At 74.2% G+C, this 57,207-nt stretch carries 47 protein-coding genes and 1 tRNA gene (2 of these 48 cut by a window edge); 23 read left to right on the forward strand and 25 right to left on the reverse strand.

Features of this window, described 5'->3' with window-relative positions; translation table 11 throughout:
• On the reverse strand, positions 1-2,246 hold the 5' portion of the coding sequence (locus PATMI_RS27590) for a helix-turn-helix transcriptional regulator (protein ID WP_036725279.1). It extends 553 nt beyond the left edge of the window; the window shows 2,246 of its 2,799 coding nt (coding positions 1-2,246); the start codon lies at positions 2,244-2,246; its stop codon lies beyond the left edge, outside the window.
• 538 nt (positions 2,247-2,784) lie between these two features.
• On the opposite strand from PATMI_RS27590, the gene PATMI_RS37240 reads away from it, so the two are divergent.
• Positions 2,785-4,158 carry a winged helix-turn-helix domain-containing protein gene (locus PATMI_RS37240; RefSeq protein ID WP_026910120.1) on the forward strand — a complete coding sequence of 458 codons (1,374 nt, stop codon included), beginning with the start codon at positions 2,785-2,787 and terminating at the stop codon, positions 4,156-4,158.
• Positions 4,159-4,258: 100 nt separating this feature from the next.
• Here PATMI_RS37240 and PATMI_RS0105275 read toward each other — a convergent pair.
• From PATMI_RS0105275 to PATMI_RS0105295, 5 genes are all read right to left on the reverse strand, one after another.
• Positions 4,259-4,331 (reverse strand) — tRNA-Phe (locus tag PATMI_RS0105275).
• A 99-nt stretch (positions 4,332-4,430) separates the two neighbouring features.
• Positions 4,431-5,489, reverse strand: a complete 1,059-nt coding sequence (locus PATMI_RS0105280) for a M23 family metallopeptidase (RefSeq protein ID WP_157260623.1) — start codon at positions 5,487-5,489, stop codon at positions 4,431-4,433.
• Between the two features lie 151 nt (positions 5,490-5,640).
• Positions 5,641-8,628 carry a hybrid sensor histidine kinase/response regulator gene (locus PATMI_RS33935; RefSeq protein WP_051471084.1) on the reverse strand — a complete coding sequence of 996 codons (2,988 nt, stop codon included), beginning with the start codon at positions 8,626-8,628 and terminating at the stop codon, positions 5,641-5,643.
• Position 8,629: 1 nt separating this feature from the next.
• The gene (locus PATMI_RS0105290; RefSeq protein WP_026910122.1) at positions 8,630-9,013 is read right to left on the reverse strand and encodes a response regulator; all 384 of its coding nucleotides are present in this window, start codon (positions 9,011-9,013) and stop codon (positions 8,630-8,632) included.
• A complete protein-coding gene (locus tag PATMI_RS0105295; protein ID WP_026910123.1) occupies positions 9,010-11,388 on the reverse strand; it encodes a winged helix-turn-helix domain-containing protein in 2,379 nt (792 codons plus the stop codon). The genes PATMI_RS0105290 and PATMI_RS0105295 overlap by 4 nt, the downstream gene beginning before the upstream one ends.
• A 255-nt stretch (positions 11,389-11,643) precedes the next feature.
• Here PATMI_RS0105295 and PATMI_RS27600 point away from each other — a divergent pair, with 255 nt between their 5' ends.
• Complete coding sequence (locus tag PATMI_RS27600; RefSeq protein WP_211241698.1) at positions 11,644-13,368, forward strand: purine-cytosine permease family protein; 1,725 nt, start codon at positions 11,644-11,646, stop codon at positions 13,366-13,368.
• 199 nt (positions 13,369-13,567) lie between these two features.
• Positions 13,568-15,361, forward strand: a complete 1,794-nt coding sequence (locus tag PATMI_RS0105305) for a hypothetical protein (RefSeq protein ID WP_026910124.1) — start codon at positions 13,568-13,570, stop codon at positions 15,359-15,361.
• A gap of 46 nt (positions 15,362-15,407) precedes the next feature.
• Here the strand turns inward: PATMI_RS0105305 and PATMI_RS0105310 are convergent, their stop codons facing one another.
• Both PATMI_RS0105310 and PATMI_RS0105315 read right to left on the reverse strand, forming a co-directional pair.
• Positions 15,408-17,021 carry a hypothetical protein gene (locus tag PATMI_RS0105310; protein WP_157260624.1) on the reverse strand — a complete coding sequence of 538 codons (1,614 nt, stop codon included), beginning with the start codon at positions 17,019-17,021 and terminating at the stop codon, positions 15,408-15,410.
• A gap of 112 nt (positions 17,022-17,133) precedes the next feature.
• Positions 17,134-17,640 carry a DUF4395 domain-containing protein gene (locus tag PATMI_RS0105315; protein WP_157260625.1) on the reverse strand — a complete coding sequence of 169 codons (507 nt, stop codon included), beginning with the start codon at positions 17,638-17,640 and terminating at the stop codon, positions 17,134-17,136.
• Positions 17,641-17,694: 54 nt separating this feature from the next.
• Between PATMI_RS0105315 and PATMI_RS33940 the strand changes: the two genes are divergently transcribed.
• A complete protein-coding gene (locus PATMI_RS33940) occupies positions 17,695-18,525 on the forward strand; it encodes a HugZ family pyridoxamine 5'-phosphate oxidase (protein ID WP_026910127.1) in 831 nt (276 codons plus the stop codon).
• A 3-nt stretch (positions 18,526-18,528) separates the two neighbouring features.
• Here the strand turns inward: PATMI_RS33940 and PATMI_RS27605 are convergent, their stop codons facing one another.
• From PATMI_RS27605 to PATMI_RS0105335, 3 genes are read right to left on the reverse strand one after another with little or no spacing between them, the layout of a single operon-like run.
• Positions 18,529-21,435, reverse strand: coding sequence for a DEAD/DEAH box helicase (locus tag PATMI_RS27605; RefSeq protein WP_245604096.1), 2,907 nt, complete (start codon positions 21,433-21,435; stop codon positions 18,529-18,531).
• A 54-nt stretch (positions 21,436-21,489) separates the two neighbouring features.
• The gene (locus PATMI_RS27615) at positions 21,490-21,909 is read right to left on the reverse strand and encodes a VOC family protein (protein ID WP_051471085.1); all 420 of its coding nucleotides are present in this window, start codon (positions 21,907-21,909) and stop codon (positions 21,490-21,492) included.
• A gap of 31 nt (positions 21,910-21,940) precedes the next feature.
• On the reverse strand, positions 21,941-22,546 hold the full coding sequence (locus PATMI_RS0105335) for a putative glycolipid-binding domain-containing protein (protein WP_026910128.1): 606 nt from the start codon (positions 22,544-22,546) through the stop codon (positions 21,941-21,943).
• A gap of 118 nt (positions 22,547-22,664) precedes the next feature.
• On the opposite strand from PATMI_RS0105335, the gene PATMI_RS0105340 reads away from it, so the two are divergent.
• Positions 22,665-23,678, forward strand: coding sequence for an ABC transporter ATP-binding protein (locus tag PATMI_RS0105340; protein ID WP_211241699.1), 1,014 nt, complete (start codon positions 22,665-22,667; stop codon positions 23,676-23,678).
• Positions 23,679-23,728: 50 nt separating this feature from the next.
• Complete coding sequence (locus PATMI_RS0105345; RefSeq protein ID WP_342673044.1) at positions 23,729-24,472, forward strand: ABC transporter permease; 744 nt, start codon at positions 23,729-23,731, stop codon at positions 24,470-24,472.
• Between the two features lie 21 nt (positions 24,473-24,493).
• On the opposite strand, the gene PATMI_RS33945 is transcribed toward PATMI_RS0105345, so the two are convergent.
• From PATMI_RS33945 to PATMI_RS0105360, 3 genes are all read right to left on the reverse strand, one after another.
• Positions 24,494-25,072, reverse strand: coding sequence for a hypothetical protein (locus tag PATMI_RS33945; protein ID WP_051471086.1), 579 nt, complete (start codon positions 25,070-25,072; stop codon positions 24,494-24,496).
• A 129-nt stretch (positions 25,073-25,201) separates the two neighbouring features.
• On the reverse strand, positions 25,202-26,074 hold the full coding sequence (locus PATMI_RS0105355) for an MBL fold metallo-hydrolase (RefSeq protein ID WP_026910130.1): 873 nt from the start codon (positions 26,072-26,074) through the stop codon (positions 25,202-25,204).
• Between the two features lie 121 nt (positions 26,075-26,195).
• Positions 26,196-26,885: an HAD hydrolase-like protein gene (locus PATMI_RS0105360; RefSeq protein WP_026910131.1), complete on the reverse strand. Its 690-nt coding sequence runs from the start codon at positions 26,883-26,885 to the stop codon at positions 26,196-26,198.
• 240 nt (positions 26,886-27,125) lie between these two features.
• Between PATMI_RS0105360 and PATMI_RS0105365 the strand changes: the two genes are divergently transcribed.
• The gene (locus PATMI_RS0105365; RefSeq protein ID WP_026910132.1) at positions 27,126-28,247 is read left to right on the forward strand and encodes a VldE C-terminal domain-containing protein; all 1,122 of its coding nucleotides are present in this window, start codon (positions 27,126-27,128) and stop codon (positions 28,245-28,247) included.
• A 99-nt stretch (positions 28,248-28,346) separates the two neighbouring features.
• Here PATMI_RS0105365 and PATMI_RS0105370 read toward each other — a convergent pair whose 3' ends face one another.
• From PATMI_RS0105370 to PATMI_RS0105390, 5 genes are all read right to left on the reverse strand, one after another.
• A complete protein-coding gene (locus tag PATMI_RS0105370; RefSeq protein ID WP_084269694.1) occupies positions 28,347-30,140 on the reverse strand; it encodes an NADPH-dependent assimilatory sulfite reductase hemoprotein subunit in 1,794 nt (597 codons plus the stop codon).
• A 1-nt stretch (position 30,141) separates the two neighbouring features.
• Positions 30,142-32,022, reverse strand: a complete 1,881-nt coding sequence (locus tag PATMI_RS0105375; RefSeq protein WP_026910134.1) for an assimilatory sulfite reductase (NADPH) flavoprotein subunit — start codon at positions 32,020-32,022, stop codon at positions 30,142-30,144.
• Positions 32,023-32,231: 209 nt separating this feature from the next.
• Positions 32,232-32,702 (reverse strand): ABATE domain-containing protein, encoded by a 471-nt coding sequence (locus tag PATMI_RS0105380; protein ID WP_026910135.1) that lies wholly within the window; start codon positions 32,700-32,702, stop codon positions 32,232-32,234.
• A gap of 91 nt (positions 32,703-32,793) precedes the next feature.
• Entirely contained in the window at positions 32,794-33,576 is a 783-nt protein-coding gene (locus PATMI_RS0105385) for an ABC transporter permease (protein WP_026910136.1), read from the reverse strand.
• Positions 33,573-34,544, reverse strand: coding sequence for a daunorubicin resistance protein DrrA family ABC transporter ATP-binding protein (locus PATMI_RS0105390; RefSeq protein ID WP_036725286.1), 972 nt, complete (start codon positions 34,542-34,544; stop codon positions 33,573-33,575). Before PATMI_RS0105390 ends, PATMI_RS0105385 begins: the two co-directional genes overlap by 4 nt.
• Before the next feature lie 477 nt (positions 34,545-35,021).
• On the opposite strand from PATMI_RS0105390, the gene sucC reads away from it, so the two are divergent.
• The 8 genes from sucC (at position 35,022) to PATMI_RS0105430 (ending at position 42,742) form a co-directional block, all read left to right on the forward strand.
• Entirely contained in the window at positions 35,022-36,170 is a 1,149-nt protein-coding gene (gene sucC / locus PATMI_RS0105395) for an ADP-forming succinate--CoA ligase subunit beta (RefSeq protein WP_026910138.1), read from the forward strand.
• Positions 36,170-37,048, forward strand: coding sequence for a succinate--CoA ligase subunit alpha (gene sucD, locus PATMI_RS0105400; RefSeq protein WP_026910139.1), 879 nt, complete (start codon positions 36,170-36,172; stop codon positions 37,046-37,048). Before sucC ends, sucD begins: the two co-directional genes overlap by 1 nt.
• A gap of 362 nt (positions 37,049-37,410) precedes the next feature.
• Complete coding sequence (locus PATMI_RS0105405; protein WP_026910140.1) at positions 37,411-37,884, forward strand: 6,7-dimethyl-8-ribityllumazine synthase; 474 nt, start codon at positions 37,411-37,413, stop codon at positions 37,882-37,884.
• A gap of 233 nt (positions 37,885-38,117) precedes the next feature.
• Complete coding sequence (locus PATMI_RS0105410; protein WP_026910141.1) at positions 38,118-38,315, forward strand: hypothetical protein; 198 nt, start codon at positions 38,118-38,120, stop codon at positions 38,313-38,315.
• A 215-nt stretch (positions 38,316-38,530) separates the two neighbouring features.
• On the forward strand, positions 38,531-39,640 hold the full coding sequence (locus PATMI_RS0105415; protein ID WP_211241701.1) for an aminotransferase-like domain-containing protein: 1,110 nt from the start codon (positions 38,531-38,533) through the stop codon (positions 39,638-39,640).
• Between the two features lie 136 nt (positions 39,641-39,776).
• Positions 39,777-41,087 (forward strand): hypothetical protein, encoded by a 1,311-nt coding sequence (locus PATMI_RS0105420; RefSeq protein ID WP_026910143.1) that lies wholly within the window; start codon positions 39,777-39,779, stop codon positions 41,085-41,087.
• 73 nt (positions 41,088-41,160) lie between these two features.
• On the forward strand, positions 41,161-41,838 hold the full coding sequence (locus tag PATMI_RS27625; protein WP_084269696.1) for an RNA polymerase sigma factor: 678 nt from the start codon (positions 41,161-41,163) through the stop codon (positions 41,836-41,838).
• Position 41,839: 1 nt separating this feature from the next.
• Positions 41,840-42,742, forward strand: a complete 903-nt coding sequence (locus PATMI_RS0105430) for a hypothetical protein (RefSeq protein WP_026910144.1) — start codon at positions 41,840-41,842, stop codon at positions 42,740-42,742.
• Positions 42,743-42,787: 45 nt separating this feature from the next.
• On the opposite strand, the gene PATMI_RS0105435 is transcribed toward PATMI_RS0105430, so the two are convergent.
• Positions 42,788-43,498, reverse strand: a complete 711-nt coding sequence (locus PATMI_RS0105435) for a metal-dependent transcriptional regulator (RefSeq protein ID WP_026910145.1) — start codon at positions 43,496-43,498, stop codon at positions 42,788-42,790.
• Between the two features lie 69 nt (positions 43,499-43,567).
• Between PATMI_RS0105435 and PATMI_RS0105440 the strand changes: the two genes are divergently transcribed.
• From PATMI_RS0105440 to pyk, 3 genes are all read left to right on the forward strand, one after another.
• Complete coding sequence (locus tag PATMI_RS0105440) at positions 43,568-43,780, forward strand: hypothetical protein (protein WP_026910146.1); 213 nt, start codon at positions 43,568-43,570, stop codon at positions 43,778-43,780.
• 126 nt (positions 43,781-43,906) lie between these two features.
• Positions 43,907-45,058, forward strand: a complete 1,152-nt coding sequence (locus PATMI_RS27630; protein ID WP_245604099.1) for an NAD(P)H-dependent glycerol-3-phosphate dehydrogenase — start codon at positions 43,907-43,909, stop codon at positions 45,056-45,058.
• 70 nt (positions 45,059-45,128) lie between these two features.
• Positions 45,129-46,550, forward strand: a complete 1,422-nt coding sequence (pyk, locus tag PATMI_RS0105450) for a pyruvate kinase (RefSeq protein ID WP_026910147.1) — start codon at positions 45,129-45,131, stop codon at positions 46,548-46,550.
• 108 nt (positions 46,551-46,658) lie between these two features.
• On the opposite strand, the gene PATMI_RS0105455 is transcribed toward pyk, so the two are convergent.
• Complete coding sequence (locus tag PATMI_RS0105455) at positions 46,659-47,681, reverse strand: VOC family protein (RefSeq protein ID WP_245604101.1); 1,023 nt, start codon at positions 47,679-47,681, stop codon at positions 46,659-46,661.
• Between the two features lie 193 nt (positions 47,682-47,874).
• On the opposite strand from PATMI_RS0105455, the gene PATMI_RS27635 reads away from it, so the two are divergent.
• Positions 47,875-48,927 (forward strand): hypothetical protein, encoded by a 1,053-nt coding sequence (locus PATMI_RS27635; RefSeq protein ID WP_051471087.1) that lies wholly within the window; start codon positions 47,875-47,877, stop codon positions 48,925-48,927.
• A gap of 140 nt (positions 48,928-49,067) precedes the next feature.
• Complete coding sequence (locus PATMI_RS36460) at positions 49,068-50,621, forward strand: AAA family ATPase (protein ID WP_026910149.1); 1,554 nt, start codon at positions 49,068-49,070, stop codon at positions 50,619-50,621.
• A gap of 128 nt (positions 50,622-50,749) precedes the next feature.
• On the opposite strand, the gene PATMI_RS0105470 is transcribed toward PATMI_RS36460, so the two are convergent.
• Positions 50,750-52,549, reverse strand: coding sequence for an acetyl-CoA carboxylase biotin carboxylase subunit (locus tag PATMI_RS0105470; protein WP_026910150.1), 1,800 nt, complete (start codon positions 52,547-52,549; stop codon positions 50,750-50,752).
• A 167-nt stretch (positions 52,550-52,716) separates the two neighbouring features.
• Between PATMI_RS0105470 and PATMI_RS0105475 the strand changes: the two genes are divergently transcribed.
• Together PATMI_RS0105475 and PATMI_RS0105480 are read left to right on the forward strand one after the other, a co-directional pair.
• Entirely contained in the window at positions 52,717-53,040 is a 324-nt protein-coding gene (locus PATMI_RS0105475) for a hypothetical protein (RefSeq protein ID WP_026910151.1), read from the forward strand.
• Positions 53,037-53,411: a hypothetical protein gene (locus tag PATMI_RS0105480; protein ID WP_026910152.1), complete on the forward strand. Its 375-nt coding sequence runs from the start codon at positions 53,037-53,039 to the stop codon at positions 53,409-53,411. The genes PATMI_RS0105475 and PATMI_RS0105480 overlap by 4 nt, the downstream gene beginning before the upstream one ends.
• Before the next feature lie 58 nt (positions 53,412-53,469).
• On the opposite strand, the gene PATMI_RS0105485 is transcribed toward PATMI_RS0105480, so the two are convergent.
• Genes PATMI_RS0105485 through PATMI_RS0105495 form a run of 3 tightly spaced genes read right to left on the reverse strand, consistent with a single transcriptional unit; the run spans position 53,470 to position 56,507 of the window.
• Positions 53,470-54,816, reverse strand: coding sequence for a sulfate adenylyltransferase subunit 1 (locus tag PATMI_RS0105485; RefSeq protein WP_026910153.1), 1,347 nt, complete (start codon positions 54,814-54,816; stop codon positions 53,470-53,472).
• Positions 54,816-55,772, reverse strand: a complete 957-nt coding sequence (gene cysD, locus PATMI_RS0105490) for a sulfate adenylyltransferase subunit CysD (protein ID WP_245604105.1) — start codon at positions 55,770-55,772, stop codon at positions 54,816-54,818. Before cysD ends, PATMI_RS0105485 begins: the two co-directional genes overlap by 1 nt.
• Positions 55,773-55,814: 42 nt before the next feature.
• On the reverse strand, positions 55,815-56,507 hold the full coding sequence (locus tag PATMI_RS0105495) for a phosphoadenylyl-sulfate reductase (protein ID WP_051471088.1): 693 nt from the start codon (positions 56,505-56,507) through the stop codon (positions 55,815-55,817).
• Positions 56,508-56,852: 345 nt separating this feature from the next.
• On the opposite strand from PATMI_RS0105495, the gene PATMI_RS0105500 reads away from it, so the two are divergent.
• Positions 56,853-57,207: the 5' end (the start) of a PHP domain-containing protein gene (locus tag PATMI_RS0105500; RefSeq protein ID WP_026910156.1), read on the forward strand. 536 nt of this gene lie beyond the right edge of the window; 355 of the gene's 891 nt are visible here — the first part of the coding sequence; its start codon is at positions 56,853-56,855; the stop codon falls past the right edge of the window.

The raw sequence follows: 57,207 nt of genomic DNA on the forward strand, positions 1-57,207 counted from the left end.
GCGGCCTCCTCGTGACGGCCGACGGCGGCGAGGGCCCGGGCCATCGTCCACCGGCCGTCCCGGGTGCCGAGGTCCAGCCGGACGCCCCCGAACCGGCCGCGCTGTTCCTCGCCCTCCCCGGCGATCCGCAGCGCGCGCTCGGGATCCCCGGCGTCGAGGGCGACGGCGGCCTCCGCCTCGCGCACCCGGAGCGCGGCGTAGGCGGGGATCGTCACCGCGTCCGCGTCCCGCAGCGCCGCCCCGGCCTCGTCGACCGCGCCGGCGTCGAGGTGGCACTCGACGACGACGAGCAGCCACCACGCGGAGTACGGGGTGTCGGTGACGCGGGAGATCGCGAACGCCCGGGATGCGTCGGCGAGCGCCGCGCCGACGTCCCCTCGCAGGTGACGCCCGAACGCCCGGCCGCCGATCGCGGTCATCTCCGCCAGGACGTTCGACCGCCGGCGGGCGACGTCGACCGCGGCCCCGAGGATCGTGACCTCCTCGTCGAGGAGGTCCGCGTGGACGAGCCCGGTGGCGACGTGCGTGATCGGGAACCCGTGCGCGGACGCGTCGACCAGCGGGTCGCGGGACGTGGCGCGGCGGGCGAGGTCGTGGACCACCGCGCCGCGCGCCCCGTCGAGCGCGGCCATGTTGACGGCGTGGGAGACCAGGGGCCCGGCTGCGACCGCGCCGGCCCGGATGCCGGCCGTCACCGCCTGCGCCCGCGGGTCGCTCGTGGGCCGCAGGTGGGGCACGAACATCGCGTCGGTCATCCACCCCGCGAGCACCCGGTCGTACAGCGGGTCCTCGGGGTCGAGACCGTCGAGCGCCGCCCGGGACGCGTCCGCCGCGTCGTCGAACCGCTGGGCGAGGTGGAACGCGCGGCTGAGCGCATAGCGGAGCTCGGCACGGCGCCGCGGGTCGTCGATGACCTCGAGCGCCTGGCGCAGGCGGTCGGGGGCCTCGGGCCGCCCGGCGAGGGCGTCGACCTCCGCCAGCGCACCGGCGACGTCGCCACGCAGCGCGGCGGGCGGCGGCTCCCGCACCGCGCGCTCCAGCAGCCGGCCCGCGGCCCCCGGGTCGCCCGCGGCGTTCGTCGCGCGCGCGGCCCGCAGGAGGGTCGTCGCCACCCACGCGTCGCCCTCGGCACGGGTCTCCAGCAGGTGCGCCGCGACGACGTCGTCCGGCGCACCGTGCTCGTGCAGGAGCGTCGCGGCCCGCCGGTGCATCCGGGCACGGGCGAAGGACTCGAGCTCGCCGCGGACCGCGTCGGCGATCAGCGCGTGCTCGAACGCGAGCGGGTCGCCCGGGCGGAGGATCCCGACGCGCGCGAGATCGTCCGCTGCGCGCTCCGCGGGCTCGCCGTCGAGGTCCGCGAGCGCCGCGGCGGTCCGCAGCGGCGTCCCGGCGCCGAGGACCGCGACCGCGCGGGCGAGCGCCGTCGCCGCCGGCCCGAGCCGGTGCAGATCGGCCCGCACCGAGCGCCGCACCGCGTCGGGGACGTCCCCGTCGTCGTCGGCACCGCTGCGGAGCAGCTCGCGCACGTGGAACGGGTTGCCGCCGCTGCGCCGGACGAGCCGACGGACGTCCTCGGTGCTCCGTCCCCCGTCGAGCTCGCCGGCCAGCCGGGCGACGGCGGCGGCGCCCAGCGGCCCCGGTCGGACGACCGCGGCGCCGGTGCGCCCGCGGAGCCGGTCGAGCAGCGCCGCGTGCGCCCCGGGCTCGGCGGGGCGCGTCGCGACGACGATCGCCAGGGGCAGCCGGTCGAGGTCGGCGGCCAGCTCGTCGACGACGCGCAGCGACCCGGCGTCGGCCCAGTGGACGTCGTCGAGGACGAGGAGCGTCGCCCCCGCGGCCGAGACCGCCGCCCGCAGGTCGCCGAGCACCGCCTGCACCGCGGCCGCCCCGCCGTCCGGGACGTCGGTGGCGTCCCCGGAGGCGATCGCCACCCGGACCGGGGCGCCGGCCCCGTCGCGCAGGCCGCGGACCGTCCCGAGCGCCCGGCTGCGGTACAGCTCGTCCCCGGCGCCCCGGAGCACGCGGACGCTCGTGGTGCCGGCGTGCTCCAGGAGCAGCCGCTCGGCCTCGCGCAGCAGCCGGGACTTGCCGATGCCCGCGGGGCCCTCGACGACCACCAGCGAGCCGCGGCCCGCGATCGCCCCGAGGACGGCCCGGCGCAGGACCGCGGTCTCGCCCTCGCGGTCGAGCAGCGGTGGGTCCTCGCCCGCGGTCTGGTCCCGCTGAGGCTCCCGGTCGTCGCGCACGTGGAACAAACGTACCGGGGCCGTGGTCACCCGTACCGTCGGGGTGGGCCGCACCCGACGTCGGGGTGGACCCCGAAAAGATCGAGGAGCCGTGCGCCCCGGGGACGGGGAGGGCTGGGGCATCCTGGTCCGGTGCCCCGTCGCCCGCCGACGAGCACCGGCCGCACCCCGGGCCGGCAGACCCTCGACCCGTCGGTCGAGTGCGTCCCGGCGCGCCGGTCGGGCCGCCTCGCCCTCGCCCTGCCGCCATCCCCGGCGACCGACCAGTCGAAGCTCGCCGTCCCACCGCCCCCCGAGGGCGTGCTGCGCCGGCCGCGGATCGACGCCCTGCTGGACGCCGCGCCGGGACCGCTCCGCGTCGTGTCCGCCCCGGCCGGCTACGGGCGGACCACCGCCCTCGCCGCCTGGGCCCGGGCCGCGGACCGCCGCTGCGCGTGGCTGTCCCTCGACGAGCGGGACGACGACCCCGGAGCACCTCCGCGCCCACCTCCGCGCGGCGCTGGACGGCCTGCCGCCCGCCGCACCGGGCACCCTCGTCGTGGACGACGCCCACCGCGTCACGGCGCCGGAGTCGACGGAGCTCCTCCGCGCGATCGCCACCGCACCGCCGCACGGCGTGCGGGTCGTCGTCGCGGCCCGGATCACGGCGGACGGGTGGCCGGACCGCCTCGGCGCGCCGACGGTCGACGCCGACGCCCTGGCCTTCACCGCGGAGGAGTCCACCGCGGTGCTCGAGAGCGCGTGGGGCCCCGGGACCGACCACCGGCGCCTCGCCCAGGCGCACCGGACCACGGGCGGCTGGCCCGCCGCCGTGGGCCTCGTGACCGACGCGGTCGCCGGCGCCCCCGGCTGGCGGACGTTCTCCGAGTCGCTGGACGCGGCCGCCGTCGCGATCGCCCGCCGGGTCGCGTCCGACGTGCTCGCGGGCACCGACGAGGACCTGCGCCGGTTCCTGCTGCGGACCGCGACCCTCCGTCGCCCCGACGAGGACGCCTGCGCGGCGGTGACGGCCGAGCCCGGAGCGGGCGAGCTGCTCCGTCGGGCGCGGCGGTCGGGCGTGCTGACCACCGGCGCCGGCGGCGCGCCCGTCCACCGCGGGCCGTTCCGGGTCGCGCTCCGGCGCCTGCTGGAGGAGCTCGAGCCGGCCCTCGTGCCGACCCTGCACCGCCGGGCCTCGGCGTGGTCCGCCGCGTGCGGGGACCTCGGGACGGCGGCCGAGCACGCGACGGCCGCGGGCGACGTCCTCCGGGCGGTCGCGATCGCCGACGCGCACGTCGCGCACCGCGGGGCGCTGCCCGGTCCGGGCGCGGCGGACGCGCCCCGGGGAGTCGCTCCGCCGGCGTCGGCCTCCGCGTGGCCCGCCGACGTCGCGGCCGCCCGCCGGCAGCTCGACGACCACCCCGAGGCGGACGCGACCGTCCGTGGCGCCGCGTCGGCCGCGCTGGCGCTGGCGCTCTGGCGCACGGGGGACGACGAGGCCGTCCGGGCGCACCTCGAGCCCCGCATCGGCGCGACCGTCGATCCGGCGACACGCTGCTGGTCGCTGGCGCTGCTGGCCCTCGCCGTCGCACCGCGGGATCCGCAGCGCGCCGAGGCGCTGGCGCGGCACGCCCGGCGGATCTCGCGGCGGCCGGGCGCGACGTGGCTGGAGCCGGTCCTCGCGCACCAGGCGCTCGCGGACGCCCTGCGCGCGCGGGGCGACCTCGGAGCCGCGCACGTCGCGCTCGGCGAGGCCGCCGTCCGGACCGGTGCCGTCCCGGGCTCCGGGCACCACGGCCTGACGCTGCTCCTGCGGGCGGAGCTCGCGATCGCGGCGGGCGACCCCGCCGCGGCACGGCGGGTGCTCCGGGACGGCGACCCGGTGGGCGTGCCGGCGGGGCGGGTCGCGGCGACGCGCGCCGCGGCCGCCTGACCAGACCGGGATCAGGCACCGCCGCCCGTCCGCGCCCCGACACCGCCCGGCCACGTGGCCCGAACGACGGAACGCCCGAGGGATCGGGCGTTCCGGAGGATGGCGAGACCCGGACTCGAACCGGGGACACCACGATTTTCAGTCGTGTGCTCTACCAACTGAGCTATCCCGCCAGGACAGACCGATCAGGGTACCGGAGGGGGCCGTGAGGCGTCCGCCGCCCCTCCCGGACGGCGGACGCCTCACGGTCCGCCCAGGAGGCGGGCCGGCGGTCAGCCGTCGCAGGGGTTCGACAGCTTCACGAGGTACGGCATCGGGTCGACGGCGTCGGCGCGGTGCGCGCTCCACGGGATCGGGCGCATCTCGAAGTGGAGGTGGGGGTCGTAGTCGCCGCCGGTGTTGCCCGCGTTGGCGACGCGCTGCCCCGCCGTCACCCGGTCGCCGGGCGCCACGACGATCGAGCCGGCCTTCAGGTGCAGGTAGCCGTAGGCGATGCCGTCGTCGCCGTTGAAGATGATCGTCCAGCCGCCGCCCGCGGTGTCGTAGAAGACCTGGTCGACGGTCGCGGCGGTGTACGCCACGACGGGCGGGAAGCCGCTGTAGGTGCCGATGTCCTGCCCGTTGTGGGCGCGGCCGGCCTCGCGGGCGGAGTGGAACCGCTGGGCCGGGAGGCTGCGGAAGTTGCAGGGGCCCTGGACGGGGAAGACGTAGGCGGCCCCGCCGGCGGGGACCGTCGTCGTGGCGGCGGCGACCGGGGACTTGACGCGCAGGGAGTGCGCCTTGACCGTGCGGCGGCCGGTCTGGTCCCGGACGATCAGGCTGAGGCGGTAGCGGCCCGGGAGCTTCGCCAGGCGCGGCGTGAGCGCGGTGGAGACGTCGACGCCGGAGCGGACGACCCCGAAGGTCTGCCGGAGGACGAGCTTGCCGGACGCGTAGTCCTGCACGCGCATCTGGACCCGGGCGGAGGTGACGCGGCGCGCGTCGAGGCGGATCGCGACCGTGGGGGCGGCGGCGCCGGCGTCCCAGGACGGCGTGCTGATCGCGAAGCGGGTGACGACCGCGCGGACCCGTGCCGGCGCGTCGGGGATGCGCTTCGGCACCGTGGGCGTGCCGGAGCCGTCGGTGACGGTCGATGCGGGGACGGACGTCCCGCCGCCGGTGGCGGTGCTCGTCGCATCGGGCGTCGTCGGCGTCGGTGCCCCCGCCGACGAGGCTGAGGAGGCACCGACGCCGGCGGCGCACGACAGGGTCACGGCGGCAAGAAGGACCGCTGTCGTCTTCACCGACCGCGTGCGGAGCACGTGGTCGTGTGGTGGTGTGGCCCGCGACATGGCTCGACGAATGTGACGGCTCGGGCCGGCCGCACCCCGGAGCTGGAGGTTCGGTGCAGCTTTCGGGCCCCGTCGCGCCCGGACCGCACAGGTTCGGTGCAGGTTCCGGGAATCCTGCACGCGACCGCCCGCACGACCGCGGGCTGCGAGGTCACCCCGACCGCCGCAGCTCCCCGGCGGCGCGGGCCACCGCGTCGATCCGCTCCGCCCACTCCGTCAGCCCGTCGAGGACCGCCGCCTCGACCGACTCGGCCGCCACCGCGACCGCCGTCGCGCCGACCATGCGCGCGGCGCTGCCCATCCGGTGGGCGACCGTCCGCGCAGCCTCCTCGTCGGCCGCGGTGCGCGCGGCGACCAGCGCGTCCAGGTCGTCGGGGAGCGACCCGCGGTACGTCGCGAGGATGTCGGCGCCCAGCTCGGGATCCCCGCCGGTGAGCTCGTCGAGCGCGGACCGGTCGATCGCGGGGAGGCCCTGGGGCCGGTCGCCGGCCCCGGTGGGCGCTCCCGCGCCGTCCCTGTCCGCCGTCGCCGCCCCGACGGTGCCCGGCCCGACCGCACCGGCCTCCCAGTCGACGTGCGGCAGCCGGAGGCGCAGCGTCGTCGCGAGGACCGCGATCGTCGTCGGCTTCGTGACCAGGCCGTCCATGCCGGCCTCGCGGCAGCGGGACTCCTCGCCGCGGACGGCGCTGGCGGTCAGCGCCAGGATCGGCGTGCGGGGGAGGTCGTGCGCGGCCTCGTACGCGCGCAGGCGCGTCGCCAGGGCGTAGCCGTCGGTGCCGGGCAGCTGGATGTCCGTGAAGACGAGCCCGTAGCGCTCCTCCGCGAACCGCGCCTGCGCCTCGTCGGCGTCGGCGGCCACGTCGACCACCGCGCCCGCGGCCTCCACCTGCGCCGCGAGCACCGCGCGGTTGACGGGGTGGTCCTCGACGAGCAGCACGAGGCTCCCCTCCGCGATCGCGGCCTCCCGCGTCGGGCGCGGGCGGAGCACGAGGTCCTGCGCGTCGGCCGGGCCCACGACGAGGAGCGCGGACTCCTCCGCGGTCGGCAGCCCGAGCGCGACGCGCATCGTCGTGCCCTCCCCGAGCGTGCTCTCCATGGTCAGCGTGCCGCCCATCGCGTCGACGAGCTGCAGCGAGATCACGAGCCCGAGGCCGGTGCCGTCGCTGCGCCGCGCGGTGTCGGTGCTCGCCTGCGTGAACGGGGAGAACAGGCGCTCCTGGTCCTCCGGCGCGATCCCGATGCCGGTGTCCCGCACGCGCAGCTCGACGGCCTGCGTGCCGTCGGCCGCGACCGTTCCGCCCCGCAGCGCGACGCGGACCCCGCCGTCGGTCGTGAACTTCAGGGCGTTGCCGACGAGGTTGCCGAGCACCTGGCGCAGCCGGACGGCGTCGACCACGTGCGCGGGGGCGACGTCGTCGTCGATCTGCGCCCGGAGCTCCAGGCCCTTGCGGCGGGCGGTGTGCTCGTGCTGGGCGACGAGCTCGCGGACGAGCCGCGGCAGCGACGTGGGGGCGGGGTCGAGCTCCAGGTGGCCGGACTCGATCTTCGAGAAGTCCAGCACGTCGCCGATCACCGCCAGCAGCGCGTGCGCGGAGCGGGAGGCGACCTCCACGCGCTCCCGCTGGCGGGTCTCGAGCTCGCCGAGCGCCAGGACCTCCAGCGTGCCGGTGACCGCCACCAGGGGCGTGCGCAGCTCGTGGCTCATCATCGCCAGGAACGCCGACTTCGCCCGGTCGGCGCCCTCCGCGGCCTCGCGCGCCCGGAGGAGGTCGGCCTCGAGCGCCTTCTGCTCGGAGATGTCCGCGACGTACCCGTAGAGGTCCGCCGACCCGTCGCCCGAGGTGCGGACGAGGGCGTGGCCGTGCATCCAGGCGGTCCGCCCGTCGGGGGCGCGGATCCGGTACTCGTGCTCCCACGTCCCGTCGCGGGTGCGGGCCCGCAGCAGCGAGTCGAGCCACGCACCCCGGTCCTCGGCGAGCACGGCGCGCGAGACCGCGGGGAAGTCGACGCCGTCGTCGCCGGCGATGCCGTGGACGCTGGCGTCGCGGCTGGCGAAGCGGACGGAGAGCGCGGCGTCGCGGTCGACGTGGAAGTGGAAGACGGACCCGGGGACGCGGTCCGCGATCGTCTGCAGCCGGCGGCGCGCCTCGATCGCCTCCCGCTCCACCCGCTGGCGGCCGTGGAGCTCGCGCTGCACCGCCGCGGTCATCTCGTCGAAGTCGCCGGCGAGCTGCCGGAGCTCCCGCACGCCGCCCTCGGGGGCCCGCGCGCTCCAGTCGCCGCCGCGGATCCGGCGCGTCACCGCCGCGAGGCGCTCCAGCGGCCGCACGACCGACCGGGTCGCGACCGTCAGGAGCAGGGCGAGCACCAGGCCGAGCGCCCCGAGGAACACCGACTGCGCGACGAGCAGCCGGTCCGTCCGCCGCTGAAGCACGTCGACCCGTCGGGACGTCCGCCGGTCGACGAGGGCGGAGAAGCGCTCGATCGCGGCCATGATCCGGCGCTTCTCGGCGTGGTACGCCCCGTCGACGAGGCGTCGGTACTCCGGGCCGACGCGCCGCAGGTAGCCGTCGCCGGTGCCGTCCGCGGCGAGGCGCTCCGCGGCGTCCATGCTGCGGACCTCGACGACCGCGAGCCGGTCGGAGACCCGCAGCGCCTCGTCGAGCGCCTCGAAGTCGGTGGGCGAGAACCGCGCCCGGCGCATCAGCTCCGGCAGCGACACCGCCGGGCCCGTGCGGACGCCGCCGTAGCCGTCGGCGAGGACGCGGTCCCAGAACGAGCTGTCGTAGTCGACCGGCCGCGGCGCGGTGCCGCGACGGATCTGCAGGATGCGGTCGTAGTACGTGCGGTAGACGGGGTCGCCCGTGGTGACGGCCAGCCGGACCATGCGCGTGAGGTCGTTGCTGCTCTGGCGCACCTGGTCGGCGAGCCGGAACGACGTCACGCGGCCACGCTCCGCGTCGCTGCGGTCCGTGGCGGTCGACAGCTGCACGACGGTGACCCCGAACAGGAGGACCGCCAGCACGAGGACGACCGCCAGGAGCGCGCCGAGGGCCTGCCGCAGCGACGGCGAGCGTCGCGGGGGCTCGGGCGCAGGGGACGACCCGCCGCGGTGGGGGGTCGCGGCGCCGCCCCCCATCTCAGGTCGGCTGCAGGACGCCCAGCAGGCGGCGCGCCGTCAGCGGCTTGCGCACCGCCCCGAGCACGGTCAGCCCGTCCGCGCGCGCCCGGTCCTCGGCCTGCGACAGCACCTCGGCGGACAGGCCGCTGGCGATCACGATCGACGGGCCGTCGGCGCGCAGCGCGACGAGCCGCAGCAGCTCGACGCCGTCCATCCCGGGCATGTCGAGGTCGCAGACGAGGACGTCGCCGACGTGGAGCTCGTCGAGCCGCTGCAGCGCGGCCTCGCCGTCCTCGGCCTCCAGCACGGAGCCGACGCCGAGGTTCGACAGGATCTGCCGGATCGTCCTGCGCTGGAACTCGTGGTCCTCGACGACGAGCACGGTGCGTTCCGCGAGTCTCATGGGCGGTCCCTCCCGGGATCCTGCTGGTGGTCGCGACCGTTCCCGGAGGACCCACCGAGGAGTCCGAGGGCCCGGCCGCGCTGCACGGCCTCCTCCCGCGACGCGACGCCGAGCTTGGCGTACAGCGACCGGGTGTGGGTCTTGATCGTGTTGCGACTGATGTAGAGGCTGTCGGCGAGCTCGCGGAGGCTGCCGGACCCGGCGAGCGCGCGGAGCACCCCGACCTCGCGGGCGCTGAGCTCCTCGACCCCCGGGACGCCCGCCAGCCCTTGGCCGGGCGTGCCGCCGACCTGGGCCAGCACGCGTTCGAGCTCGCGCGGCAGGGCGCCGGCGTCGCGGGCGTCCGCGATGCGGCGGAGCCCGCGCTCGGCGGCGCTCCGGGCGGAGTCGGGATCGCCGTCCGCCGCGTGGGCGCGGGCGAGCTCCAGGAGCACGGCGGGGACCATCAGCGAGGAGTCGCGCCACCCGCGCACGAGCTCGAGCGCCGCGGTGCAGACGGCGACGGCGTCCGCAGGCCGGCCGGCGAGCGTCGCCGCACGGGCCTGGGCGCAGGCGACCGGCAGTGCGTGGGGCGCGCGGCGCAGCGGCCCGTCGTCGCGACCGAGCACCGCCGACGCCGCCTGGGCCTCGGCCTCGCCGAGGTCGCCGCGCCCCGCGGCCTCCAGGGCGAGCACGGCCTGCGGCAGGTAGTCGACGAGCGGCAGGCCTGCCGCGGGGAGCTGGACGTGCGCCCGGCGCGCGCGCTCCGCGAGGGCGACGGCCTCGGCGCCGCGGCCGGCCACGTGGGCGTGCCAGGCGGCGAGGGCCTCGACCGCCGAGCGCACCGGCGCACCGGGGGGAAGGGCCTCGAGCGCCCGCTCCGCGGCGGCCGACGCGGCGCCCAGGTCGTCGAAGCAGACGAGGGCGGCGGCCCATTCCGCGGCGAGGTCGAAGGACGCCGTGCCGTCGGGCATCGGGCCGACCCAGCCGCCGCGGCCGCCGTCGTCGAGCCACGCGTCGCGGCCGTCGCGGTCGCCGTCCAGCGCGGCCAGGAGCGCCGCCACGAAGCAGAGCCGCGGATCGGTGCGCACGACGTCCGGCGGGAACTTCACCATCCAGTCGCGTGCGCGGCCCCCGAGGGCGCCGGACTGCACGAAGCGGATCGAGTGGCAGGTCAGGAGCTCGGCGGCGAGGTCCCACTCGCGGGCCTCGAGGTAGTGGTGCATCGCCTCGTAGAGCTCGCTCTCGCCGCCCTCCGTCTCGAACCACTCGCCGGCCCGCACGTGGAGCTCGCGCGCCCGGGCCGGGTCCTCGGTGAGCAGGCGGCTGCGCAGCACGTCGCGCATCAGGTGGTGGCTGCGGAACCACGTCCGGGTGCCGTCGAGCGGGGTCAGGAGCAGCGAGGTCCGGGTCAGCGTCCGGAAGGCGCCCCGGGTCTCCTCGTCGTCGCCGAGCAGGCGCACGCAGAGGTCGACCGTGAAGCGGTTCAGGACCGCGGTCTCGCGGACGAACCGGCGCTCCGCCGGCGGCCAGGCGCGCAGGACCTCGTCGGCCAGGTCGCCGAAGAGCTCCTCGTCGCGCTCGTGCAGGCGCTCCATCACGTTCGCGACCGAGTCGCCCATCCGGAGCCGGAGCGCCGCGAGGTAGAGCGCGGCGGGCCAGCCCTCGATGCGGCCGTCGAGGATCGCGACGTCGTCCGGGCCGAGCTCGAGCCCGAGCCCGTCGCGGAGGAACCGGCCGGCCTCGTCGGTGCCGAAGCGGAGGTCCTCGGTGCGGACGTCGAGGAGCTCGCCGTGGATCCGCATCCGCCGCAGCGACTCGAGCGCCGGGTCGCGGCGGGTGGCGATCAGGACGGCGTGCGTGCTCGGCAGCCGACCGAGCACCCAGTCGAGGCTGTCGCGGGCGCGCCGGTCGTCGAGGACGAGGTGGAGGTCGTCGAGGATCAGCGCGAGCGGTCCGGCGGACTCCAGGACGTCGAGGACGGGCACGAGGACGTCGTCGCGGAGGTCGGCGTCCGGGGACTCCGCGGCCTCCATCGCCTGGTCCAGCGCGTCGCCCACGAGCGGCCGGAGCGCGGCGAGGATCGCCGACCAGAGCCGCACGCCGGCGTCGTCGGGGTCGAGCGACACCCACGCGACGCGGTGCGGGCCGGGGTCGGACGGGTCGCCCTCGACCGCGCGGTCGGCCCACTGGGACAGCAGCGTGCTCTTGCCGAACCCCGCGGGCGCGTCGACGACGACGACGCGTGCGCCGCTGCGGTCGATGGCGTCGAGCAGCGCGCCGCGCTCGACGTGCTCCGAGCGGACCTCGGGACGGTGGAACTTGGTCTGGGGGAAGACCGCACCGCGCAGGACCGGCGGGGGCGGGCCGCTCCCGGTCTGGGAGGCCGTGGACACCGCGGCCCATGGTCCCTGAGCCGGAGGGTCACCACAAGGTCGGTGTCCCGAACCACCCGGGGTGATCCCGGTGCGGGGCGATGCGGGCTCACCCCTCCCGCCCGCACCGTCCTCCTCGTTCCCCGGAACGCCCGGCCCGTCGCTCCGGCGCGCCGGACCATCCCTCCGCCGGCCCCGGCCGGCACGCGTCGCCACGGCCCCGCCCGTCGGCGGGCGGGGCCCGCGACGACCCCACCCCGAACCCCGAGGATCCTCATGAACCCCCGCACCGTGCCCCTGCAGGCCGACCCGCCAGACCTCGAGACCCCGCCCACCGACCCCGGTCGCGACGCGAAGGCCGCGAAGGCCACGAGCGAGATGCTCGAGGACTACTCGCTGCGCTACGCCCCGACGACCTACCGGAAGTGGACCGAGTTCCAGGTCGCGAACACCTCGCTCGGCGGCATCGCCTACCTGGCCGACTTCGCGATCGGCGCGTCGCTCGCCATCACCTTCGGCTTCAACAACGCCCTCGTCGCGATCCTCCTGGCCGCGACGGTCATCTTCCTCACGTCGTTCCCGATCGCCTACTACTCGGCGAAGTACTCGATCGACATGGACCTCATCACCCGCGGCGCCGGCTTCGGCTACTACGGGGCGACGATCACGTCGCTGATCTACGCGAGCTTCACCTTCATCTTCTTCGCGCTCGAGGGGTCGATCATGGCCCAGGGCCTGCAGGCCGGGCTCGGGATCCCCCTCTGGCTCGGCTACGGGGTCTCGGCGCTGATGATCCCGCCGCTCGTCGTCTTCGGGATGACGCTCCTGTCGAAGCTGCAGATGTGGACGCAGCCGCTCTGGCTCATCGGCATGTTCCTGCCGTTCATCGTCATCGCGATCCAGGACCCGGGCGCGTACAACGCGTGGACGTCCTTCGCGGGCGACGGCGGCACCTCGACCGCCCTGAACTTCGTCTCCGTCGGCGCCGGCGCCGGCATCGCACTGTCCCTGATCGCCCAGATCGGCGAGCAGGTCGACTACCTCCGCTTCATGCCGGAGAAGACCGAGAAGAACACCGTCAAGTGGTGGGCCGCGGTCGTCGCCGCCGGCCCGGGCTGGGTGATCCTCGGCGCGATCAAGCAGCTCGGCGGCGCGTTCCTCGCCTTCTTCATCATCAGCAACCTCGACAAGGGCGTCGACCTCGCCGGCCAGCCCGTCGAGCAGTTCCTCGCCGGCTTCGACCAGTTCATGCCCTACGGCCTGGCGCTCGGCATCGCCGTCTTCTTCGTCGTGCTGTCGCAGGTGAAGATCAACGTCACGAACGCCTACTCCGGCTCGCTGCGGTGGACGAACTTCTTCTCCTCCGCGTTCAAGTGGTACCCGGGCCGCATCTGGTTCGTCTTCTTCAACGTCGGCATCGCGCTGGTCCTGATGGAGGCGAACATGTTCAGCTTCCTGAACGACCTGCTCGCCTTCTACTCGAACATCGCGATCGCCTGGATCGGCGCCGTCGTGGCCGATCTCGTGATCAACAAGCCGCTCCTGAAGACGAGCCCGTCGTTCGTCGAGTTCAAGCGGGCCCACCTCTACAAGTTCAACCCGGTCGGCTTCGGCGCGATGACCGTGGCGTCCGTGATCTCGATCGTCGCCTACTTCGGGGCCTTCGGCGAGACCCTCGACGCCTGGTCGCCGTTCCTGGCGATCGTCATCGCCATGATCCTGTCGCCGGTCCTCTCGGTCCTCACGAAGGGCAAGTGGTACATCGCCCGCACGCCCGAGATCGACCCCGCCGAGCGCTCCACCGACACCGCCGTGTGCTCGGTCTGCGACCAGGCCTACGAGCTGCCCGACACCGCGAGCTGCCCGTTCCACGCCGGCACGATCTGCAGCCTCTGCTGCACCCTCGAGAAGTCCTGCGCCGACATGTGCAAGGTCGGGGTCCCCGGCATCGTCGGCAACGAGGAGCCGATGACGGGGCTCGCGCTGCCGATGGCGAAGTAGGAGCGCACCGGCCGCCACCGCCCCTCCTCGGTGGCGGCCGCAGCGCTCGGCACGACTCGCCGGCACTGGATCGTCCGTCCGTCCGCGTCCCGGACCGCTGACCGCTCCGGCGAACCATCGCTCGGGTAGTCTGCGGCCGCGTTCTTCCCCGGGACGATCAGCCCACCGGCCGACCACGGCCCGCCCTGAGGACGAACCCATGCAGCACCCACGCTTCGGCACCCGCGGTCGCCTCGCGCTCGCGACCACCGCGACCGCCCTCGTCCTCGCCGGCTGCGGCGGCGGCTCGGACGGGCTACCGAAGCCCGTCGCCGGCGGCAAGGGCAAGCCGCAGATCGGTGCCACCGACGGCTTCACCGCGAAGAAGAGCCTGGTGAAGTCCGGGACCAGCGCGGCCGACGGTGGCGACGAGGGTGCGTACGAGCCGACCGGCGAGATCGTCGCCGACAGCGGCTTCCGCCCCGAGACGGACGGCTTCTCGTTCGAGAACTACGGCAACGACGTCCAGCCCGACAACCTCGAGCCCGCGAACGTCCAGACGCTGTTCGGCGACATCGTCTGCCTCCCGGGGTCGGAGGACGACTGCCAGCTCACGCCGGCCGCGAAGACCTGGATGGAGAACCAGAACGAGGCGATGGCGGGCGGACACTGCGAGGGCTTCTCCGTCCTGGCCCTGCGGATGTTCGGCAAGAAAATCGACCCGGAGGAGTTCGGCGACAAGACCCCGGTGAACCTCGACGTCGTCGGCAACAACGCGCTGCAGTCGTCGATCGCCGAGCACTTCACCTACCAGTCGCTGCCGCCGATCCTCGACGCCCGCGTCAAGGGCACGCCCACCCAGGTCCTGCAGCGGCTCGAGAAGGCGTTGAACAGCGGCGACGAGCTCTACACGCTCGGCATCTACAAGAGCGACTTCACCGGCGGGCACGCGATCACGCCGTTCGCGATCGAGGACAAGGGCGACGGGCAGTACGCGATCCTCGTCTACGACAACAACTTCCCGGGGGTCACGCGCGCGGTCGAGGTGGACGCGAACGAGGACAGCTGGAGCTACGTCGGCGGCACGAACCCGGACAACCTCGGCGAGGTCTACGAGGGCGACGCGAAGACCGGAACGCTCGAGCTCGACCCGACGCTGCCGGGCGAGGACCAGTCCCCGTGCCCGTTCTGCTCCGCGTCGGGCGAGAGCGAGGAGGCCTCGGGCGACAAGGGCTCCGTCCTGCCGAAGGACGAGCGCTTCACGGAGCTGACGCTGCGCGGTGACGCGGGCAACCACCCGCACCTCGTGTTCACCGACGACGACGGGCGGCGCACCGGCATCGTGAACGGGAAGTTCCTCCAGGAGATCCCCGACGTCACGGTCGTGAAGTCCTACGCCGTCAAGAACTGGGACACCGCGCCGGAGCCGAAGTTCCGGCTGCCGCAGGGCAAGAACTACTCGATCACGGTCGACGGCTCGTCGCTGAAGAAGCCGACGAAGGCGAACATCAACCTCGTCGGCTCGGGCCTCGTGATCGACATCGACGCGGTCGAGATCGCGCCGGGCCAGCAGGACGAGATGGCGCTGCCGGGCGGCTACGGCATCACCTACCAGACGAACTCGAAGTCGGAGATCCCCCAGAGCCCCGAGTTCTACGCCGGGCTCGTCGAGGACGACGCGTCCCTGAACTTCGCGGCGGCCGCTGTCGGGGTGAAGAGCGGCTCGACCGTCTCGTTCCTCATCGACCGCGAGAACCAGGCCGTGATCCTCGACAGCACCGGCAGCACCGGCCTCCAGGGCCTGAAGCCGGAGTTCATCCTCCAGCTCGTCAAGGCCGACGCGAAGGGCCGGACGTCCTCCTGGCAGAAGCAGCTGAGCCTCGACGGCAAGAAGGAGGAGAAAGCCGGCTTCGAGTACGGGACCTCCCCGCGTGCCGGCAGGCCGCTGCCGATCGTGCTGCTCGACAAGGACGCGGAGGTGACGAGGACGGTGACGGCGAAGCCGCAGGACTAGCGCGGCCCGCAGCGGGGCGGGCCGGCGCCCGGCCCGCCCAGCGGCCTCAGGGCCGGAGCGTCACCCGCCGACGGACGATCGTCTGCCCGCCCCGGGCGTCGACGATCGCGACGGTCAGGCGGGTGCGCTTCGCCGACCGCAGCCGCTGCGGGGGCGCGTCCGAGTCCCGGGACCCCCCGACGTAGGGCACGACGATCCGGTGGGTCACGCGGGTCGCGGTCCGGGCGGCGTCGATCAGCCCGTCGCTGAGGCCCTTCAGCGCGATCGGGTCGGCCACGACGCGGTAGGAGCACGCGTCGGCGCACCGGAGCCTCAGCCGGATCCGTCCCCGGTGGTCGAGCCGCAGCGTCCGGGGGACGCGGACCGACGCCCGTGCGCTCCGCGGTGCGCCGCCCGCGACGCGGTACGCGAGGGTGGTGCCGGCGTCCGCGCCGTCCGACCGCGCCGTCAGCACGTTCTGCTTCCGGGTCACGAGCGCGAGCGGGGTCTCTCCGGGAGTCGCCGCGGCGAGCTCGACGTCCGATGCCGACGCGACGGGGAGCGCCACGGGACGCGAGGGGGCTCCGCCGACGACGCCGTGCACCACGGTCGCGGTCTGCAGCTGCGGCATCCGCGGGTTGTCGGCCTGCGTCGCGACCCACCGACCACCGGTGAGCGCCGTGGAGATCGCGCGGCCGTCGGTCCCGGAGACGCGAGCGACGGCAGTGAACGGCTTGCCGGGCGCACGGGACGCGACGTTCAGGAGGCTGTGCCCGCGACCGTCACCGTGCACCGTCGCCACGAGGGCGGAGCCGTCGGGCTGCACGATGGTGTCGCCGCGCAGCGGGGCCGACGTCGCGGCGGAGAGGTCGACCCCGGCGGTGGTCGTGACCGGCGCGACAGCCGTGCTCGAGCCGTTGCGCCACGCGACCACGCCGTTCCCGTCGGGGGCGACCGCGACGCGCACGCCGTCGTCGGCGTTGGCCATGCCCGCGCGTCCGGGGAGGACCTGGACGGGTCCGAGCGTGCCGTCCGCCGCGATCGTCGTCAGCGACGTGCGACGGGCCGCACCGCTCCCGGTCGACCAGGCGACGACGCCGCGACCGGCGGCGTCGGCCCCGACCCGCACCGGGCTGGACTCGTCCGACGGGACCGGACCGCCGGGCAGGGCCGTCCGGGAGACGGTCGTGCCGTCGGCGCGCAGGCGCACCACCTCGGCCGGCTTCGACGCGACGACGCCGAAGGTCGACGCGCTGCCGCCCAGGTAGTCGGCACCGGCCGGGGCGACGCTGCCCAGGTCGGGGGCCGCGACGGGCGCGCCGAACGCGCCCCCGGGCGGACGGACCGCCAGCGAAGGCTGATCGCCGATGCCGGTGACGATCGCCTGCGCGCCGTCCGCTCCGGACGCGAGGACGGGATCGACGCCGTCCCCGCTGCCGAGTCGCCGGAGCGGTCCGACGGTCCCGGTGGGGCCGAGCGTCGCGGTGGAGAGCGTCTCGCGGGTGCGGCCGTCGCCGAAGAGGACGGCGGTGCCGTCGGGCGAGACCCCGGCGGGCTGCGCGCGAACGGCGCCGCCCGCGGGGACGGCCCGCTCGGCGTGCGCGGCGGGAGCGCCCGCCAACGGCGCGAGGGCGGAGGCGAGGACGACGATGCCGGCGTGGCGGCGAGCTGGGGGACGCAAGGGGTTCCTGGAGGTCGGGGACGCGCGACGGGACGGCGTGTCCGTACCCCTGCAGACACGCGGCTCACCACGGGGTTGCGGTCGAACCGGAACCCCGCGGGTTCTCGCGACGCTACGCCGAGGCGCCGGGCGGCGTCGCGCCCGGGCGGGCCCAGATGTTGTTGCAGGCCTCGCACGTCTCGGGCGGGATGACGCCCAGGCGCATGAGGATCGCGAACATCTTGCAGCCGACGCACAGGCCGAGGAGCGACTCGAGCCCGGCGAAGACGACCATCAGGCCGAGGCAGACGTTCGCGAACGCCGTCCAGCCCAGGGCGAGGCCGCCGATCGCGGCCGCCGTGGTGACGACGGCGCCGATCGCCTGCGCGAAGCGCTTGGGCGGGCCGGGCGTCGGGACCTTCTCGCCGAGCCGTGGGGCGATGACGTCCATCGCCAGCCGGCCGAGCGGGCTGAACGTGGGGCCCGCGGCTGCGCGGGCGATGAACCCGTAGGCGATCGGGATCAGGAGCCACTGCCAGCCGGTCGCCAGCGCCAGGATCGCGGCGAGCATGACGACGAACGCCACCGAGCGCGCGGCCTTCTCGTTGATCGGGTTGGGAAAGCTGAAAATCTGACCCACGTTGCGGACTATACGCCGTCGCGATCGGGGCCCCCGAGGCGCGATGATGTCCGCGTGAGCGCGAACGACACGAGCACCCCGACCGAGCACGGCACCCCGTCGTCGGGATCGCGCATCCCGGACCCGATCGCCCCGGTCCTGGCCCCGGCCCGGCGGTCGACGCCCGCCGAGGAGGCTCGCACCCTGGTGGCCGGCACCCCGCAGGGCGTCCTGGCCTCGCTGACCGCCGACGGCGACCCGTGGGGCTCGGTCGTCACGTACGGCGCGCTCGACGACGGGTCCCCGGTCTTCCTCGTCTCCCGCATGGCCGAGCACACCCGCAACCTCGAGGGCGACCCGCGCGCGAGCCTCGTCGCGGCCGAGCCGCCGAACGACGAGAACCCGCTGGACCGCGGCCGCGTCACGCTCGCCGGCCGCGTGGAGCGCCCGACCGGGGACGCCCTCGCCGCCGCGCGCGCCGCCCACCTGCGCGCGATGCCGTCGGCCGAGCTCTACGCCGACTTCGACGACTTCCTCTTCTTCGTCCTGCGCGTCGAGCGCGTGCGCTGGGTCGGGGGCTACGGCCGCATGGACTCCGCGACCGCGGAGGACTATGCGGCCGCGCGGCCCGATCCGGTCGCTCCGCACGCCGCCGGCGCGGTCGAGCACCTGAACGCCGACCACGCGGACTCGCTGCTCGAGATCGGGCGCGCGCTGGCGGGCTTCCCGGACGCCGTCGCGGTGCAGGCCGTGCGCGCCGACCGCCACGGCATGGACCTCGCCGTCGAGACACCCCGGGGGACGGCCTGGCCCCGCGTGGGGTGGCCCGCGTCGATCGACGAGCCGGGCGGCCTGCGCGCGGCGTCGGTCGCGCTCGTGAAGCAGGCGCGCGCCGCGCAGGGCTGAGGCTCAGCCCCGCGGCCGCAGCCGCCCGAGCAGCTCGAGCGCCGCGGCCTTGTGCAGCGGCTCGTTGAGGTTGCCGCACTTCGGCGACTGCACGCACGAGGGGCAGCCCGACTCGCACGGACATTCCTGCAGCAGCCGCTCGGCGTCGGCCGCCCACGCCTCGAACTCGCGGAACGCCTGCTTCGCGATCCCGACGCCGCCGACGTGGCCCTCGTAGACGATGATCGTCGGCCCGTTCGTCTGCGGATGGATGTTCGTCGACAGGCCGCCGACGTCCCAGCGGTCGCACATCGCCCGGAGCGGCAGCACCGCGATCTGGGCGTGCTCGGCCGCGTGCAGGGCGCCGAGGACGTGCTCGGTGGGGAACGGCTCCAGGCCGATCGGCGCGGCCGCGGCCCCGCCGCCGGGGACGGACGGGAGGACGGTGACGTCCCCGGCCGCCACGCGCGCGGCGACCTCGGCCGCGAGGTCGCCGTCGGCGTAGAGCTCGCGCATCGCCGCCGCGACCTCCACCCCGCCGTGGATCAGGTGCCCCGGCTCGTACCAGACGGCCTCCGTCGTGAACGAGACCGACGGCAGGTCGATCGTGCGCAGGTCGATCACCTCGCCGGTCTTCCTGCGGCGCCGCTGGTAGCCGAGCACCGTGTCGGTCACCGTCACGCTGCCGTACGAGATCCGCATCGGTCCGCCGAGCGTCTGCACCTCGCGGCGGTCGAGCAGCCGGTCGAAGAGGACCTCGACCTCGCGCTTGGGCTCCGTCCACCAGTTCCCGGCGAACGGCTCGACGACCGCGTAGCCCGACTCGAGGTCGAGCCCCTGGACCTCGTACTGCCGGCCCTGGTGCAGGTAGACCGCGCCCTCGTGGACCGTCGACGGGGCCTTGTCCTGCTCGACGTGCCCGATCTCCTCGCCGGTGGTGCCGTCGACGATCACGACCCGGTGGGTGCTCGCCGAGCGCAGGCCGACGTCGCCGGCGGGGAACCCGTTGCCGTCGACCGGCCGGAACACGCCGCCGCGCTCGCGCAGGTCGCCGCGCCGGACGAGCTCCTCCGCATGCGTCCGCCACCGGGGCCCCAGCGCCGGGGCGTCGCGCTCGTCGAGCGGCGCCTCGTACGCCGCGCAGAGCAGGTGCGGCAGGTGGATCGACTCGTTCTCATGCCGGAGGATCGCGGACTCGACCGGGCGGTCCAGGAACTCGTCGGGATGGCGGCAGAAGTACTGGTCCAGCGCGTCCTCGCCCGCGACGTAGACCGCGAGGCCCCGCCCGCGGCGGCCGGCGCGCCCCCACATCTGCCTGAGCGACGCGACCGTCCCCGGGAACGTGACGACGACGCACGCGTCGAGCTCCCCGATGTCGATCCCGAGCTCCAGCGCGGTCGTCGTCACGACGACCCGGACCTCACCGTCCACGAGCTTCCGCTCGAGCTCGTGGCGCTGGCCGGTCGTGTACCCGGCGCGGTAGGGGACGACGGCGCGGGCGAGGTCCATCCGCCCGCGCTCCTCGAGCTGGTCCTTCGCGATCTCCGCGACGACCTCGACGCCCTTGCGCGAGCGGATGAAGCAGATCGTCCGGGTGCCGGACTCCGCAAGATCGGCGAGCATCTCCCCGGCCTCGGTCAGCGCCGACCGGCGCACCCGTCCGGCGATCAGCTCGGACGCATCGAGGAGCTCGACGTCGGGGTTGCTGCCGGGCGACTCGAGGTCGGAGCCGTCCGGACCGTCGACGGGCGTGCCGTCGCCGTCGCCCCCGACCGCGTCCCAGAGCGCCTGCGAGTACGCGTCGACGTCCACGTCGGACTCGTCCTCCGACTCGGCGCCGTCGCCCCCGGGGTGGACGATCGCCAGCGGGCCGTCGTGGTCGAGGTCGGCGGGTCCGGCGTCGGCCGGCTCCGGCGTCCCACCCCGATCGTCCCGTGTGCCGCTCGCGGGCTCGCCCCGCACCCGGGCGGCGACCGCGTGCTGGTCGTCGTCCTCGTCGAAGAGCGGCGGGTTCCACATCGCGATCTGGCGGGCGGTCCCCGGGGCGCCGTCCTCGTCGATCAGCGCGACGTCCTCGAGCCCGGTCAGCGCCTCGACGTGCTCGACGGGGTTGGCGATCGTCGCCGACGCGAGCATGAAGCGCGGGCCGGTGACCGTCGGGGAGGGAGGAGCATCGTCGCCCGCACCAGCGTCGCGTCGCGCGGCCGCACGGCGCGCCGCGGCCGGGTCCCGCGCCGCCATGGCCCGCGCCGCGCGGTCCGCCGCGGGTCCTGCCGGCCTGAGCCGCGCGTCCTCGTGCCGCTCCGTCAGCCGCCGCAGGCGCCGCAGGACGTTCGCCACGTGCGACCCGAAGACCCCGCGGTAGACGTGGGCCTCGTCGACGACCACCACGCGCAGCCGCGCGAGGAACTCGCCCCACAGGTCGGGCCGCGGCAGGATCCCGACGTGGAGCATGTCCGGGTTCGTCAGGACGACGTTCGCGCGGGTCCGGACGTCCTTGCGGGCCTCGCGCGGCGTGTCGCCGTCGTAGATCGCGACGCGCAGCTCGCGCGGCAGGCCGAACGACGCGAGCGACCGCGCCTGGTCCTGCGCCAGCGCCTTGGTCGGGTAGAGGAACAGCGCGCGGGCGCGGGGCTCGCGGAGCAGGGCGTCGATCGCGGGGAGCTGGAACGCGAGCGACTTGCCCGAGGCCGTCCCGGTCGTGACGACGAACGGCTGCGTGCGGGGCAGCGCCACGGCCTGCGCCTGGTGGGCGTAGAGCTCGGAGATCCCGCGGTGCGCGAGCGCGTCCTGCAGCCGCGGGTGCAGCTCGCCCGGGACCGGCGCGGTGCGCGCCGGGCGCGCGGCCTCGTACGCCTCGCGGACGAGGCGGTCGTCCTCGCGGCCGGCCTCGAGGGTCGGCCACCACGGGTCGCGGGGGCGGGCTGCCATCGCCACCCATGATGACGAACGTGCGTTCGCTCCGGGTGGGGCGGGCCCTGGCCTTCAGTCGCCGGTGGGACGATCGCCCGTCAGCGGCATCCCGGTGCTCAGGCGCTGCGGGTGGTCCTCGGGGATCTGCACGAGGACGACCTGCAGCCCGTCGGGGTCGGCGACCGTCGCCTCGAGCAGCCCCCACGGCTTGCGCTCGGGCTTATGGAGCACGGGCACGCCGGCGTCCCGGAGCCGGCCGAACTCGCGGTCGAGGTCGCGCACCTGCAGGAGCAGCCGGGTCGCCGGGCTCGGGACGTCGGTGCCGTGACCCGAGAGCTCGAGGAGCCCGGAGCCGACGAAGAAGACGATCCCGGGGTGCTCCGGCGTGCCGAACTCGCGGAAGACCCCCAGGCCCACGGTGTCCTCGTAGAAGCGTCGCGACACCGCGTGGTCGCGCGGGTGCAGCAGGAGGCGGCTGGCGAGGACTTCCACGGCGGTGAGACTAGCCGCGACCGCCCGTCGCTCAGCCGGCGACCCGCGCCGCGAGCCCCGGGTACGTCCGCACCAGCCCGTCGGGGTCCAGCGCGAGGTCCGCGACGAACCCGTCCTCCCCGGTGTACCGGACCGTCGAACCCTCCTCGCCGCGCCCGAGGTGCGTGTAGCGCTGCGCCGACGCGGTGACCGCGAGCGACGGCACGTCGACCCACGCCATCAGCATGTCGTGCTCGCCCTCGTGGAGGTGCAGGGCGTGCCGGCAGACGGGCATGAGGTTCGTCAGGGGCGAGCACGCCAGGTCGCAGTCGATCGCGCCGCGCACGTCGTCGAGGTCGCCGCCGGGCTCCGGCAGCCCGGGGGCCGACCCCGACTCCTTCGTCGTGCACCGCCACCGCCCCGCGCCGTCGTGGCGGAGGTCGAGCTCGCGCGACCAACCGGCCCCGGAGGACCGCGCGGTCAGCCGGTGGGTCTCCCACCCCGCGGACGTCTCCAGCTCGTACTCCAGCCGGTACGGCACGGGCTCCACACCGATCTGGGTGCCGGTCGCCCGCACCCGGTCGACGCCCAGGTCGACGACGGCGACCTCGGCGCGCCAGGCGTCGGTCCCCTCCCAGACGATCGTGCGCGCGGCCATGGGCCGAGCGTACCCGGGCGGGACGTCCGGCCCGCGGGCACGGAACCGAACCCGTCGCCGCGCCGACCCGGACGTGGCGCATCGCCGCCCGTCGACCCGTGCCGCCTACGCTGTGGCGGTGAGCACCGCGTCCCCCACCGGCTCCTTCGGCCCGCCGCCCCCGACGACCGCCGGCGCGATCGTCGTCGAGGGCCTGCGCAAGCGCTACGGCTCGGACGGTCCCGAGGCCGTCAAGGGCATCGACTTCTCCGTCGCCCAGGGCGAGATCTTCGGCCTGCTCGGGCCGAACGGCGCGGGCAAGACGACGACCATCGGCGTCATCACGACCCGGGTGCGGCCCACGGGCGGCCGGGTCCTCGTCGACGGCCTCGACGTCACGCAGGACCAGGTCGCGGTGAAGCTGCGCCTGGCGATCGTGCCGCAGCGCCCGAACCTCGACCGGTCGCTCAGCGCGCTCGAGAACCTCACCTTCCACGCCGCCTACTTCGGCTTCTCGCGGAAGGCGCGGCGGGAGCGGGCGCTCGAGCTGCTCGAGCAGGTCGGCCTCGCGGGCCGCGAGGACGACCGCGTCGACCAGTACTCCGGCGGCATGGCGCAGCGGCTGATCATCGCCCGCGCCCTGATCCACCGCCCCCAGATCCTGATCCTCGACGAGCCCACGACCGGCCTGGACCCGCAGTCCCGGCTGTTCCTGTGGGACACGATGCGCGACCTGCAGTCCCGCGGGACGACGCTGATCCTGACGACGCACGACATGGCCGAGGCCGACCAGCTCTGCGACCGCATCGCGATCGTCGACCACGGCGAGGTGATCGCGCTCGACACGCCCAGGGGCCTGCGGAAGCTGCTCCCGTCGGAGCAGGGAGTCGAGGTCGTGGTCGTCGCCGCCGGGGACGCCGGGACCGGGACGGGCGACCCCCTCGAGGCCGTCCGGTCGACCCCCGGCGTCGAGCGCGCGGACGTCGTGGCCGAGGCCGAGGGCCGCACCACCGTGCGGGCCTACGGCGCCGTCGACGCCGGCGACCTCGTCGACCGGCTGAAGCGCGCCGGACTCGAGCTCGTCGAGCTCCGGCAGCTCGAGGGCTCGCTCGAGGACGTCTTCGTCCACCTCACCGGAAGGGAGCTCCGATAAGCACTCCCGGCGCCGCGCCCGGCACCCGCCGCCGCGCCTTCCTCGCGATCCTGAGCCGCGACCTGTGGGTGACGGTCCGCCGCGAGCCCGGCGGCTTCCTCGCCCAGGCGCTGCTGCAGCCGATCTTCTTCCTCTTCATCTTCGGGCGCGTCCTGCCGGAGATCGGTCAGGCGCAGGGCTCGTACGGCAACCTGCTGCTGCCCGGCGTCATGGCGCTGACGGCGATCACGGTGTCGCTGCAGAACGTCGCGCTGCCCCTCGTCATCGAGTTCTCGTTCACGAAGGAGATCGAGGACCGCCTGCTCGCGCCGCTGCCCGCGTGGGCGGTCGGGGTCGAGAAGATCGTCCACGCCGCGCTGCGCGGCATCTTCTCCGCCTTCGTCCTCCTGCCGATCGCCGCACTGGTGCTCCCGGACGGCCTGCAGCTCGGCGGCGCGAACTGGCCGGCGCTGATCGGCGTGATCCTGGGTGGTGCGATCGCCGGTGGCTGCGTCGGCCTCGTGATGGGCACGATCGTGCCGGCGAACAAGATCAACATCGCCTTCGCGGTGATCCTCACCCCGCTGCTCTTCACCGGCGCGACGTTCTACCCGTGGGAGTCCCTCGACAGCCTCCGCTGGTTCCAGGTCGTCACGCTCCTGAACCCCCTGACCTACGTCAGCGAGGGCGCCCGCGCCGCGATCGGCACCGGCGAGCACATGGCGACGTGGGCGATCCCGCTGGGCATCGTCGGCAGCATCGCGGTGTTCGGCACCGTCGGGCTCCTGGGCTTCCGGCGCCGCGCGATCGACTGACGGGCGGCGAGCGGCCCGCGGTCAGCCGGCGCGATCCTCGCGGACCCCGACCGGCGTCCCGTCCGGCCCGACCAGCCGTCCCGCGACGAGGTGGACGTCGGCGGCCTCCAGGTAGCGGCGTGCCTGGCCGACCACGAGCCCGATGTGGCGGGCCGTCGCGAGCAGGAGCACGGCCAGCGGGACCTCCAGGAGCACCGCCATGGCGATCGCCTCGACCTGCTCGGCGCCGGCCGACGCCGTCGTGACGTCGAACCAGGCGTCGACGAGCAACATCGTCCCGCAGGCGGCCGCGAGCGGACCCGCCCACACCGACCGCACCGCCACCGCCACCGCGGTGCAGCCGAGGACCACGGCCATCCCGACGTCGAAGCCGGCCCATGCGAGGTTCCAGGCGTGGGCAGTGGCGTGCTCGGGAAGCGAGAGTACGAGGAAGACGCTCCACGGGATCAGGAGCACGGCGCAGACCGCGAACAGCCGGACGACCCAGCGCGGGATCAGGCGCCCGTACCGCTCGTTCTGCTCGTGCAGGTGCGCCGCGTACCCCCGGATCCGGGACGCGACGTTCGGGTGCGTGGCCGTCTCCGCGGCCGGGCCGGTCATGGACCGACGGTACCCGGACGGCGCGCGCGGCTCGCCGGGACGGGGCTGTGAAGGCCATCGCGGGTCGAGCGGCGATGGGATCCCCGGCGATGAACCCGTCCGCGCTCAGTGGCGCCCGCCGCCCGCCCTTCAGCCCCCCGACGCGGTCCGGTTCGCGGCGTCGAGCTGCTTCTGCCGGGGGCCGCTGCGCGCGATCGGCAGGGCGTACCGGTCGACGTACGCGACGTCCTCGCGCCAGATCGCGAGTGCGCGGTCGCCGTCGATCGGGCCGCCGTGGCCGGGGATCACCCAGTCGGCCTGGTCGACCAGCGGCTTCAGGACGTCGAGGGTGGCCCGGTACTGCGAGCGCGAGCCGTCGTGGTCGTGCCAGGTGGGGATCTCGACGGGCGAGAGGTAGTCGCCGCAGATCAGCGTCCGCGCCCACGGCACCCAGATCGCCATGCCGTCTGCGACGTGGCCCGGCGCGGGATGGAGCTCGAGGTCGTGCTCCGGCGGGGCGGATCCGGAGCCGTCGTCGGGACCGGCGAGCCCGATCTTCCCCGGGACCGGCAGCGCCTGCAGCTCGCCGAGCTTCAGCCCGGGCGGCGTGCCGTTCTGGCCGCGCTGCACGTAGTGCTCGGCGTCGAACTCCCGCAGCGCGCGGACCGCCTCGCCCGAGTGACCGGACAGCCGCGCCGCCGTGGTCTCCGCGACGCCCAGTGCGGCGTCCGGGAACGCGAGGCGCCCGAGCAGGTGGTCCCAGTCGCCGTGCGTGGCCAGGAGCCCGGCGACGCCGAAGCCCGCCTGGCCCGCGACCTGCGCGGTCAGCTCGAGCTCGTCGGGGTAGACCGGCGAGTCGACGAGGAACGCCTCGCGCGGCGCGGCCTGCGCGGCACCGCCGAGCGGATCTCCGCCTGCCGGCGGCGCGTCGGGGCCGGCCGGTGCGCGGACGATCGCGGCCGTCGTCTGCCAGACGCGGGAGACGACGACGAGGACGTCGGGATGGACGGCGAGGGCACGCATCGTTCAGAGGATCCCAATCGTGATCCGGCGGGCGGTTCCGCGCGGGTTCGCGCAGCCCGGTCCGCCGGGGAGCACCGGGCCGGCGGGCGCGACGTCGCCGCGGACCGCCGACCGGCTCCGGTCACTTCAGACCGAGCTCGCGGACCGCGTCGAGCAGGGTCTTGACCTCGACTGTCGGGCCCTTGGCCTTCGGCTCGAGCTCCTCGCCGTGGCGGTTGATCCACACGACGGGGACCTTCGCCTTGATGCACGGCGCGATGTCGGCGTAGTAGCCCGACGCGATGTGGACCCAGTTCTTCTTCGAGCCGTAGCGGCGCGAGATCTCCGTGAAGTGCGCGGTGTCCGGCTTGTAGGAGCGCACCTGCTGCGCGGTCACGACGAGGTCGAAGTCGTGGCGGATGTGGCGGCGGGTGAGGCCGAGGAGCTTGTCGTCGATGTTCGAGACCAGGCCGGTCTTGAACTCCTTGCCGAGCTTGCGCAGCTGCGGCATGGTCTCGCGGAACGGGCGCCAGCGCTCGACGGAGTCCGGCAGGAAGTTCGCGCGGGCGGGCTCCTGGCGCAGATCGTCCCAGCCGAGCTCGGCAGCGACCTCTCGGGCGGTGCGGCGCAGGACCTCGGCGTAGAGCTCGTACGAGCCGGCCGCGATCTCGCGGTGCTTCTCGTGGAACAGGTTCAGCAGGCGGTCCTTCTCGAACGTGAAGCCGTCCTTGCCGGCCTCCTTCGTGAAGGCCTCGAGGATCCCGGCCTCCCAGTCGATCAACGTGCCGTACACGTCCATCGTGACGAAATCGATCTGCTTGGGAAGAGGCATCCCCGCGATTAAAGCATTGTGGACGACGTACACGCCGGGGCCACCTGCCTGACCGTCCGTCCCGTCCCCCCCGGCGACCTGCACCGGACCGCGCCGGACGAGCACGCGCGCCGGGTTCCGTGACGTTCCCGGAGCATCCACCGTCCCGCGATCCGCGCGGTCGAGGGGTGCGCCGGGCGCGGTGCGGGTAGTTCCTCGTCTACGCCGTACTTCCGCGGCGTCCCGCAACCAGGATTCCCCATGGCATCTCCTCGCACCCGCTCACTGCCGATCGCGCTGGCGGCCGCCGGCGCCGTCGCCGTCCTCGCGCCGTCGGCCGACGCCGCGCAGTTCAAGACCATCAACTGCAGCAACCCGGCTTCGAGCCCGATCTCGAACTACATCCAGAAGGGGGCGGAGCTGCCGAACGACAGCTGCCTCCAGTCCCTCAACGGTCGCTACCGCGCGAAGATGCAGGGCGACGGCAACTTCGCGATCTACGGTCAGGTGACCGGAGGATGGAACGCTCGATGGTCCGCGGGCTCCAACCGCACCGCCGTCCGCGGCAACTACGTCCGGGTCGGGAACGACGGGAACGTCGTGATCTACGGCGCGAAGCCGCAGCCGGGCGTCAACGGCGCCGTGGCGTGCGCGTTCAACGTCGCGGGCAAGGGCGTCGCCCGACTGGCCCTGCTGGACGACGGCACGCTGCAGGCGCAGCCCGTCGCCGGTGCGTCGTTGTGGAACAGCGGGCTCTACCCCGCGCCGACCGGCAGCTGCATCGCCGCCGACGGGACGACGCCCCCGGAGCCCGCCCCCGACCCGACGCCGACCCCGACCCCGCCGGCGGCCGGGCTCCCCGCCGCGTGGTCGCGCGGTCCCGTGAACGCCCCCACGTGGAAGCCAGCGAAGAAGAAGTGGAGCTCGATCACCTGCGGGCTCAGCGCGATCCCGGCCGGCCTGGCGCCGGAGTCCGTGCGCAACGGGTTCACCCCCCGGTCCCAGGCGATCATCGCGACGATCAAGGCGGCGCCGTTCAACTTCGCGTCGGTTGGCGGCGGCGCGTCGAACGGCAAGCGATCCGGTCACGTCTCCAACTCGTTCCACTACTGCGGGCGCGGACTCGACTCCTACGCGAAGGGCGCGAAGTCCGGCAAGCGGCAGACGGGCGCGACGCTGGCTTCGAGCTGGAAGATGGCCAACTGGGCGGCGCACAACGCTCCCGCGCTCAACATCGCCCAGGTCATCTTCATGGACCGCATCTGGACCGCGGACAAGGGCGGTTGGCGGCCGTACACGAACGACGGCCTGAAGAACGCCAAGACCGAGAGCCAGCGGAACACGCTGCAGCACCGGGACCACGTCCACCTGAGCGTGTTCTAGCGCCCGGGAGCGCGCGACCCGCCCGGCGAGGGGCGGGTCGGCGCCGGTCGACCACGCCGGGCAGCCCCGAGAGCGCCCGGCGCGATCGGACCCCGGCCCTCAGTCGTTGAAGTTCCGTCCCGCCGTGACCTCCGCCACGAACCCGGCCCGGACCACGAAGTCGCCGAAGCGCTCGCCGTCCTTGCGATCCTTCGCGTAGGCGCCGAGGCACTCGTCGAGGACCTCGAGGATCACGTCCTCGCCGACGTTCTCGCGGACCATCTTGTTCAGCCGCTGGCCGTGGAAGCCGGCGCCGAGGTAGAGGTTGTACTTGCCGGGCGCGCGGCCGGTGAGGGCGATCTCGGCGATGTACGGGCGGGCACAGCCGTTCGGACAGCCGGTCATGCGGATCGTGATCGGATCCTCCGTCAGCCCGTGCTTCTCGAGCTGACCCTCGATCTTCGTGATGAGCTCGGGGAGGTACCGCTCGGCCTCGGCCATCGCCAGGCCGCAGGTCGGCATCGCGACGCACGCCATCGAGTTCAGGCGCAGCGCGCTGCGGCCCTTCGTCGGCGCGTTGTCGATCCCGTGCTCGGCCAGGATCGCCTCGACCTTCGGGCGGTCCTCGGGGAGGACGTCCGAGAGGATCACGCTCTGGTTCGGCGTCAGGCGGAAGACGCACAGGCCGGCGTCGGCGACCGCGCGCAGCCCGGTCATCAGGCGCCGCTCGCCGCGGTCGATGATCCGACCGCTCTCGATGAACAGCGTGCAGTGCTCGAGGCCGTCGTCGCCGGTGGTCCAGCCCAGGTCGTCGCCGTTGGACGTGAACGCGAACGTCTTCGCCGGGGCGAGCGCAAAGCCGAGGCGGCGCTCGATCTCGCCCGTGATGACGTCGAGGCCCTTGTCGTCGATCGTGTACTTGAATCGCGCGTGGGCACGGGTCACGCGGTCGCCGAAGTCGCGCTGGACGCCCATCACGGCGTCGAGCGTCGGCTGCAGCTGGTCGACGTCGATGTAGCCGATGACGTCGCCGAGGCGCGGGTAGGTCGCCGGGGCGTTGTCGGCACGGCCCATGCCGCCGCCGATCACGACGTTGAAGCCCTTGAGCTTGCCGCGGTTCGCGATCGCGACGAAGCCGAGGTCCTGCGAGTAGATGTCGATGTCGTTGCTCGGCGGGACCGCGAAGCCGATCTTGAACTTCCGCGGCATGTACTGCTTGCCGTAGAAGGGCTCCTCGGACTCGCCGCGCGGCTGCTCCGGCTTCTCGCCGAACCAGATCTCCTCGTACGCGGACGTCTTGTGGATGACGTGGTCGGAGGCGAGCTGCGCCTGCTCGTAGACCTGCTTATGGAGCTTCGTGAGGCCCGGGTGCACGCCGCTCATCACCGTGCGGGCGACGTCGCCGCAGGCGGCCTTGCCATCGAGCCCGACGTCGCGCAGGCCGAGCATGACCTCGCGCAGGGCGTTGCGGTTGAGGTAGTGGAACTGGAACGTCTGCCGCGTCGTGAGGCGGAACTGGTCGTTCCCGTACGTGCGACCCAGCTCGTCGATCTTCAGCCACTGCTCGGCCGTGCAGACCCCGCCCGGCATGCGGCCGCGGAGCATGAACGTGAAGAAGGGCTCCAGCTTCTGCCGGCGCCGCTCGTCGCGGATGTCACGGTCGTCCTGCTGGTAGATCCCATGGAACTTCATGAGCTTGTTGTTGTTCTCGTCGACGGCGAGCGTGATCTCGTCGATGAGGTCCGTCGTGATCGAGCCCGCGAGGTAGTCGGACTCGAACTTCATCCGCTCCTCGGGCGCCAGCTCCTCGAGCGGGCGGGAGAGGTCGCGGCTGCGGTCGATCTCGACCGTGGCGGCCGGCGGCGCGGGCTTCTTCGCCGCGGGCTTCCGGGTCGTCTTCGTCGTGGGGGCCATCTCAGTACACGTCCAGGAGGTAGCGGTGGTCGCGCTGCAGCTCGGTCAGGTGGGCGTCGGCGGCCTCGCGGTCCAGGCCGCCGTGCTCGACGGCGATCTCGGCCAGCGCGGTGTGCACGTCGGGCGCCATGGCGTTCGCGTCGCCGCAGACGTAGATCCGGGCGCCGTCCTGCAGCCAGTCCCACACCTCGGCGCCCTTCTCGCGCAGGCGGTCCTGCACGTACCTCTTCGTCGCGGAGTCGCGGGAGAACACGGGGTCGAGCCTCGTCAGCGTCCCGTCCTTCAGGAGGTCCTGCCACTCCACCTGGTAGAGGAAGTCGCTGCGGAAGTTCCGCTCGCCGAAGACGAGCCAGTTCTTCCCCTGCGCGCCGCGGGCCTCGCGCTCCTGGAGGAACGCGCGGTACGGCGCGACCCCGGTGCCGGCGCCGACCATGATGATCGGCGCGTCGTCGTCGGGCAGGCGGAAGTGGTCGTTCCGCTGCACGTACACCGGGACGGTCGCGTCCTCGTGCAAAAGGCGCGCGAGGTGCCCGGAGGCCACACCGGTGCGGCCGGACCCGTGCAGGTCGTACTGCACCGTGGAGACCGTGAGGTGCGCCTCGTCCGGTGCCGCGGCCAGGCTCGACGCGATCGAGTAGAGGCGCGGCTGCAGCGGCCGGAGGCCCTTGACGAACTGCTCGGCCTCGATGCCCGCGACCGGGAAGCGGTCGACGAAGTCCGAGACGTGGTGCTCGTGGAAGAACGCGGTGCGGGCCTTCGCGTCGCCGGCCTTCAGGGCGGCGAGCTCGTCGGAGCCCGTGAGCTCGGCCCACTGCTCGAGGAACCGCGGGGTGGCCGCCGTGATCTCGAACGTGCTCGTGAGCGCGTCGCGGAGGGCGACCTCGCCCTGCTTCGTCGTGACCGGCGCGTCGGCCGACAGCCCGGTCTTCTCGAGCAGCAGGTCGACGAGCGCGGGGTCGTTCTCCGGGACGACGCCGAGCGCGTCGCCGGGCTCGTACGTGAGACCCGAGTCCTCGAGGGACAGCTCGACGTGCCGGGTCTCCTTCGTGGAGCCCCGGCCGGTCAGCACGACGTTGTCGAGGACGGCGGCGGAGAACGGGTGCTTCTTCGAGTGCGCGGTGGCCGGCGCGACCCCGCCCGCGGGGGCGGAACCGACGGCCGCGGCCGTCGGGGCGCCGGCCGTCGCGGGCGCCTCGTCGGGCGTGAGCCGCTCGACGACGCCGGCGATCCAGGCCGCGGCATCGTCCTCGTAGTCGACGTCGCAATCGACGCGGTCGGCGATCCGCTCGGCCCCGAGCTCCTCGAACCGCGCGTCGACCTGCTTGCCGGCGGAGCAGTAGTGCTCGTACGTGGAGTCGCCGAGCGCGAGGACCGAGAACCGGACGCCGTCGAGCTTCGGCGCCTTGCGGCCGGCGAGGAACTCGAAGAAGCCCAGCGCGTTCGGCGGCGGATCGCCCTCGCCGTGCGTGCTGGTGATGACGAGGACGTCCTGCTCGTCCTTCAGCGCGCGCGGCTTGTAGTCGGACATGTCGGCGACCTGCGCCTCGAGGCCCTGGGCCTTCGCGGCGGCCTGCAGCTCGCCGGCGAGCTCGGTGGCGTTGCCGGTGTCCGTGCCGACGAGGATCGTCAACAGGCGGGCGGCAGGGCCCGCGGCGAGCGGCTCGGGGGCCACGACACCGGCGGCCGCGCCGTCCGGGGCGACGCCGTTCGTGACGGCGCCGTTCGACGCCGCACCGTCCTGGGCGGGGACCGCGGTGCCGTGGCCGGCGATGCCGGCGAAGTAGCCGCTGAGCCAGATCGCCTGGTCGCGGTCGAGGGACCCCGCCAGACGGTCGAGCTGCTCGAGGTTCTCGGGCGTGAGTGTGGGGACGGGAGGTCGCAACGTGGTGAGGTGCTCGGGCTTCCCGTGCCGACGGTCGGCGTGCCAGGCGACGCGCGGAGGGAACGCGGCGCGGCAGGGGGTAAGCGGATCGGATTTTGGCAGATTCGGGTCCGGCCCCGACGATGATGCCCGCCCCGGAGCCCCTCGTGGCGGAGGAACAGGAAACCCAGGTATTCCGCGAAGGAAGGGACCAGGGGCGGCCGCGACGGCTACCCGTCGTCGCGCAGCGTGAACGGCGGCCCGTCGCCGGCACCCCGCTCGAGCCGGTCCCCGTGATCGCACACGAGGTCGACGACGTCGGCGGCGATCGTCGCCGCCGCGCGGTCCAGCGGGTCGCCGCCGGTGGACCGCCAGCCCCGGGTGACGGTGCCGTCGGCGGACCACACGCCGATCGGCGTGCCCGGCGCGGCCAGGGCGGCGGATTCGAGGATCCGCACCGCGGACTCGTCGGGCGCCACGCCGTCGATCCGCGCGGCGAGGGTCTCGCGCACCGCGTGACGGAGCCGCAGGAAGCGGGAGAGCTCGGTCGACGCGACCCGCACGCCCTCCGCGGCGAGGCCCCGGGCGACGAGCCACCGCTCGAGCACCCGGGCCGCCTCCGCAGCGTCGTACCCGTCGTCGGGGGTCGACGCGAACAGCAGCGAGACCGCCGTGCTGTCGTTCAGGCAGGGCCCGGTCATCCCCCGAAGGTACCGGGCGACCGCCGCGCCGCCCGGGCGCGCGGGCGAGCACCGGGGCGCATTCCCCGGCACCGGCCCGCACGTCCCGGGCTCAGCCCGCCAGCGAGCGGTAGCGCCGGACCGCCAGGAACGACGCGACGACGGTGATCGCCACGATCCAGACGATCGACATCCAGACGTCGGAGTTCGCCGGGGCGGCCTCGCCGCCGATCCACAGGTGCCGCGTGGCGTCGACGAGCGTCGTGAACGGGTTCGCCTCGGCGAACTGCCGCAGACCGTCGGGCATCGTCGACGGCTGCACGAAGGCCCCCGACGCGAACGTCAGCGGGAAGATCACCGTGAAGCCGATCGCGTTCGACGTCTCCGCGGAGCCCGACAGCAGGCCGATCAGGCAGAACACCCACGAGAACGCGAAGCCCAGCCCGAGCAGCAGCAGGATGCCGAGCAGGACCTTCAGCACGTCGGTGCCGAAGCCGAAGCCGACCACCAGGCCGATGCCGATCAGGACGACGAGCTGCAGCGCGTTCAGGGCGATGTCCGCGAACGCGCGGCCCGACAGCACGGCGATCCGCGACATCGGCAGCGACCGGAAGCGGCCGATCAGCCCCTTGTTCATGTCGTCCGCGATCGCCAGGGCGGTCACGAACCCGCCGAAGGCGATCGACTGCACGATGATCCCCGGCATCAGGTAGCTGGCGTAGTTGTCGAAGCCCGGGGTCGCGATCGCGCCGCCGAAGACGTACCGGAACAGCAGCACGAACATCACCGGCTGGATCGTGTAGCCGATCAGCAGGTCGGGCTGGCGGGGGATGCGGCGCAGCTGCCGCATCGCGAGGACGAGGGTGTCCGAGACGGTCCAGCGCAGGCTGCTCATGCGGGCTCCTCCCCGTCGGTCGACGCTTCCTCGGCCGGGCGGCCGGTGAGCGTCAGGAACGCGTCGTCGAGCGTCGGGCGACGGACCGCGATGTCCGTCACGCCCACGCCGGCGTCGTCGAGGCGGCGCACCGCGGCGACGACCCCGCCGCTGCCCTGACGCAGCGGCGTCGAGAGCGACGCCCCGTCGACGGCCGGCTCGCCGTCGGCCAGGGGCGCGAGCGCCTCGGTGGCCGCGGCGGCCTGCGCCTCGTCCTCGAGCACGAGGTCCAGCCGCTCGCCGCCGACCTTCGCCTTCAGCTCGTCGGAGGTGCCCTCGGCGATGACCTGGCCGTGGTCGATGACCGCGATCCGGTCGGCGAGGCGGTCGGCCTCCTCCAGGTACTGGGTCGTCAGGAGCACCGTGGTGCCGTCCGCGACGCGGTCCTCGATCGTCTGCCACAGCGAGTTGCGGCTCCGGGGGTCGAGGCCGGTGGTCGGCTCGTCGAGGAACAGGACCGGTGGGCGCATCACGAGCGCGGCCGCGAGGTCGAGCCTGCGGCGCATGCCGCCCGAGTACGTCCCGGCCGTCCGGCCGCCGGCGTCGACGAGGTCGAACTCCTCGAGCAGCTCCTTGGCGCGGGACCGCGACTCGGCCGGGCTCAGGTGGTAGAGCCGCCCGACCATCTCGAGGTTCTCCTTGCCGGTCAGGTACTCGTCGACCGCGGCGTACTGGCCGGCGAGGCCGATCTTCGACCGGAGCTCCTGAGCGTCCTTCACGACGTCGAGCCCGGCGACGGTCGCGCTGCCGCCGTCGGGCGGGAGCAGCGTCGTCAGGATGCGGACGGCGGTCGTCTTGCCCGCGCCGTTCGGCCCGAGGACGCCCAGCACCGAGCCGGCGGGCGCGACCAGGTCGACCCCCTGCAGGGCGTGGACGTCACCGAACGACCGGCGCAGACCTCGGGCTTCGATCACGGCGTCGGTGCTCATCGGGGCGCACCATACTTGGCGCCTTCGCACTCGTCGCGGCCCGCGGCACGGGTCGGGACGGCGGGCTCGGGGTTCGAGTCCGGCGGGTGGGGGCCGGGGGACTGCTGCGTGATCGGCATGGCGCAACCGTGTCGGGGAACGAGGACATGGACCGTCCGCGATCGCGCGGGCCGGGCCAGGGCGGACCCCTCGGGGTCCACCGCTGTGCCATGAAGACCGGGGGACGGGCGGAAACTCATCGGCCGGACCGCCGCGACCGTGCCCGTCCGGGCTGCACCCACCCGGCCGTGGGGTGAACGGCGCCCGGAAACAGGGCCTATACGCGCGTGGACGGGCCGCGTACTAGTGTCCCGGCGGTCCGTCCGGACGGCCGCTTTTACCGGGTCGCCCGGCGTCATGCACAGCGCGACCGTCGCCGAGGTCCACCCCGGACCTCCCCGCCCGCCGCGCGCTTCCACACGACACAGGAACCGCCACATGGACCTGCTCGAGTACCAAGGCAAGCAGCTGTTCGCGAAGCACGGCCTCGACGTGTCGGACGGCAGCGCCGTCACGACCGTCGACGACGCCGTCGCCGCAGCCAACAAGATCGGCTATCCGGTCGTCGTCAAGGCCCAGGTCTTGATGGGCGGCCGCGGCAAGGCCGGCGGCGTGAAGCTCGCGTCGGACGAGGACGAGGCGCGCGAGCACGCGACCAACATCCTCGGCCTCGACATCAAGGGGCACATCACGCGCACCCTGTGGATCGAGCACGCCTCGGACATCGCGACGGAGTACTACGCCTCCGTGCTGCTCGACCGGTCGGCCAAGAAGCCGCTGGTCATGTTCTCCACGGAGGGCGGCGTCGAGATCGAGACCGTCGCCGAGGAGACGCCCGAGAAGCTCATCAAGCAGAACGTCGACCCGCTCGTCGGGCTGACGAAGGAGCAGGCGCTCGACATCGCCACGCAGGGCAAGGCGGACGAGGACGTCATCGAGGGCGTCGCCGACGCCCTGGTCGCGCTCTACGAGGTCTGGATCGAGGAGGACGCCTCCCTCGCCGAGATCAACCCGCTGATCGTCACGCCCGACCGCAAGGTCAAGGCGCTCGACGCGAAGGTCTCGCTCGACGGCAACGCCGCGTTCCGTCACCCGGACCACGCCGAGCTCGGCGACAAGGCCAACCTCGACCCGATCGAGGTCAAGGCGGCCGAGCAGGACGTCGTCTACGTCAAGCTCGACGGCAACATCGGCATCCTCGGCAACGGCGCCGGGCTCGTGATGTCGACCCTGGACGTCGTGGCGCAGGCCGGCGGCGAGCCGGCCAACTTCCTGGACGCCGGCGGAGGATCCGACGCCGCCAAGGTCAAGCAGGCCGTGGAGATCATCCTCTCCAACGACAACGTCAAGGCCGTCCTCTTCAACATCTTCGGCGGCATCACCCGCTGCGACGAGGTCGCCAACGGCCTGGTCGCCGCGTTCGCCGACCTCAAGCCGACCGTCCCGTTCGTCGTCCGCCTCGACGGCACGAACGACGTCGCGGGTCGCGAGATCCTCGAGAAGGCCGCGCTGCCCAACGTGCAGACGGCGAAGACGATGAACGAGGCGGCCGAGAAGGTCGTCGCGGCGGCGAAGGGGAACAGCTGATGTCGATCCTGGTCACCGAGAACACGAAGCTCGCCGTCGCCGGCATCACCGGCCGCGAGGGGCGCTTCCACACGCTGAACAACAAGAACTACGGGACGAACGTCGTCGGTGGCGTCAACCCGAAGAAGGCCGGCGAGAACGTCGAGGGCATCCCCGTCTTCGGCGACTGGGAGACCACGGTCAAGGAGAGCGGCGCCAACACGGCGATGATCTTCGTGCCGCCGCCGTTCGCCGCCGCGTCGGCCCTCGAGGCCGCCGCCGCGGGCGTCGAGCTCGTGATCATCATCACCGAGGGCATCCCGGCCCACGACGAGCTGAAGCTCTACAACACGGTCAAGCGGGACTACCCGGGCACGACCGTCGTCGGCCCGAACTGCCCCGGCATCCTGTCCCCGGGCAAGGCCAACGTCGGCATCATCCCGGCGTCGTTCTTCAAGCCGGGCAACGTCGGCGTCGTCTCGCGCTCCGGCACGCTGACCTACCAGATCGGCAACGAGCTGGCCCAGGCCGGCTTCGGCAACTCCTCGATCGTCGGCATCGGCGGCGACCCGGTCCCGGGCTCGTCGTTCATCGACGTCATCGCGCAGTTCGAGGCCGATCCCGAGACCGAGCTCATCGTGCTCTCCGGCGAGATCGGCGGCTCCGCCGAGGAGGAGGCCGCCGAGTTCATCGGCGCCAACGTCACGAAGCCCGTCGTCGGCTACATCGCCGGCTTCACGGCGCCCGAGGGCAAGCAGATGGGCCACGCCGGCGCCATCGTCTCCGGCTCCGCCGGCACCGCCAAGGCCAAGGCCGAGGCGCTCGAGGCCAAGGGCGTGCGCGTCGGTCGCACCCCCACCCAGGTCGCGGAGATCGCGATCGACATCCTCAAGGGCTAGGACGCCGCGCGGGTCCCGCCCCGGGCTTCCCGGAGCGGGGCCGCGTCGGACCGCGGCAGGGCTCGGGGCACCCGCAGGGTGTGCCACCACCCGGGCCTGGAGTCGCGGGAGCAGGACCACGCGGGGCGGCCATCGGCCGCCCCGTCGTCGTTCCCGGGCCGGACGTCGCGTTCCCGATCTCGTACCCGTGGGGTACCGGATCGGTCGCACGGGTCGAAGGGTCCGCGGCGTCCGGGGCCGGGACCGGCCGCGTTCCCGATCCGGTACCTCGGAGGTAGCGGATCGGCATCGCGGGGCCGACCCGCCGTCGTCGACGACAGGTCGGCCCCGCCCCCGGACCGCCGCGCGGTAGCGTCCGGAGCGTGAGCACGCCCGCGTCGTCCCTCAACACCGCCGACCTCCGCGTCGCCTTCGTCCAGGCGTCGTGGCACCACGACATCGTGGACCAGGCCCGCGTCGGGTTCCTCGCCGAGATCGCCGAGCACGGCTTCTCGGCCGGCAACGTCGACCAGTTCGCCGTGCCGGGTGCCTACGAGCTGCCCCTGCACGCCCAGAAGCTCGCCCGCACCGGCCGCTACGCCGCGATCGTCGGCGCCGCGCTGGTGGTCGACGGCGGCATCTACCGCCACGACTTCGTCGCCGCCGCGGTCGTCGACGGCCTGATGCGCGTCCAGCTCGACGAGGGTGTCCCCGTGTTCTCCGTCTCGCTCACCCCGCACCACTTCCACGAGCACGCCGAGCACGTCGACTACTACACGGAGCACTTCGTGAAGAAGGGCGGCGAGGCCGCCCGCGCCGTCGCGAACACCCTCAAGTCGCTCGCCACGATCGACTGACCGCCGACGGATCCGGGGTGTCGGACGTCCGCCGTCCCTGCGGCGGCGGACGTCCGGGACCCCGGACCGGCCGCGGTCGACGGGCCCCGCCGACCCCCACCCCACCGACCGGGCCGCCGGAAGCCGCCACGCGCGTCGAGATCCGCCGGGAGGAGTCGGCCCTCCGACGTCGAAGGAGGTCCGTCACCCGTTCCCACCGGCGTTTCCGCCGATCCGCCGCGTACAGTGGCGGCGTGGCCGGTTCGTTCGATCTCGACGGCATGTTCGCGGCGCTCGAGCGCGCGGTCCTCCCGGCACCCCTCGACCCGCTCGACGCCCTCGACGCCGCGGCGGTCACGGCCCGCGACCGCATGCGGATCTTCGACCCCGCCTGCACGTCGGACCCCGCGCCGCAGCCCGTCGCCCCGCGCGGGCGTCGTCCCGGTCGCTGACCCCTCCGGCGCCGCGCGGTCGGCCCAGATTCCGGCGTCGCCGAGGCCTCTCGCACCCGGGCCCACCGTCGGGGCACCGGGACGCCCGCCGGCCACCGGACCGCGCCCCGGGCTGCCACCCGCGGCGGGGGTCGAACCCGTCCGCCGCCGGGACCACCGCGCACCCCCGTCCCGCCTGCACGTCACCTGCGGGAGCCGGTGAATAGTCTGGGGTGATGGCCGACTCCATCTCCTTCTCCCGTGGCGCGCCGTCCGCCGACATCGTCGACATCGACGGGCTCAAGGAGGCCGCGGTCCGCGCCTTCGAGAAGGACCCGGCCGGCGTCGCCGGCTACGGCACGGCGATCGGCTACGTGCCGCTGCGCCGCCACATCGCCGAGAAGCACGGCGTGCCCGAGGACCACGTCATCGTCACCAACGGCTCGATGCAGGCCGACGCGTTCCTCTTCGACGAGGTCGTCTCGTCCGGCGACGCCGTCGTCGTCGAGCGCCCGACGTACGACCGCACGCTCCTCGGCCTGCGCGAGCGCGGCGCCGACGTCCGCCTGATCGGCCTGCAGGCCGACGGCATCGACGTCGACGAGCTCCGCGCCGAGCTCGAGGGCGGCCTGCGCCCGAAGCTCGCGCACGTCATCCCGAACTTCCAGAACCCGGGCGGCTCCACGCTGTCCCTCGAGAAGCGCCACGCGCTGCTCGAGCTGGCCGCGAAGTACGGGTTCCTGATCTTCGAGGACGACCCGTACGTCGACGTCCGCTTCACCGGCGAGCCCCTCCCGCGGATGCTCGAGCTCGACGCCCCCGACGGCGGCACGCCGACGAACGTCGTCTACGCCTGCTCGTTCTCCAAGACGGTCTGCCCGGGCGTCCGTGTCGGCTACCTCGTCGGCAACCCGGAGCTGATCAAGAAGATCCAGCGCCGCGCGACCAACACGTACATCGCCCCGAGCCAGGTCTCGCAGGCCATCGTCTACGAGTTCGTGGCCGGCGACCGCTTCCCCGCCGCCCTGCAGAACGTCAAGGACGCGCTCGCCGAGCGCGCCGGCACGCTCGGGAAGGCCCTGAAGGAGCACCTCCCGCAGGCCAGCTTCGTCCAGCCCGAAGGCGGCTACTTCCTCTGGGTCGAGCTGCCGGAAGGCGAGGGCCACGACTGCGCGAAGATCGCGAAGGAGGCCGCGGACCGCGGCGTCCAGATCGTCAAGGGCACCGACTTCCTCGTCGAGGGGGGCGAGAACGCCTTCCGCCTGGCCTACTCCGCGGTCACCGCGGACAAGATCGACGAGGGCGTCCGCCGCCTGGCCGAGGCCGTCGAGGCCGCGAAGGGCTGACCGGCCGGCCGGCCCACCACCGGCCGGCCCCTCCGCCGCAGCCCGACGTCCGGGCGGGCCCGCCGCCGTCCGCATGGCTCTGAGGACGGCGTGAGGACCGCTGTCCACCGGTCCTCCCACCTGGGAGGATCGGGCCATGCGTGCGAGCGTCCCGGCGGCCCACCCACGACGGACCGCCCTCGGCGCCGCGGCCCTCGCGGTCACCTCGGGCCTCGCGCTCGTCCCGACCGCCGGCGCCGACGTCCTCGTCTCGCGCTCCGACGACGCGCGCGGCACCGCGCGTCCGGTCCTCGTGACGCCGGACGGCACGCGGCGCGAGCTCGCCGCCGCCCCGATCGACGGCCTGGGCCACGCCCCGGTGGTCTCGCCCGACCGCTCCGTCGTCGCGGTCGTCGGCCCCGCGACCGTCGACGGGCTCGACGGCGTGACGCTCCTGCCGACCGACGGCTCCCCGGCCCGGCCGCTCGCGGGAGCGACCACGAGCATCGCCTCCAGCGGGTCCGAGTTCTGGTGGACCGACGGACCGCCCCGGCTGATCTCGGCGATCACCGGCCTCGGCGTCCGCGGCGAGGTCGACACGTGCGCCGTGCCCGCACGGACCTGCAAGGAGACAAAGGCGCCCGGCGAGACGCTGATCGGCTCGTTCGACACCGGCGCGAGCCTCTGGACGCGCTCCGGCACCTTCCTGCTCCCCGAGACCCTCGGCAGCGCCTACCAGCGCTGGACGACCGCCACCGCCGCCCAGGTCCGGCGGGTCCGCGCCGGTCTGCGCCGCCGGCTCGTCCAGCGCGTCGTCCTCCGCTCGTCCGACGGGAAGGAGCGGATCCTCTCGACCGCCCGGCGTGCCCCCGGCACGGGCGTCCTCGACTACGAGCGGCTCACCGACCGGGGGCCGGCGATCGTCACCGACCGCGTCACGCACCGGACGACCATGAGGACCCGCACCCGGAAGGGGCGCCTGCAGCTGCGCCTGACCGAGGAGCTCCGGGGCTCGGTGACACGTGCGTACTCCCCGTCCGGACGCTCCTCGGCGTTCCGGCTCCGCGTCCCCGCGGGCACCACCGGCGCGGTCGGCGAGGCGCCGACCCCGGTCGCCGGCGGATGGCTGATCGCCGTCCGCGCGAAGGACGTGCCCGCCACGCGGCGCCTGGCCCGGTTGGCCCCCGACGGCACGACGAGGACGATCACCCTCGGCGGCTCCCCCCTGACCGTCACCTCGCTCAGCGCCGCACTGGGCCTGCCGAAGCCCGAGGCCGGCCCCCGCCGGGGCGACATCAGCGGCCTGCGCCCCGTCGGCTACGAGGCGGCGACCGACAGCGACGTGGTGATGTTCGACGTCCCCGCCGACAGCCACCAGGTGATCGCCCGGATCCCGCGGTCCGGCGCCGCACCGTCCCTCGTCCTGACCGGTGCCCCGCACCAGCGGGTGGGCGCGATCGCCTGGTGAGCCGGGGCGGGTCGAGGGACCTCCCCGATCCCCCGGCACGTAATGCGCGCCACCCTCCCGGCAGAGAGGAGGTGTGAGCGAGAACCCGACACGAGGCCCCGGATCCGGCGACGCCGGCCGCTGGGCCGTCTACGACGAGCACCACGCGGCCGTGCACCGGTACGTCGCCCGGCGCGCGGACCCCGCGGCGGTCGAGGACCTGACGGCCGAGACCTTCGCGATCGCCTGGCGCCGGCTGCCCCGCGCGAGCGACGACCCGCTGCCGTGGCTCTACGCCGTCGCGCGGAGGGTGGTCCACGGCCACCGGCGCAGCACGGCCCGACGCGCCGCGCTGGTGCGCAAGCTCGGCCGGGCCGGCGAGGACCGCACCGCCGGCGGCGACCCGCACGACCGGGTCGCCGGCGACCCCCGGCTCGTGGCCGCCTTCGCCACGCTGTCGGCCAAGGAGCAGGAGGCCCTGGCCCTCGTCGCCTGGGAGGGCCTCGACCACGACCGCGCCGCACGGGCGGCCGGATGCTCGCCCGGGACCTTCGCCGTCCGCCTGAGCCGCGGCCGCACCCGGCTGCGCGCCGCGCTCGCGGAGCCGGACGACGCGCCGGACCCGTCGCGGCTCGTCGGACGGGCCGGCCCGTCCGGCGCGGCAGCGCTCGGCGCTCCGCCGTCCGCCGTCCCGACGCCCACGTCCCCGCCCTCCGTCGCCGTCCGCGCGACGCACCCCCGCCCCCGAACGATCACGACCCCGGAGGCCTGAGATGCTCCACCCCACCGATCCCCTGCTCACGCGGCTGCGCGCCGCCGACCCCGCCGCGACGACCACCCCCGCGGCCGACCGGCCCGCGGTGCGCCGTGCCCTCGCCCACCGCAGCCGCGCGGCCACCCGCCGCCGCTGGGCGATGGCCCCCGCGCCCGTCCTCGGCGCGGTCCTGGCCGGCGCGCTCGTGCTCGTCCCGTCCGGGACCCCCGCCCTCGCGCAGATCGTCGACCGCGCAGCGGCGGCGAGCGCGCCCTCGCCGGGCACGATCGTGATGGTCCGCTCGAGCGTCGAGAGCCGCTCGACCACCGCGGGACGGGACGACGCACCGTTCGCCCTGGAGGAGCGCGGCTGGGTCCGCTTCGCCCGCGACGGCCGCCCCCTCGACGTCCGGTCCGTCCGGCTGCGGTCCTCGGACCAGGACGACGGAGGTGCGGCCCCGGGGTTCGAGGAGACGACGACCTACCCCCGCTCCGCGGACGGCACGCCCACGTCGCAGGCGTACGACCCGCGGACCGGCCGCACGACCACGCAGGACGGCACGGCCGCGGTGCCGCGGCTCGTCTTCCGCGCCCACGAGCTGCTGGAGCGCGCCCGGCGTGGGACGGCAGGCGTGCGGCTCGACGGCGAGCGGACGGTGGACGGCCGGCGCGTCTTCCGCCTCGTGATCGAGGATCGCGGCGACGGCGGCCCCGTCCCCGGGATCGCCGGGCGCACCGAGCTCGACGTCGACGCGTCGACGTACGCGCCCGTCGCGTACCGCGACGTGACCGAGGGCCGCACGCAGCCGGGCGACGTCCCGTTCCGCACCGAGGTCACCCAGCGCGTGATCGAGCACGACGAGCTGCCGGACACACCGGCCACCCGCCGGCTGCTCGAGCTGCGCGGCCCGCGGGAGCCCTGAGCGCCGGGAGGCGAACGTCCGGGGCGCTCCCGCGACGTCCGTCGGTCAGCGCCCGAAGGCGGCCTGCTCCAGCACGACCGCGGCGGGCAGCCCGACGCGCTCGGGCGGGGACGGGTCGGCCTTCACCGAGACGGTCTCGGCGGCGCTGATGGTCAGCGCGTGCGTCACGCCGGCCGCGTCCTCGAACGCGACGTGCTCCTCGCCGCGCTCGGTGACCGTGCCCTCGAGGCCGGGCTGGACGCCCGCGCCGTAGAGGTAGTGGAGGACCTGTTCGGCCTCGTTCTCGAAGCGCAGCACGGTGATCTTCGCGCCGATCTCGACGTCCGCCAGGGGCGCGCCCGGGACGCGCTTGCCGACCTCGATCGGGTGGCCGTGCGGGCAGGTCGTCGCCGTGCCGATCGCGGCGCGCATGCCGGCCTCGATCTGCGGGCTCATGGCGTGCTCCATGCGCTCGGCCTCCTCGTGGACCTCGTGCCACGGGATGTTCAGCACGTCGGTGAGGAAGCGCTCGACGAGTCGGTGCCGGCTGACGACGTTCTCGGCGACGGAGAGCCCGCGCTCGGTGAAGGAGATCCGCTTGCGCTCGTCGCGGCTGATCAGGCCGTCGGCCTCGAGGCGCTTGACCATCTCGTGCACCGTGGGTGCCGAGAGCAGCATCGCGCGCGAGACATTCGCCGCGGTGAGCGGCAGCTGGACCTCGTGGAGCCAGTAGAGCGTCTCGAGGTATTCCTCTTCACCGGCGGTCGGATGGCCCATGGTGTCATCGTACCCCCGCAGCGCGCGCGAACCGTCGTGCCCGTGGCGCCGCAGCGCTACGCTAGACGCATGCGCACCGAGAGCCAGTCGCCGAAGCAGGGAATGACCGCGCTGGACGGCGCGAAGATCATCGGGGCGATCGTCCTCGTGATCGTGGTGCTGAAGGTCGTCGGCGCCATCGTCGGGGCGATCATGAGCATCGTCTGGGGCGCCCTGATCGTCCTCGCGGTCGCGGCGGCCGCGTGGGTCGTCTTCAGCCTGGTGCGCGGCGGCTCGGACTGAGCCCCGTCCCGGCGGGCGGCCGCCGGGACGCCCACGCCTGGGCCGATCGCGCCGTCGTAGCGAGACCAGGCGCACCGAACTCGCGCGTACCGCTCGGTCCTGCCGCGGGTACTTCCATGTGACCCGATGACCGAGCGCCCCCGCCAGCACGCCGCGCCCATGCGCGGCGTCAACCTCCCCAACCCCCTCGGCCGACGGGCGGTCGTCGTCGGCGCCGGCTCGTTCGGCACCGCCATCGCGGTGCTCCTCGCCCGCGGCGGGTTCCGCACCACGCTGCAGACGCGCACCCAGGAGCAAGCCGACCGCCTGCGCTCGACCCGCGAGAACGAGCGCTACCTCGCCGGCGTCGAGCTGCCGCAGAACCTGAGGATCGACTCGATCGACGCCGGGCCCGGCAAGGCCGAGTTCGTCTTCCTCGGCGTGCCCTCGGCGCACCTGGGGGAGGCCGTCGACCGCCTCGAGGCCCAGGGCCTCGACCGCCGGACGAAGATCGTCTCGCTCGCCAAGGGACTCGTCCCGCCGCTCGGCGTCCCGCCGACCGTGCTCCTGACCGAGCGCTTCGGTCCCCACCGCGTCGCGTGCATCGGAGGGCCGGCGCACGCCCGGGAGATGGTCACCCACGGCGCCGGGCTCGTCGCCTCGTCGACCGACCGGGACCTGGCCGCCGTCATCGCCGCCGCCTTCCTCCGGGCCGGCGTGGTCTGCGAGCACACCGACGACCCGGTCGGGGTCGAGCTCGCCGGGGCCGCCAAGAACGCCGCCGCGCTCGCCGCCGGCGCCACGGAGGGCCAGGGGCTGAACGCCGCCGGTGCCGCGGCCGGGCACATCTTCACCGAGGTCTGGCGGCTCGCCGAGAGCCTCGGGGCGCAGCCCGCGACGTTCATCGGGCTCGCCGGGACCGGCGACCTCGTGGCCACGGCGCTCGCGCCGCAGAGCCGCAACCGCCGCGCGGGCGAGCTGCTCGCCGCCGGCGTCCCGCGCGACGAGATCCCCGACCGGATCGGCCAGGCCGTCGAGGCGTTCGAGTCGGTCCCGCTGCTCGAGGGCGCCCTGCGCCGCGCCGGGGTCGCCTCCCCGGTGACCTCCGGGCTCGTCGGCCTGATCCAGGGATCGCTGCCGCTCGACGGCTGGGTCGCGCTCGTCCGCACGACCGTCCCGCAGCCCGCCAGCTGGCGCTCCCGCCGCGAGGCCGGACGGTTCCGGCGGTGGTGGGAGCGTCTCCGGGCCCGCCTGTTCGGCCCCGCGGAGCACGTGCAGCTCACCGAGACGGTCGAGTAGGTCCGCCGTCGAGGGGGTGCGGACACGCCCGGGCCACGTCGCCCGGTCGCGGGCCACCTACAGTAGGGGTGTGTCGCAGCTTCCCCGTCGTACGAAGATCGTGGCCACCATCGGGCCCGCCAGCCGGGATCCCGAGGTGCTGGTCCGCATGATCGACGCCGGCATGGACGTCGTGCGCCTGAACTTCAGTCACGGGTCGCACGAGGACCACGCGGAGACGGTGCAGATGGTGCGCGCCGCCGCGGACCGTGCGGGACGTCCGATCGCCGTCCTGCAGGACCTGCCGGGACCGAAGATCCGCCTGGGCCAGGTCGCGGACGAGCCCGTGCAGCTGCACAAGGGCCAGCGCCTGACGCTCGCGTCCGGCTCGGTCAGCGACATCGGCACCGCCGAGCGGCTCGTCGTCGCGTGGGACCGCTTCGCGGAGGCCGTCGAGGTCGGCGAGGAGGTCCACATCGCCGACGGGATGATCCGGCTGCGGATCGAGTCCGTGCGGTCCGGGGACGGCGAGGCCGACTGCGTCGTGGAGATCGGCGGCCCGGTCTCCTCCCGCAAGGGCGTCAACCTGTCCGGCCCCGCCGACCTGCTGCCCGCTGTGCCGGAGGAGGATCTCGAGCACCTCGCCGCCGGCAAGGCGATGGGCGTCGACCTCGTCGCGGTGTCGTTCGTCCGGCGCGCGGAGGACCTCGAGGCCCTGCGCTCCCGCACCCGTTGTCCGCTGATCGCGAAGTTCGAGAAGCCGCAGGCGATCGCCGCCGCGGAGTCGATCGTCGCGGCGTCGGACTGCATCATGGTCGCGCGCGGCGACCTCGGGATCGAGCTGCCGCTGCAGCAGGTCCCACGGGTCCAGAAGCAGCTGATCGCGCTCGCCGGTGCCTACGCCCGCCCGTCGATCACGGCGACGCAGATGCTCGAGTCGATGGTCTCCTCGGCGCGGCCGACGCGCGCGGAGGTCACCGACGTCGCCAACGCGATCCTCGACGGCACCGACGCCGTGATGCTGTCGCAGGAGTCCGCGATCGGGATGTACCCGGTCGAGGCGATCACCACGCTGGCGGAGGTCGCGCGGGAGACCGAGACGATCGCCCCGTTCCACGACTGGAACGAGCGCCGCGTCCGCCGCGACTCCAAGGACCCGGGCTGGGCCGTCGCGCGCTCCGCGGTCCACACGGCGCAGGAGCTCGACGCCGCCGCGATCGTCGTCCCGACGCTGTCGGGCCGCTCCGCGCGCCTCGTCTCCGCCCACCGCCCCGACCGCCCGGTGATCGCGCTCTCGCCGTCGCGGGAGACCGTCGCCCGCTGCAACCTCATGTGGGGCGTGGACGGCGCGATGATGCACCACCACGCCGTCACCGAGGAGCTGATCAAGGACGCGGCCACCAAGGTCCGGGAGCTCGGCTGGCTGAAGCCCGGCGACCGCGTCGTCATCACCGCCGGCCTCCCCTCCGGCACCCCGGGCACGACGAGCCTGCTGCAGGTCCAGACGGTGTGAAAGCGGGGCGGGCCCCATCCCGAGCTTCTCGGGTACGAGCCGCGAAGGACTGCGGCTGGCTCGGGAGACCCGCCTGCCGAGCAGGGTCGGCGGCGCGTCGGCGGCCCCTCACCAGTCTTCGCGCGGGTCCGGGATCGGCTGGAGGTTCGCCTCGATCGCCGCGCGGTGCTCCTCGAGCCACGGCGGCAGGATCGTCTTCACGCCCCAGTCCTCCCGGGGGTTCCGCGACTCGAACCCCGGGAGGTCGGTGGCCAGCTCGTAGAGCACGCCGCCGGGCTCCCGGAAGTAGATCGACCGGAAGTAGAAGCGGTCGACGAGGCCGGACGTGTGGAGGCCCGAGGTCTCGACCTGCGGCAACCACGCCTCGTAGTCCGCGTCGCGGACGCCGAAGGCGACGTGGTGCACGGTTCCCGCGCCGTGCCGCGGGCGCTCCACCGGCGGCCGGTCGAGCGTGACGAGGCCGCCGCGCCGGTCGGAGCGCAGCTCGTAGCGGTCGCCGGCGCTCCTCGCGTCCGGACCGCCCGCGAGGGCGTCGTCGATCGGCGTGCCCTCGTCCAGGCGGGTCGCGCCCAGCACGTCGGTCAGCACCGCTCCCGACCGCTCGGGCGCCGCGCTGAACATCCGGACCCCGTCGAAGCCGCGCAACGCGACGTCCTCCGGGATCTGCGGGTGGTGTGCGCGGAGCGGCGCGTCGCCGCTGTCGTCGACGACGAGCTCGAACCCGAGGCCCTCGGGATCCTCGAAGCTCAGGGTCCCGCGCTCCCGGCGGTTCGGCAGCCCGTACCGGGTGAGCCGGTCCGCCCAGAAGTCGATCGCCGCGGGGTCGGCGACGCGGAAGCCGATTCGGTGGACCATGCCCGCGCCGTCGCGGCCGCGGGGCAGGCCGCGGGCCTCGAACATCGTGAGGTCGGAGCCCGCGCTCGCGTCCTCGTCGGTGAAGAACAGGTGGTACATGTCCGGCGCGTCCTGGTTGACGGTCTTGGCCGCCAGCCGGAGGCCGAGCACGCCGGTGACGAAGTCCGTCGCCGCGCGACCGTCGCCCGTCATGGTGGAGATGTGGTGGATGCCGTCGATCTGCATGGTGCGCCTCGCCCGCCGGTCGGTCCCGGCGATCGGACTGTGTAGTTGCATACGCAACTATACGCCTTCTGCCGTCACGCACAAGGGCGGAGGGAAGCGCTCCGCGCGCGGAGCAGGCGGCGCCCGCCGCGGGCCCGGACCCGCGTCCGCGACGACCGCGACGGCGGGGCGATCCGGCCGGGAGCACCCCACTCGGTGTTGCGCCCCCTGCAACTTCCGTTGCAGGACGGGTACCGTTCCCTCGATGGCCGCTTCCGCAGGCCCGCCGCCCCGCGGCGGCGACGAGGGACCACCGGCACCCGACGACGGCACCCGGCCGGCGCGCCGCCGCGACCGCGCGGGCGGACCACCACCGCCGCTCGCGCCGTGGCTGCTGCCCTCGGTGATCGTCGGCCTGTCGGTCCTCCTGCTCGTGATCGTCTTCGGGTTCATCGTCGGGCGCGACGACGGGGCGCCCGCGACCGCCGCGACGGCCCCCGCCGACGAGCGGCCGCTCCCGGAGCTCCCACGCGGTGGCCGCGAGCTCCTGCCGGGCCACCGGGTGGTCTCCTACGCCGGCGCCCCGCAGGACCCGGAGCTCGGCGCGCTCGGCGTCGGCTCGCTCCGCGGCGCCCTGCGCGGGCTCCAGCGACAGGCGCGCAGCTACGCGCGCAGGACCCGGCCGGCGCAGCCCGCGCTCCAGCTGATCTCGACGATCGCCCACGCCGACCCGGGCCGCGACCGTCGCTACAACCAGCACCAGAGCACCCGCGTGATCGAGCGCCACCTCCGCGAGGCCCGGCGGATCCGCGCACTCCTGATCCTCGACATCCAACCCGGCCGGTCGAACTTCGTCGGCGAGACCCGGCGCCTGGAGCGCTGGCTCCGCGAGCCCGACGTCGCGATCGCCTACGACCCCGAGTGGCGCATGCAGAAGGACGGCGACGTCCCGGGCCAGGTGATCGGCTCCGTCGACGCCCCCGAGCTCCAGCGGTCCCTCGACGAGGTCGCCCGGATCGTCCGCGAGCACCGGCTGCCGAAGAAGCTCGTGATCGTCCACCGCTTCACGAGGAACATGATCCGGAACCTCCCGAGCATCAGGATCCCGCCGGAGCTCCAGATGGTGATGTCCGTCGACGGCGTCGGCGACCGGGCGAACAAGCTCGTGAAGTACGCCGAGCTCACCCGCGACCTGCCCCGCGGGTGGCGCCCCGGGTTCAAGGTCTTCCTCAAGGAGGACCGGGCGGCCGGCGGACTGATGAACCCGCGCCAGGTGATGGGTCTGCGGCCGCGGCCGGACGTCGTGCTCTACGAGTAGGCGGCGGTCGGGCGGGCCCGGCGGGCGACCGGTCCGACGTCGTGCGGGCCGGCGGGTCGCCGGCGAACGCGTCAGACGTCACGTTCGGGCCGCACCCGCTGACGCGGATCCGCGGATCGCCCGGCCATAGCTTGCGATGCATGCCCCGGACCCTCGATCTCCTCCGCGACCAGCGCGACGCCGCCCGCTTCCAGGGCCGCCGCGGCGAGCTGACCACGCTCCTCGATCTCCTCGCCCCGGCACCTCCGCGACCGGTGCTCCACGTGCACGGCCCGGCCGGGATCGGCAAGAGCGCCCTGCTGCGCGAGCTGGTCCGCCGGGCGCACGTCGCCGGTGCCGCCGTCGGCGTCGTCGACGGGCTCACGGCGCTCGGCGACCTCGACCGGGTCGACCGCACCGCCGACGCCCTGCCGAGCACCGGGACCTCGCTCCTCGTGATCGACGCGGCCGAGCACCTGCCCGGACTCGACCGGCACCTGCAGCACGGCGTGCTGCTCCGGGCGTCGGCCGACCTGCGCGTCGTCGTCGCCGGGCGCCGGGTCCCCGACGACTCCTGGAACGCCGGTGGCTGGGACGCCATGACCGGCACCCTGGCCCTCGGCCCGCTCGCGGACGGCGACGCGGACGAGCTGCTGCGCCGCCGCGGCCTCGTCGCCCCGGCGGACCGCGTCCGTGCGACGCGGTGGGCCCGCGGCCTGCCCGCCGCGCTCGCGGCGGCCGCCGACGCGGCGACCGGCCCGCACGCCGGGGACGACGCCCGCCGCGACGACGCGCTGCTGCGCGCACTGGTCGGCGGCGAGCTCGAGGGTGCCGACGACGACCTCGTCGCCGTCGCGTCCATCGCTCCCGCGGTCGACGCCCGCCTGCTCGGCGCGGTGCTGCCCGGCGTCGACGGCGACGCCGCCCGCGCATGGCTGGGCTCCCGGTCGTTCGCCTCCGCGGACGGCGAGCGGGTCGCGATCGACCCGCGGGTCCGCGAGCTCCTCGCCGGCGCGCTCACCCGTCGCCGTCCCGACCGCGAGCACGCCCTGCGCCGTGCGCTGGCCGACCACCTCCACGACCGGGCGGTCCTGGGCGAGCCGTGGCTGACGGGCGACCTCGCGCACCTCGCCCGGGACCCCGAGGCCCACGCGCTCGCCGCGACCGGCGGACCGTCCACGCCCGGGCTCGCCGGCCTGCTGCACGCCTGGATCCACCGCGAGCTCGGTCTGGAGCCCCCGGGGGCCCGCCGCGACGCTCAGGCCGTCGGCGCCGACGTCGTCCGCGACGCGCTGCGCGCGTTCCACGACCCGCTCGCCCTCGCCGCCTCGCCGCTGGGCCGCGGCACGACGACCGCCGCCCGCGCCGCCTCCGCGCGCCGCGTCCTCCTCGACGCGATCGACCGCGCGTTCGGCGCGACCCAGGACGCCGAGCTGCACCGCGCGATCCTCCGCCGCGGCTACGTCGATGCCGACGGCGGGCACGCCCGCGCCCAGGTCGACCTCCACATCAGCCGATCCGCGTACTTCCGCAGGCTCGCGCACGCCACGACCGTGGTGGCGGAGCTGATCGTGGCGGACCGCTGCCCGGGGACCGGGCGGCCGGGCGCCCCGGCGACGCCCGCCACCGGGGCGGTCGTCGCCGCGCCGGTCGCGGCCGCCACGGATCCCGTGGACCCGCACCGGGCGGGACGTCGGGAGATGGTCGCCGCCTGACGTCCGGGTCGGTCGCCCCGGGAACGACGACGGGCCGCTCGCGCGGCCCGTCGGGAAGCTCGACCCGGTCGGCCGCCCGCAGTGCGGACGGTCCGGGCGGTCGCGACGGCGCGGGGCCGTCGCGGGGACTACTCGGCCGCGGCCTCGGCGCTCTTGATCGTCGCGATCAGGTCGCCGGTGTTGATGGGCTCGCCCTCCTTGGCGGCGAGCGTCGTGATCGTGCCGGCCTTGTGGGCCGTGATCTCGTTCTCCATCTTCATGGCCTCGATGATGCAGATCAGATCGCCCTCGGCGACCTCCTGCCCCTCCTTGGCCACGACCTTCCACATGTTCCCCTGGATCGGGGACGGCAGGTCGTCCGCGCCGCCGCCGGCGGACTTCTTGCGCTCGGAGCGCTTCTTCTTGCCGCCGCCGGAGCCGCCCGAGGCACCCGCCGCGACGGTCCCGACCGGGCCGAACGCGGCGCCGTGGACCTTGACGTCGAAGCGCTTGCCGGAGACCTCGACCTGGTAGTCGCGGACGACCGTCTCGTCGTCGTCCTGATCGATCGGGACGACCGGGATCTCGGGGGCGGTGGACTTCAGCCACTCCTTGTCCTCGACGAGCTCGGAGCACGTGGACGCCTTCGCCCAGTTCTCCGTCGCGAGGATCGTGGAGTGGAACGGGATCAGGGTCGTGAGGCCCTCGATCTTGTACTCGGACAGCGCGCGCAGCATGCGGGCCGTGGCCTGCTCGCGGTCGACGTCCCAGACGATGAGCTTCGCGACCATCGGGTCGTACTGCGGCGAGACGATGCCGCCGGCGCCGACGCCGGAGTCGACGCGGACGCCCGGGCCGGAGGGCTCGAGGTACTCGCCGATCGCGCCCGGGGTCGGCGCGAAGTTCATCGGCGCGGACTCGGCGTTGATGCGGCACTCGATGGCGTGCCCGCGGAGCTGCACGTCCTCCTGCTTGTAGTCGAGCTCGAGCCCGGCGGCGGCCTTGATGCCCTGCTTGACGATGTCGATGCCGGTGACGGCCTCGGTCACGCAGTGCTCGACCTGCACGCGGGTGTTCATCTCGAGGAAGAAGTACTCCCCGTCCTGGAGCATGCCCTCGATCGTGCCGGCGCCGACGTAGTCGACGGCCTTCGCGGCGTTGATGCCGATCTCGCCGATCTTCGCGCGGAGCTCGTCGTCGACGAACCACGAGGGGGCCGGGGCCTCCTCGATGAGCTTCTGGTGGCGGCGCTGGATCGAGCAGTCGCGCTCGCCGAGGTGGATGACGTTGCCGTGCTTGTCGGCGAGGACCTGGACCTCGACGTGGCGCGGGTTCGGCAGGTATCGCTCGAGGTAGACCGTGCCGTCGGAGAAGAACTTCTCGCCCTCGCGGGAGGCACCCTCGTAGGCGGCCTTGAGCTTGTCCTCGGTCAGCGCGACGCGGAAGCCCTTGCCGCCGCCGCCGGACGCGGCCTTGACGGCGACCGGGTAGCCGATCTCGTCCTTCGCGATCCGCAGCGCCTCCTCGTACGTGTCGACCGACTCGGTCGTGCCGGGCACGATCGGGACGCCGGCCTTCTTCATGAGGTCGCGGGCCTTGGTCTTGCTGCCCATCGAGTCGATGGCGGAGGCGGGCGGCCCGATGAAGGTGATGCCCTCGTCCTCGAGGCGCTGCACGAACGCGGCGTTCTCGGAGAGGAAGCCGTAGCCGGGATGCACGGCCTCGGCGCCGGACTCCTTCACGACCTCGACGATCTTGTCGACGTTCAGGTAGCTCTTCGCGGCCTCGGCCGGCCCGATCAGGTAGGCCTCGTCGGCCCGCTTGACGTGCAGGGCGTCGCGATCGAGCTCGGAGTAGACGGCGACCGTCTTGATCCCGAGCTCTTCGCAGGCGCGGATCACGCGGATCGCGATCTCCCCGCGGTTGGCGATGAGGATCTTGCCGAACATATGGCGCCGAATCTATTCGATCGCAGGCCCGATCCGCCGTCAGCATGGGGCGTACCCGCCGGATGAGGGGAGCCTCCCGCGTGTGGCGTGGCACCCCGCCGCCACCCGCCCGCCGGGCCCCGGGCGACCGGCGGGGTGACGAGCGGCCGACCGCTACCCTGCGCTCCGTGCGCATCCCGGGCCGGATCCTCCTCGCCGCCACGACCGCGACGCTCGGCGTCGCGCTCGCCGGCTGCGGCGGATCGGACGGCGGCACGTCCTGCACGGACAGCGTCTGCACGGTGCAGTCCGACGGGCCCGGGAGCTTCGACATCGACCAGCTCTCCACGAAGGTCACGCTCAGCGACCTCAGCGCCGACAGCGTCGTCGTCCGCATCAACGCCGACCGCGCGACCATCCGGCGCGACGCGGACCCCGTCCGGATGCGCGGGTTCCTCGTGACCGCCCCGGAGACGGGGCCGGACCGCGCGAAGGTGCGGATCGAGCGATGAGACGGGCGGGCGCCGCGCCACGGCGCGCCGTCGACCGGTCGCGGTGCGCGCCGGCGGCCTCCGCGTCGGTCGTGGCGGGGCTCGCCCTCACCGGGTGCTCGACGAGCTCGTACACCTGCGTGAACGACCGGTGCACGTTCAAGGCGAACGGGTCCGCCACGACCACGCTCGGCGACGACGACCGCGTCGGATCGACCGGCCGTCGGGAGCTGCGGATCGCCGTCGACGACCTCCGCGACGGGTCGGTGGAGGTCAGCGTCCAGGGACAGCGCCGGACGGTCCGCCGCGGCGAGACCGTCACGTTCGAACGGGCCCGGGTGACCGCCGTGAAGGCGACCGCGGGCAAGGTCGAGCTGCGGATCCTGCGCTGATCGGGCCGCCCACCGATGTCGGGGTCGGACGTCCCGTCCGCCCGATCCGCGCCGCGACCTACCGGATCATGCCGCCGGCGACGGTGTCGTTCGTGCCCTCCTCGATGAGGATGAACGCCCCCGTCGCGCGGTCCCGCAGGTAGGTGTCGCCGACGAGCGGGCGCTTCACGCGGATGCGCACGCGGCCGATGTCGTTGAGCTCGAGGCCCTGGGCGTCCTCGCGCTCGAGCGTGTGGAGGTCGACGCGGTCGATCACGGCGTCGACCTTCGCCGCCGTCGTCGTGGTCGTGTGCTTGAGGAGGTAGCGGGCGCCCGGCTTCAGGGCGCGGTCGCTCATCCAGCAGACGTCGGCCTCGATCTCGCGCAGCGTGATGCCGGCCGGGTCCTCGTCGGCACCGACGATCACGTCGCCGCGGCTGACGTCGACGTCGTCCTCGAGGTGCACCGTGACCGACATCGGGGCGGTCGCGACGTCGAGGTCGCCGTCCAGCGTCTCGATCCGCGCGATGCGGGACCGCACGCCCGACGGCAGGACCTGGACCTCTTCGCCCGGGCGCAGCACGCCGCCGGCGACCTGGCCGGCGTAGCCGCGGTAGTCGTGGAGGTCCTCGGCGTCCCAGCGGCCGCCGGCGGTGTCGCCGCCCTCGCCGGGGCGGATGACCCACTGCACCGGGAAGCGCAGGTCGGTGAGGTTGCGGTCGGTCGAGACCTGGACGGTCTGCAGGTGCCGCAGCAGCGTCGGGTGGTCGTCGTCCTCCGGGTACCACGCGGGGAGCTCGCCGCGGTCGACGACGTTCTGGCCCTGCAGCGCGGAGATCGGGATGACGTGGATGTCCGGGATCCCCAGCTGCGACGAGATCCGGGTGGTCTCGGCCTCGATCGCGCGGAAGACGCCCTCGTCCCAGTCGACGAGGTCCATCTTGTTGACCGCGAACGTCACGTGGCGGATGCCCAGCAGCGACGCGATGAACGTGTGGCGGCGCGTCTGCTCGATGACGCCCTGCCGCGCGTCGACGAGGACGATCACGAGGTCGGCCGTGGAGGCGCCCGTGACCATGTTGCGCGTGTACTGCACGTGGCCGGGGGTGTCGGCGAGGATGAAGCTGCGGTCGCCGGTCGTGAAGTAGCGGTAGGCGACGTCGATCGTGATGCCCTGCTCGCGCTCGGCGCGCAGGCCGTCGGTCAGCAGCGAGAGGTCGACGGCGCCCTCGCCGTGCCGGCGGACGGACGCCTGCTCGACCTGCTCGAGCTGGTCGGCGAGGACCTGCTTGGAGTCGTAGAGCAGCCGGCCGATGAGGGTCGACTTGCCGTCGTCGACGGAGCCGGCGGTGGCGACGCGCAGCAGGTCGGCCCGCAGGAGCGGGTCGTCGGACGCGACGGTCGGCGTGGGCGCGAGCTCGGACATCAGAAGTACCCCTGGGCCTTGCGGTCTTCCATGGCGGCCTCGGACGCGCGGTCGTCGGCGCGCGTCTCGCCGCGCTCGGTGATGCGCGTGGCGGCGATCTCGGTGACGACCTGGTCGAGCGTGGTGGCCGTCGACTCGACCGCACCCGTGATCGTGAGGTCGCCGACCGTGCGGTAGCGGACCGACAGGGTCTCGACGGTCTCCCCGTCCTGCGGCTGCAGGTACGGCGAGACGGCGTAGAGCATCCCGTTCCGGCGGACGACCTCGCGCTCGTGGGCGAAGTAGATCGACGGGAGCTCGAGCTCCTCCTCGGCGATGTACTGCCAGACGTCGAGCTCGGTCCAGTTCGAGATCGGGAAGACGCGGACGTTCTCGCCCTGCCGGAGCCGGCCGTTGTAGAGGTTCCAGAGCTCGGGGCGCTGGTTCTTCGGGTCCCAGCCGCCGAAGTCGTCGCGGAAGCTCATGATCCGCTCCTTCGCCCGGGCGCGCTCCTCGTCGCGGCGCGCGCCGCCGAAGCAGGCGTCGAACTCGTGCTCCTCGATCGCGTCGAGCAGCGTCTGCGTCTGCTGCTGGTTGCGCGACGTGCCCTGCTTCGCCGGGTCGTAGCCGTCGACGACGCGGCCGGCGTCGATCGTGTCCTGGACCTTCGCGACGATCAGGCGCTCGCCGAGCTCGGCGGCCCGGCGGTCGCGGTACTCGAGGACCTCGTCGAAGTTGTGGCCCGTGTCGACGTGCACCAGCGGGAACGGGAAGCGCCCGGGGCGGAACGCCTTCTCGGCCAGGCGCAGCAGGACGATGGAGTCCTTGCCGCCGGAGAACAGGAGCGCCGGGCGCTCGAGCTCGGACGCGACCTCGCGCATGACGTGGATGGCCTCGGACTCCAGGGCCCGGAGCTTGGAGAGCGCGTCAGCGCCGCCGAGGTCGGCGGGATCGATCGGGGTCATGGAGGAGGTCATGGTGCGGCGGTCGGGGTCGGGATGGCGGCGGACGCGCTCATGTCACGCGTCCTCCTGGTGCAGACCGCACTCGATCTTGTCCGAGCTGGCCCAGCGGCCCTCGCGGCCGGCGCCCTGCTTCGTGCAGTGGAAGCAGCCGATCGAGGCGTAGTCCTGGTCGTGCAGCGGGTTGTACGGCAGGTCGTTGGCGAGGACGTACCGCCAGACCGCCTTGTCGTCCCAGTCGGCGAGCGGGTTGACCTTGACGAGGCCGAACGCGTCGTCCCACTCGACCTTGCGGGCGCCGGCGCGGGCGGGCGACTGGTCGCGGCGGATGCCGGTGATCCAGGCGTCCAGCGTCTTCAGCCCGTCGCGGAGCGGGCCGACCTTGCGGATGCCGCAGCACTTCGAGGGATCGCGCTCCCACAGCCGGTCGCCGTGCTCGGCGGCCTGCTGGGCGAGGCTCGGACCCTGCCAGCGCTCGATCGTCGTGTCGTAGCGCTCCTCGGTCCGCTTCCACAGCTCGTACGTCTCGTCGAACAGCACGCCGGTGTCGAGCGCGAAGACGCGGGCGTCGGGCTTCGCCGCGAAGACGAGGTCGAGCAGCACCGACTCCTCCTTCTGGAAGGAGCAGGCCAGCGCGATCTGCGGGTGGTAGGCGTCGAGCGCCCACGCGACGACCTCGGCGGCCGAGGAGGCCTCCAGGTCGGGCAGGTCCGGCTTCACCGGTGCGGCGTCGTTCGAGGTGGTGCTCATGTGCGGGCTCCTGGACGGATCGGGCCCGTCAGGCCGGCGTCCCGGCGACCGCGTGCTCGTCGTGCTCGACGAGGTTCGTGGACGGCGGGGCGGCGGTCATGAGGGTCCGTCGAGGGTGAGGCGGCGATACGAGGGACCACCAAAAGTATCGAACGGTTATGGGAATTACCGGATTCCATCTGGAATAGCACGTATTCCCGACAGGCATAGCGGGGATCCTGCCGCCGGGGCGCGCCGGATGACGCACCGCCGTCGTGGCCTCCGCCACCGGCCGCGGAGGGCACCCGCCTCGGGATGCCCGCCGTCCCCTACTCTCGCCAGGTGCCCCCGGCACGCCCGAGACCCATGTCCGGCGACCAGCCACCGACCTTCGACCTCCAGTCCCACTCGACGGCGAGCGACGGGGCGCTGGTGCCCGCGCGCGTCGTGCGGGCCGCGCACCAGGCCGGAGTGCGGACGATGGCGCTCACCGACCACGACTCCGTGGCGGGCGTCCAGGAGGCGCTCGACACCGCGGCGAAGCTCGACGGCATCCGCGTGATCCCCGCGATCGAGGTGTCGGCGATCGACGAGGCCCACGCCGACCTGCACGTCTGCGGCTACCTCGTCGACCACACGTCCGCGGAGCTCGCGGTCGCCCTCGAGCGGTGGCGCGCGGACCGCGCCGGGCGGGCCGACCGCATGATCGACGCGCTCTTCG

Source organism: Patulibacter minatonensis DSM 18081 (assembly GCF_000519325.1).
GTDB lineage: Bacteria > Actinomycetota > Thermoleophilia > Solirubrobacterales > Solirubrobacteraceae > Patulibacter > Patulibacter minatonensis.

Bases quoted from the DNA above. Each gene is read 5' to 3' on its own strand.
- PATMI_RS0105420 (WP_026910143.1), top strand. From the start codon at position 39,777: ATGCGTGCGAGCGTCCCGGCGGCCCACCCACGACGGACCGCCCTCGGC.
- PATMI_RS0105430 (WP_026910144.1), top strand. From the start codon at position 41,840: ATGCTCCACCCCACCGATCCCCTGCTCACGCGGCTGCGCGCCGCCGAC.
- PATMI_RS0105440 (WP_026910146.1), top strand. From the start codon at position 43,568: ATGCGCACCGAGAGCCAGTCGCCGAAGCAGGGAATGACCGCGCTGGAC.
- PATMI_RS0105480 (WP_026910152.1), top strand. From the start codon at position 53,037: ATGAGACGGGCGGGCGCCGCGCCACGGCGCGCCGTCGACCGGTCGCGG.
- PATMI_RS27635 (WP_051471087.1), top strand. From the start codon at position 47,875: ATGGCCGCTTCCGCAGGCCCGCCGCCCCGCGGCGGCGACGAGGGACCA.
- PATMI_RS0105470 (WP_026910150.1), bottom strand. From the start codon at position 52,549: ATGTTCGGCAAGATCCTCATCGCCAACCGCGGGGAGATCGCGATCCGC.
- PATMI_RS36460 (WP_026910149.1), top strand. From the start codon at position 49,068: ATGCCCCGGACCCTCGATCTCCTCCGCGACCAGCGCGACGCCGCCCGC.
- PATMI_RS33935 (WP_051471084.1), bottom strand. From the start codon at position 8,628: ATGGGGGGCGGCGCCGCGACCCCCCACCGCGGCGGGTCGTCCCCTGCG.
- sucD (WP_026910139.1), top strand. From the start codon at position 36,170: ATGTCGATCCTGGTCACCGAGAACACGAAGCTCGCCGTCGCCGGCATC.
- PATMI_RS0105390 (WP_036725286.1), bottom strand. From the start codon at position 34,544: ATGAGCACCGACGCCGTGATCGAAGCCCGAGGTCTGCGCCGGTCGTTC.
- PATMI_RS0105485 (WP_026910153.1), bottom strand. From the start codon at position 54,816: ATGTCCGAGCTCGCGCCCACGCCGACCGTCGCGTCCGACGACCCGCTC.
- PATMI_RS27605 (WP_245604096.1), bottom strand. From the start codon at position 21,435: ATGGCAGCCCGCCCCCGCGACCCGTGGTGGCCGACCCTCGAGGCCGGC.
- PATMI_RS27600 (WP_211241698.1), top strand. From the start codon at position 11,644: ATGAACCCCCGCACCGTGCCCCTGCAGGCCGACCCGCCAGACCTCGAG.
- PATMI_RS0105355 (WP_026910130.1), bottom strand. From the start codon at position 26,074: ATGCGTGCCCTCGCCGTCCATCCCGACGTCCTCGTCGTCGTCTCCCGC.
- PATMI_RS0105385 (WP_026910136.1), bottom strand. From the start codon at position 33,576: ATGAGCAGCCTGCGCTGGACCGTCTCGGACACCCTCGTCCTCGCGATG.
- PATMI_RS33945 (WP_051471086.1), bottom strand. From the start codon at position 25,072: ATGACCGGCCCGGCCGCGGAGACGGCCACGCACCCGAACGTCGCGTCC.
- PATMI_RS0105495 (WP_051471088.1), bottom strand. From the start codon at position 56,507: ATGAGCACCACCTCGAACGACGCCGCACCGGTGAAGCCGGACCTGCCC.
- PATMI_RS0105365 (WP_026910132.1), top strand. From the start codon at position 27,126: ATGGCATCTCCTCGCACCCGCTCACTGCCGATCGCGCTGGCGGCCGCC.
- PATMI_RS0105290 (WP_026910122.1), bottom strand. From the start codon at position 9,013: ATGAGACTCGCGGAACGCACCGTGCTCGTCGTCGAGGACCACGAGTTC.
- PATMI_RS0105280 (WP_157260623.1), bottom strand. From the start codon at position 5,489: ATGTCGCGGGCCACACCACCACACGACCACGTGCTCCGCACGCGGTCG.
- PATMI_RS0105380 (WP_026910135.1), bottom strand. From the start codon at position 32,702: ATGACCGGGCCCTGCCTGAACGACAGCACGGCGGTCTCGCTGCTGTTC.
- PATMI_RS27630 (WP_245604099.1), top strand. From the start codon at position 43,907: ATGACCGAGCGCCCCCGCCAGCACGCCGCGCCCATGCGCGGCGTCAAC.
- PATMI_RS0105435 (WP_026910145.1), bottom strand. From the start codon at position 43,498: ATGGGCCATCCGACCGCCGGTGAAGAGGAATACCTCGAGACGCTCTAC.
- cysD (WP_245604105.1), bottom strand. From the start codon at position 55,772: ATGACCTCCTCCATGACCCCGATCGATCCCGCCGACCTCGGCGGCGCT.
- sucC (WP_026910138.1), top strand. From the start codon at position 35,022: ATGGACCTGCTCGAGTACCAAGGCAAGCAGCTGTTCGCGAAGCACGGC.
- PATMI_RS0105305 (WP_026910124.1), top strand. From the start codon at position 13,568: ATGCAGCACCCACGCTTCGGCACCCGCGGTCGCCTCGCGCTCGCGACC.
- PATMI_RS0105415 (WP_211241701.1), top strand. From the start codon at position 38,531: ATGGCCGACTCCATCTCCTTCTCCCGTGGCGCGCCGTCCGCCGACATC.
- PATMI_RS0105455 (WP_245604101.1), bottom strand. From the start codon at position 47,681: ATGCAACTACACAGTCCGATCGCCGGGACCGACCGGCGGGCGAGGCGC.
- PATMI_RS0105370 (WP_084269694.1), bottom strand. From the start codon at position 30,140: ATGGCCCCCACGACGAAGACGACCCGGAAGCCCGCGGCGAAGAAGCCC.
- PATMI_RS0105335 (WP_026910128.1), bottom strand. From the start codon at position 22,546: ATGGCCGCGCGCACGATCGTCTGGGAGGGGACCGACGCCTGGCGCGCC.
- PATMI_RS0105360 (WP_026910131.1), bottom strand. From the start codon at position 26,885: ATGCCTCTTCCCAAGCAGATCGATTTCGTCACGATGGACGTGTACGGC.